The 55,868-nt window shown below is 71.5% G+C and carries 53 protein-coding genes, 1 tRNA gene and 1 pseudogene (2 of these 55 only partly in view); 14 read left to right on the forward strand and 41 right to left on the reverse strand.

What is annotated here, in order from left to right; translation table 11 throughout:
* From BEK98_RS02770 to BEK98_RS02885, 24 genes and pseudogenes are all read right to left on the reverse strand, one after another.
* A protein-coding gene (locus tag BEK98_RS02770; protein ID WP_094214727.1) for a caspase, EACC1-associated type crosses the window boundary here: on the reverse strand, positions 1–2,917 show its 5' portion. It extends 1,565 nt beyond the left edge of the window; 2,917 of the gene's 4,482 nt are visible here — the first part of the coding sequence; its start codon is at positions 2,915–2,917; its stop codon lies beyond the left edge, outside the window.
* Positions 2,914–3,339, reverse strand: coding sequence for an effector-associated constant component EACC1 (locus BEK98_RS02775; RefSeq protein WP_094214728.1), 426 nt, complete (start codon positions 3,337–3,339; stop codon positions 2,914–2,916). Before BEK98_RS02775 ends, BEK98_RS02770 begins: the two co-directional genes overlap by 4 nt.
* A gap of 126 nt (positions 3,340–3,465) precedes the next feature.
* Positions 3,466–4,569 carry a right-handed parallel beta-helix repeat-containing protein gene (locus tag BEK98_RS02780; RefSeq protein ID WP_094214729.1) on the reverse strand — a complete coding sequence of 368 codons (1,104 nt, stop codon included), beginning with the start codon at positions 4,567–4,569 and terminating at the stop codon, positions 3,466–3,468.
* Between the two features lie 23 nt (positions 4,570–4,592).
* Positions 4,593–5,642 carry a pectinesterase family protein gene (locus tag BEK98_RS02785; RefSeq protein WP_094214872.1) on the reverse strand — a complete coding sequence of 350 codons (1,050 nt, stop codon included), beginning with the start codon at positions 5,640–5,642 and terminating at the stop codon, positions 4,593–4,595.
* A complete protein-coding gene (locus BEK98_RS02790) occupies positions 5,642–6,763 on the reverse strand; it encodes a pectinesterase family protein (protein ID WP_094214730.1) in 1,122 nt (373 codons plus the stop codon). Before BEK98_RS02790 ends, BEK98_RS02785 begins: the two co-directional genes overlap by 1 nt.
* Positions 6,764–6,834: 71 nt before the next feature.
* Complete coding sequence (locus BEK98_RS02795) at positions 6,835–8,145, reverse strand: pectate lyase family protein (protein ID WP_425276580.1); 1,311 nt, start codon at positions 8,143–8,145, stop codon at positions 6,835–6,837.
* A 25-nt stretch (positions 8,146–8,170) separates the two neighbouring features.
* Positions 8,171–8,950 carry a rhamnogalacturonan acetylesterase gene (locus tag BEK98_RS02800; protein ID WP_094214732.1) on the reverse strand — a complete coding sequence of 260 codons (780 nt, stop codon included), beginning with the start codon at positions 8,948–8,950 and terminating at the stop codon, positions 8,171–8,173.
* Between the two features lie 107 nt (positions 8,951–9,057).
* Positions 9,058–10,395, reverse strand: a complete 1,338-nt coding sequence (locus BEK98_RS02805) for an ABC transporter substrate-binding protein (RefSeq protein WP_094214733.1) — start codon at positions 10,393–10,395, stop codon at positions 9,058–9,060.
* Positions 10,396–10,453: 58 nt separating this feature from the next.
* Positions 10,454–11,509: pseudogene (locus BEK98_RS02810) on the reverse strand (pectate lyase family protein); the annotation flags it as partial.
* 31 nt (positions 11,510–11,540) lie between these two features.
* Positions 11,541–13,046, reverse strand: a complete 1,506-nt coding sequence (locus BEK98_RS02815) for a glycoside hydrolase family 43 protein (protein ID WP_094214735.1) — start codon at positions 13,044–13,046, stop codon at positions 11,541–11,543.
* Positions 13,046–13,891, reverse strand: a complete 846-nt coding sequence (locus BEK98_RS02820; protein ID WP_094214736.1) for a DUF6807 domain-containing protein — start codon at positions 13,889–13,891, stop codon at positions 13,046–13,048. The genes BEK98_RS02815 and BEK98_RS02820 overlap by 1 nt, the downstream gene beginning before the upstream one ends.
* A complete protein-coding gene (locus BEK98_RS02825; RefSeq protein WP_094214737.1) occupies positions 13,891–15,030 on the reverse strand; it encodes a Gfo/Idh/MocA family protein in 1,140 nt (379 codons plus the stop codon). Before BEK98_RS02825 ends, BEK98_RS02820 begins: the two co-directional genes overlap by 1 nt.
* The gene (locus BEK98_RS02830) at positions 15,027–16,319 is read right to left on the reverse strand and encodes a pectate lyase family protein (protein WP_094214738.1); all 1,293 of its coding nucleotides are present in this window, start codon (positions 16,317–16,319) and stop codon (positions 15,027–15,029) included. The genes BEK98_RS02825 and BEK98_RS02830 overlap by 4 nt, the downstream gene beginning before the upstream one ends.
* Complete coding sequence (locus BEK98_RS02835; protein WP_094214739.1) at positions 16,316–17,200, reverse strand: carbohydrate ABC transporter permease; 885 nt, start codon at positions 17,198–17,200, stop codon at positions 16,316–16,318. The genes BEK98_RS02830 and BEK98_RS02835 overlap by 4 nt, the downstream gene beginning before the upstream one ends.
* Positions 17,197–18,132, reverse strand: a complete 936-nt coding sequence (locus BEK98_RS02840; RefSeq protein ID WP_094214740.1) for a carbohydrate ABC transporter permease — start codon at positions 18,130–18,132, stop codon at positions 17,197–17,199. Before BEK98_RS02840 ends, BEK98_RS02835 begins: the two co-directional genes overlap by 4 nt.
* A 106-nt stretch (positions 18,133–18,238) precedes the next feature.
* The gene (gene araD / locus BEK98_RS02845) at positions 18,239–19,960 is read right to left on the reverse strand and encodes an L-arabinonate dehydratase (protein ID WP_244201720.1); all 1,722 of its coding nucleotides are present in this window, start codon (positions 19,958–19,960) and stop codon (positions 18,239–18,241) included.
* Positions 19,957–20,868, reverse strand: coding sequence for a dihydrodipicolinate synthase family protein (locus BEK98_RS02850; protein WP_094214742.1), 912 nt, complete (start codon positions 20,866–20,868; stop codon positions 19,957–19,959). Before BEK98_RS02850 ends, araD begins: the two co-directional genes overlap by 4 nt.
* A complete protein-coding gene (locus tag BEK98_RS02855; RefSeq protein WP_094214743.1) occupies positions 20,865–21,530 on the reverse strand; it encodes a GntR family transcriptional regulator in 666 nt (221 codons plus the stop codon). The genes BEK98_RS02850 and BEK98_RS02855 overlap by 4 nt, the downstream gene beginning before the upstream one ends.
* A gap of 120 nt (positions 21,531–21,650) precedes the next feature.
* A complete protein-coding gene (locus tag BEK98_RS02860; protein ID WP_094214744.1) occupies positions 21,651–22,412 on the reverse strand; it encodes an MBL fold metallo-hydrolase in 762 nt (253 codons plus the stop codon).
* A 37-nt stretch (positions 22,413–22,449) separates the two neighbouring features.
* Positions 22,450–22,977 (reverse strand): DUF6368 family protein, encoded by a 528-nt coding sequence (locus BEK98_RS02865; RefSeq protein WP_094214745.1) that lies wholly within the window; start codon positions 22,975–22,977, stop codon positions 22,450–22,452.
* A 36-nt stretch (positions 22,978–23,013) separates the two neighbouring features.
* Positions 23,014–23,295, reverse strand: a complete 282-nt coding sequence (locus BEK98_RS02870) for a hypothetical protein (protein WP_094214746.1) — start codon at positions 23,293–23,295, stop codon at positions 23,014–23,016.
* Positions 23,296–23,306: 11 nt separating this feature from the next.
* On the reverse strand, positions 23,307–23,612 hold the full coding sequence (locus BEK98_RS02875; protein WP_094214747.1) for an antibiotic biosynthesis monooxygenase: 306 nt from the start codon (positions 23,610–23,612) through the stop codon (positions 23,307–23,309).
* 181 nt (positions 23,613–23,793) lie between these two features.
* Positions 23,794–24,372, reverse strand: coding sequence for a TIGR03086 family metal-binding protein (locus tag BEK98_RS02880; RefSeq protein ID WP_094214748.1), 579 nt, complete (start codon positions 24,370–24,372; stop codon positions 23,794–23,796).
* Positions 24,369–24,830, reverse strand: coding sequence for a DUF6010 family protein (locus tag BEK98_RS02885; protein ID WP_244201721.1), 462 nt, complete (start codon positions 24,828–24,830; stop codon positions 24,369–24,371). Before BEK98_RS02885 ends, BEK98_RS02880 begins: the two co-directional genes overlap by 4 nt.
* Before the next feature lie 144 nt (positions 24,831–24,974).
* Here BEK98_RS02885 and BEK98_RS02890 point away from each other — a divergent pair, with 144 nt between their 5' ends.
* Positions 24,975–26,210 carry an MFS transporter gene (locus BEK98_RS02890; RefSeq protein WP_094214749.1) on the forward strand — a complete coding sequence of 412 codons (1,236 nt, stop codon included), beginning with the start codon at positions 24,975–24,977 and terminating at the stop codon, positions 26,208–26,210.
* Here BEK98_RS02890 and BEK98_RS02895 read toward each other — a convergent pair.
* Together BEK98_RS02895 and BEK98_RS02900 are read right to left on the reverse strand one after the other, a co-directional pair.
* Positions 26,147–27,310: a hypothetical protein gene (locus BEK98_RS02895; RefSeq protein ID WP_094214750.1), complete on the reverse strand. Its 1,164-nt coding sequence runs from the start codon at positions 27,308–27,310 to the stop codon at positions 26,147–26,149. The genes BEK98_RS02890 and BEK98_RS02895 overlap by 64 nt on opposite strands.
* A complete protein-coding gene (locus BEK98_RS02900; protein WP_094214751.1) occupies positions 27,307–28,248 on the reverse strand; it encodes a 5-dehydro-4-deoxyglucarate dehydratase in 942 nt (313 codons plus the stop codon). The genes BEK98_RS02895 and BEK98_RS02900 overlap by 4 nt, the downstream gene beginning before the upstream one ends.
* A gap of 221 nt (positions 28,249–28,469) precedes the next feature.
* Between BEK98_RS02900 and BEK98_RS02905 the strand changes: the two genes are divergently transcribed.
* From BEK98_RS02905 to BEK98_RS02930, 6 genes are all read left to right on the forward strand, one after another.
* Positions 28,470–29,294, forward strand: coding sequence for an NAD-dependent epimerase/dehydratase family protein (locus BEK98_RS02905; RefSeq protein ID WP_094214752.1), 825 nt, complete (start codon positions 28,470–28,472; stop codon positions 29,292–29,294).
* Positions 29,295–29,561: 267 nt separating this feature from the next.
* A complete protein-coding gene (locus tag BEK98_RS02910; RefSeq protein ID WP_094214753.1) occupies positions 29,562–30,332 on the forward strand; it encodes a DeoR/GlpR family DNA-binding transcription regulator in 771 nt (256 codons plus the stop codon).
* 78 nt (positions 30,333–30,410) lie between these two features.
* Positions 30,411–31,781 (forward strand): ABC transporter substrate-binding protein, encoded by a 1,371-nt coding sequence (locus BEK98_RS02915; RefSeq protein WP_094214754.1) that lies wholly within the window; start codon positions 30,411–30,413, stop codon positions 31,779–31,781.
* Positions 31,778–32,716: a carbohydrate ABC transporter permease gene (locus BEK98_RS02920; RefSeq protein ID WP_094214755.1), complete on the forward strand. Its 939-nt coding sequence runs from the start codon at positions 31,778–31,780 to the stop codon at positions 32,714–32,716. Before BEK98_RS02915 ends, BEK98_RS02920 begins: the two co-directional genes overlap by 4 nt.
* On the forward strand, positions 32,713–33,552 hold the full coding sequence (locus BEK98_RS02925) for a carbohydrate ABC transporter permease (RefSeq protein WP_094214756.1): 840 nt from the start codon (positions 32,713–32,715) through the stop codon (positions 33,550–33,552). The genes BEK98_RS02920 and BEK98_RS02925 overlap by 4 nt, the downstream gene beginning before the upstream one ends.
* A complete protein-coding gene (locus tag BEK98_RS02930; protein WP_094214757.1) occupies positions 33,549–34,538 on the forward strand; it encodes a zinc-dependent alcohol dehydrogenase family protein in 990 nt (329 codons plus the stop codon). The genes BEK98_RS02925 and BEK98_RS02930 overlap by 4 nt, the downstream gene beginning before the upstream one ends.
* Before the next feature lie 61 nt (positions 34,539–34,599).
* Here BEK98_RS02930 and BEK98_RS02935 read toward each other — a convergent pair whose 3' ends face one another.
* The gene (locus tag BEK98_RS02935) at positions 34,600–35,172 is read right to left on the reverse strand and encodes a CHAT domain-containing protein (protein ID WP_143684068.1); all 573 of its coding nucleotides are present in this window, start codon (positions 35,170–35,172) and stop codon (positions 34,600–34,602) included.
* A gap of 26 nt (positions 35,173–35,198) precedes the next feature.
* On the opposite strand from BEK98_RS02935, the gene BEK98_RS02940 reads away from it, so the two are divergent.
* Both BEK98_RS02940 and BEK98_RS02945 read left to right on the forward strand, forming a co-directional pair.
* Positions 35,199–35,399, forward strand: a complete 201-nt coding sequence (locus tag BEK98_RS02940; RefSeq protein WP_094214759.1) for a hypothetical protein — start codon at positions 35,199–35,201, stop codon at positions 35,397–35,399.
* Between the two features lie 120 nt (positions 35,400–35,519).
* Positions 35,520–36,686, forward strand: coding sequence for a TerD family protein (locus BEK98_RS02945; protein ID WP_094214760.1), 1,167 nt, complete (start codon positions 35,520–35,522; stop codon positions 36,684–36,686).
* A gap of 118 nt (positions 36,687–36,804) precedes the next feature.
* Here the strand turns inward: BEK98_RS02945 and BEK98_RS02950 are convergent, their stop codons facing one another.
* Entirely contained in the window at positions 36,805–37,602 is a 798-nt protein-coding gene (locus BEK98_RS02950; protein WP_244201722.1) for a CPBP family intramembrane glutamic endopeptidase, read from the reverse strand.
* Between the two features lie 284 nt (positions 37,603–37,886).
* Between BEK98_RS02950 and BEK98_RS50795 the strand changes: the two genes are divergently transcribed.
* Both BEK98_RS50795 and BEK98_RS02960 read left to right on the forward strand, forming a co-directional pair.
* On the forward strand, positions 37,887–39,122 hold the full coding sequence (locus BEK98_RS50795) for a sensor histidine kinase (RefSeq protein ID WP_279635442.1): 1,236 nt from the start codon (positions 37,887–37,889) through the stop codon (positions 39,120–39,122).
* Positions 39,119–39,910 (forward strand): response regulator, encoded by a 792-nt coding sequence (locus BEK98_RS02960; protein WP_094214763.1) that lies wholly within the window; start codon positions 39,119–39,121, stop codon positions 39,908–39,910. Before BEK98_RS50795 ends, BEK98_RS02960 begins: the two co-directional genes overlap by 4 nt.
* On the opposite strand, the gene BEK98_RS02965 is transcribed toward BEK98_RS02960, so the two are convergent.
* Positions 39,868–40,440, reverse strand: a complete 573-nt coding sequence (locus BEK98_RS02965) for a TetR/AcrR family transcriptional regulator (protein WP_094214764.1) — start codon at positions 40,438–40,440, stop codon at positions 39,868–39,870. The genes BEK98_RS02960 and BEK98_RS02965 overlap by 43 nt on opposite strands.
* A 153-nt stretch (positions 40,441–40,593) precedes the next feature.
* Here BEK98_RS02965 and BEK98_RS02970 point away from each other — a divergent pair, with 153 nt between their 5' ends.
* On the forward strand, positions 40,594–42,048 hold the full coding sequence (locus tag BEK98_RS02970) for an MFS transporter (protein ID WP_094214765.1): 1,455 nt from the start codon (positions 40,594–40,596) through the stop codon (positions 42,046–42,048).
* Here the strand turns inward: BEK98_RS02970 and BEK98_RS02975 are convergent.
* The 6 genes from BEK98_RS02975 to BEK98_RS02995 all read right to left on the reverse strand — a co-directional run bounded on the left by BEK98_RS02975 (position 42,045) and on the right by BEK98_RS02995 (position 49,074).
* Complete coding sequence (locus BEK98_RS02975) at positions 42,045–43,052, reverse strand: 1-aminocyclopropane-1-carboxylate deaminase (RefSeq protein WP_094214766.1); 1,008 nt, start codon at positions 43,050–43,052, stop codon at positions 42,045–42,047. The genes BEK98_RS02970 and BEK98_RS02975 overlap by 4 nt on opposite strands.
* 12 nt (positions 43,053–43,064) lie before the next feature.
* Positions 43,065–43,712 (reverse strand): GntR family transcriptional regulator, encoded by a 648-nt coding sequence (locus BEK98_RS02980; protein ID WP_094214767.1) that lies wholly within the window; start codon positions 43,710–43,712, stop codon positions 43,065–43,067.
* Between the two features lie 126 nt (positions 43,713–43,838).
* The gene (locus BEK98_RS02985) at positions 43,839–45,422 is read right to left on the reverse strand and encodes a TROVE domain-containing protein (RefSeq protein WP_094214768.1); all 1,584 of its coding nucleotides are present in this window, start codon (positions 45,420–45,422) and stop codon (positions 43,839–43,841) included.
* Between the two features lie 369 nt (positions 45,423–45,791).
* Positions 45,792–45,861 (reverse strand) — tRNA-Lys (locus tag BEK98_RS48850).
* A gap of 59 nt (positions 45,862–45,920) precedes the next feature.
* Positions 45,921–47,372: an alkaline phosphatase PhoX gene (locus BEK98_RS02990; protein WP_094214769.1), complete on the reverse strand. Its 1,452-nt coding sequence runs from the start codon at positions 47,370–47,372 to the stop codon at positions 45,921–45,923.
* A gap of 274 nt (positions 47,373–47,646) precedes the next feature.
* The gene (locus tag BEK98_RS02995; RefSeq protein WP_094214770.1) at positions 47,647–49,074 is read right to left on the reverse strand and encodes a hypothetical protein; all 1,428 of its coding nucleotides are present in this window, start codon (positions 49,072–49,074) and stop codon (positions 47,647–47,649) included.
* Between the two features lie 266 nt (positions 49,075–49,340).
* On the opposite strand from BEK98_RS02995, the gene BEK98_RS03000 reads away from it, so the two are divergent.
* Positions 49,341–51,167, forward strand: coding sequence for an endonuclease/exonuclease/phosphatase family protein (locus tag BEK98_RS03000; RefSeq protein WP_094214771.1), 1,827 nt, complete (start codon positions 49,341–49,343; stop codon positions 51,165–51,167).
* Between the two features lie 6 nt (positions 51,168–51,173).
* Here BEK98_RS03000 and BEK98_RS03005 read toward each other — a convergent pair whose 3' ends face one another.
* The 5 genes from BEK98_RS03005 to BEK98_RS48855 form a co-directional block, all read right to left on the reverse strand.
* Complete coding sequence (locus tag BEK98_RS03005; RefSeq protein WP_094214772.1) at positions 51,174–51,911, reverse strand: SRPBCC family protein; 738 nt, start codon at positions 51,909–51,911, stop codon at positions 51,174–51,176.
* A gap of 18 nt (positions 51,912–51,929) precedes the next feature.
* Entirely contained in the window at positions 51,930–52,538 is a 609-nt protein-coding gene (locus BEK98_RS03010; protein WP_094214773.1) for an ArsR/SmtB family transcription factor, read from the reverse strand.
* Between the two features lie 128 nt (positions 52,539–52,666).
* Positions 52,667–52,954, reverse strand: coding sequence for a DUF3618 domain-containing protein (locus BEK98_RS03015; RefSeq protein ID WP_094214774.1), 288 nt, complete (start codon positions 52,952–52,954; stop codon positions 52,667–52,669).
* 87 nt (positions 52,955–53,041) lie between these two features.
* The gene (locus BEK98_RS03020; protein ID WP_094214775.1) at positions 53,042–53,740 is read right to left on the reverse strand and encodes a hypothetical protein; all 699 of its coding nucleotides are present in this window, start codon (positions 53,738–53,740) and stop codon (positions 53,042–53,044) included.
* Positions 53,737–53,877: a hypothetical protein gene (locus tag BEK98_RS48855; protein ID WP_167444074.1), complete on the reverse strand. Its 141-nt coding sequence runs from the start codon at positions 53,875–53,877 to the stop codon at positions 53,737–53,739. Before BEK98_RS48855 ends, BEK98_RS03020 begins: the two co-directional genes overlap by 4 nt.
* A 163-nt stretch (positions 53,878–54,040) precedes the next feature.
* Here BEK98_RS48855 and dapA point away from each other — a divergent pair, with 163 nt between their 5' ends.
* Entirely contained in the window at positions 54,041–54,964 is a 924-nt protein-coding gene (gene dapA / locus BEK98_RS03025) for a 4-hydroxy-tetrahydrodipicolinate synthase (protein WP_094214776.1), read from the forward strand.
* Here the strand turns inward: dapA and BEK98_RS03030 are convergent.
* On the reverse strand, positions 54,924–55,868 hold the 3' portion of the coding sequence (locus BEK98_RS03030) for a WD40 repeat domain-containing protein (RefSeq protein ID WP_094214777.1). 267 nt of this gene lie beyond the right edge of the window; the window shows 945 of its 1,212 coding nt (coding positions 268–1,212); its start codon lies off the right edge, out of view; it ends in the stop codon at positions 54,924–54,926. The genes dapA and BEK98_RS03030 overlap by 41 nt on opposite strands.

Here is a 55,868-nt window from a genome sequence, read left to right on the forward strand (position 1 = left end):
ACAGGTCCCAGAGCCGTACCTTGCCGTCGCTGCCGGCGCTGGCCAGGAGCCGCCCGGACGGGGCGAAGGTGAGCGAGTCGACGTTCCCGGTGTGGCCGCTCAGGGTGCGCAGCGGGCGTGGGGTGGACCGGTGGGCGATGTCCCACAGCTGGATGGTTCCGTCGACGCGACCAAGAGCGAGGGTGCGACCGTCGGGGCTGATGGTCAGCGAGAGGGTCTTGACCCGCTGCCGCTCGGGGATCGCGATACGGCGCACTCGGTCCAGCTCGGTGACGTCCCACAACCCCAGCGAGCCACTTGCCGTGCTGCCGGCCCGTACGACGGCCACAAGCCGTCCGTCGGGGCTGAGCGCCACCGCACCGGTCCGCATCTGGCCCAGGTGCCCCAACCGCTTGCCGTGCGCCGTGTCCCACAGGACGACGTCTGAGCCGGTCGAGATGGCCATCCGTTCGCCCCGGGCATCCAGGGAGATGTCGTCGGCGGAGGCCTGGGACATGAAGACGCCCGGCTTCGCCATGGCGGCGAGCATCGAAGCCGTCCCGATCTGCGGGTCCAGCCGGTTCGCGACCAGGCTGAGCTGTTTGGCCAGCCCGGGGCGGCTGTCCCGCAGACGGTCCGCCTCCTCGGTGACCAGCCGTGCGACAGCCTCCCGACGCTGAGCCGCCTCCTTCTGCCCCGACCACCAGGCCAGGACTCCCCCCGTTCCGGCCAGCAACGTCAGCACACACATGCAGGCGATCACCGCCCTGCGGATGCGCACCCCGCGCCGTTCCTGGCGCCACGACTGGTTCAGGAACTCCGCGAGCCGTGGTTCGAGTTCACCGGCATGCCCCTTGCCCTCGGCGGCGGCGGTCAGACCCGCGCCCTCCAGGCGTTCTCGGGTGGCGGCGAGCCGGGGGCCCCGATAGAGCAGCGAGGGATGCCTGTCCGCCTCCCACCAGGTGGCGGCGTCGACGGCGACCTGCTGCCGCGTGCGCAGCCAGTCGCGGTCCGCGTCGATCCACTCGCGCAGCCGGGGCCAGGTGTGCAGCAGGGCGTTGTGGCTGATGCGGACGGTGTGCTCGTCGAGGACCAGCAGCCGTGCCGCGGCGAGCCGGTTCAGGGCCCGCTCGGCCGCCTGCGGGTCGGGCAGGCCGTCCAGCAGTACGGTCCGGTCGGCGGGGCGGCTGGTGTCCGGTGCGTCGTCGTCGATGTGCACCAGGCGGGGCAGCATGCGGCGTACGGCGGCACGGCCTGCGTCGTCCAGGTGCTCATAGGTGTCGTCGGCGGTCTGTTTGATGGCTTCGTCGATGCCTCCGCTGTCGCGGTAGCCGGCGACGGTCAGCCGTCTGCCCTGTCGGTGTCGCCAGGTGGACCAGAGTGCGTGGGAGAGCAGGGGCAGGGTGCCGGTCCGGGACCGGGTCAGCCGGGCTGCGCCCAGTTCGTGGATGAGCAGGTCCGCGAGGCCTTCGTCGAGTTCCAGGCCGACGGCGCCGGCCGGGCGCTCGATCGCGGCCCTCAGCTCCTCCTGCCCCATCGGGCTGACGAGCACCTGGTTGGACCGCAGCATCGAGTCCAGCTCGGGCAGGGCCTGGGCGTGCCCGTAGAAGTCGGCGCGCAGGGCGGCGACGACGAGCGTCCCGGCCTCGGCCAGGGCCGCCAACGCGGCGAGGAACGCCGTGCGTTCGGTCCGGCTGCGGCAGAGGGTGAACAGCTCCTCCAGCTGGTCCACCACCAGCACCAGTCGCCGCCGGTCCGGAACGAGGTCGTGGACCCAGCCGACGGCGGCTTTCGGGTCCTCTGCCGACAGGACGGTGTCCCCCCGCAGGGCGGTGGTCAGGTTGCGGAGGGGGTGTTCGCCGGGGGTCAGGACCAGGCCGGGCCAGGCCGCCGAACCGGGCAGCAGCGGAGTTCCGGCCTGTAAGGCCGCGAGGAGTCCGGCGTGCAGCAGTGAGGTCTTGCCTGCGCCCGACGGGCCGACCACCGCCAGCGGCCGCCCCTGCTCCACGGCCTGGAGGCAGCCGCGGAGCAGTTCGTCGACCAGCTTCTCCCGGCCGTGGAAGAACTCCGCGTCGTCCACGGTGAACGCGTCGAGGCCCGGGTACGGGCAGGGGCCCGGCGCCGGTTCCTCGGCCGGGGTGCCGTCCGGCTCGTCGGTGGCCGGCGCGGCCGCGTTGACGGCGAGGACGAGTCCGCCGGAGCGGTCGCCTGCCTGGCGGCGGGGCAGCGGCCCGCCCCGGGACCGTAACGCGCGGAACAGGTGGTCGTAGACGTCGTCCAGGGTGAGCAGGCGCGGTGCGCGCGGGTCGCCGTCCCGCAGCAGGCTGATCAACTCGCCGGTGAGGGCGGTGTGTTCGGCGTCGTCGGGTGCCAGCGCCAGCTGCTCGGCGGAGCCCATCAGGTACATCCCGTGCCCGGATGGCAGGGAGAAGGCCGCGGGCTGGGGTGTACCGGCGCCGAGCCGGGCGCGTCCGGAGAAGCAGCAGTCCAGGACGACGATCACCGACGCGGCGCGGCACAGGGTGAGCGCCTCGCGCAGCGCCGAGAACGACAGCGCCTGGTGTGCGGCGAGGCCCGGGGTCAGCCGGTCGGTGGCGGTGGCGGCGAGGTACAGCTCGTCGCCGGGGCCGATGAGGCCGTGGCCCACGTAGTACACGAGCAGGGTGCTCTCGGCCTCCTGCGCCGCGTCGGCGACGGCCAGGGCCATCGTGCGGGCGTCCGCCGGGTCGACGAGGGTGCGCAGCCGGTCGGGGGTCACTCCGCAGCGCTCGGCCAGGACGGCCGCCAGTGCTTCGACGCTGCGCGGCACCGCCGGTACGGAGGTCAGCGTCGGGCCGTCGTGCGTGCCGGTGCCTATGAGCAGCACCCGCGCGCCGGAGGATGCCAGGGCGGTGGTGGGCGTGGCGAGGGCCGGTGACTCGGCGGGCCGGGTGGTCATAACGCGCCGCCGTCCGGTCCCGGGCCGCCCTGACCGCCCTGGCCGCCTTCCAGGAGCCGGGAGGAGTCGGTCACGAAGGCGCGCAGTTCCTGGGGGGTCATCGGCCCGACGAGCTTCGTGGAGATCTCCAGCGAGGCGCCGTCGGACCGGGTCGCCTTGACGGTGACGTCGCTGTGCCGGCTGCGGATCCAGGCGACCACGGCGGTGGTGAGTCCGGTGACCGCCCCGCCCGAGCCGAGCGCGACCACCAGGCCGTCCAGCACCGGGCCCAGGGTGCCGGGCACCGGTGGTCTCTCCTGCGGGGTGACCCGGCCGCGCAGCTCGTCCTCCTGGGTGAGCCAGGCGAGCAGCGACCTCGTCTCGTCGGCCGCGCCGGCAACGTCGGCATCGTCCGTGACGCGGACATCCACACGTACGTCCACAGGTTCCCCCGATCCTGCATCCTGTCCCAATGGACCGTCGGACAACAGCGTAGAGGGAGCGGGGGAAACCTGACCCGGTAATTCCGGTCGCTGATCGGTCATCTGGTTCGCCGTCTGGTTCGCCGTCTAGTTCATGGTCGCCCCGATCGTCGTGCTCCCCGTCGTCAGGAACGTCGTCGACGGCAGGGAGCCGTCCGACTTGCGGGCGTTGTACGTAGTCGACGCGTCCGTGGAGACGAAGGACGGGGTGGAGATGCCGGAGTCCCAGTTGTTGCCGGCGGAGACCACCGAGGAGCCCTTGCTGACCAGTCCGCTGCCGTTGCTCACCGCGAGGTTCTTGCCGAGGCGGGCGGAGCTGGTGGCGAAGTAGTAGCCCCACTTGGCGTTGGCGTAGGCGGTGGTGCGGTTGATGACGATCGCGCCGGTGTTGGAGTTCTCCGTGAAGCCGTTGCCGGCGTTGTCCCAGGCGGCGGAGTTGTTGACGACGTGGGCGACCGTCACACCGTTGCCGCCCAGCTTGTAGCCGTTGCCGTTGCCCTCGAAGGCGGAGTCGCCCCAGCGGTTCTTGCCGTTGCCGAAGGACCAGGTGTGCTCGATGGTGACCGGGGAGGAGAAGGACCACAGGTCGATGCCGTCGTCGGAGTTGTTGTAGAGGCGCGCTCCGGTGACCAGGTTGCCGGTGCCCGAGCCGAACTTGATGGCGACCCCGTCCGCGTTCTGGCCGTGGGTGGCGGCGTCGTAGTTGCCGTAACTGTCCAGGTTCTTGACCGTGTTGTTCACGGTCCCGTCCCCGGTGAGGGTGAAGCCGGAGTCGCCGCCGTTGATGGTCTTGATGTTGTTCCAGTTGGTGCCGGTGCAGGACTGGCAGACGACCGCGCTGTCCGGGGAGTTCTGGAAGGTGATGTTGGAGACGTTCCAGTAGTCGGCGGTCAGCTTGAAGATCCAGGAGCCGGAGGACAGCGAGGAGCCGTCGATCTTCACGGTCTCGGAGCCGTACGCGGTGAGGGTGATCGGGGACGAGGAGGTGCCGTTGGCCGTCGACTGGAGGGTCGCGGTCGGGTAGTAGGTGCCGCCGCGCACCTGGATGACGGTGCCGGCGGTGGCGTTCTTGATGGCGTTCGTCAGGTCGGTGGAGTTGCTGACCACCACGGTCGCGGCGTGCGCGGGCGTGGCGACCAGGCCGAGCCCGGCGATGGCGAGGACGGTGAGGGTGCTCTTGATGCGAAGCATGACGTGCGGGTCCCTTCGTCGGCTCAGAGCGAGCGGTGGGGGTGGGAGTGGGGGTGCCAGTCACCGAGGTAGGCGGCGGGGGTGTGCAGCGTGGCCTCGGCGTCGGTGAGCTGGGGCCGGTTGGCGGGGACGGTGATCACCGCGCCCGGACCCGAGTTGCGGTACTCGTGAAAGCGCATGGACTGCCACGGGTAGGCGTCCCGCATGGTGGTGTAGGGGGTGACCGGGTCGATGCCGGGCCCGATGAGGCTGTCCCGGACGACGAGCGAGGGCCAGGCGGTGGTCTCGTACGACGGCACCCACGGCCGGGCCAGCTTGTACGCCGAGTCCTCCGCACCGGAGGTGAACCGGGAGCGGACGGCGAGGATGCCGTGCGGGTTGGCGCGGGCGGTGGACGGGGCGAAGACCATGCCCTTGGGGGTGAAGGTGACGTCCCGCCGCAGGGTGTGGAAGCGGCAGCGGTCGAAGACCGCTGCCGCCCGTCCGAAGACGAAGTCGACGTCGCCCTCGATGTGGCAGTTCCGGTAGTACTGCCGGTCGAAGGAGTCCAGGGCGGTGGTGTCCGCGAACAGGGTGTCCTGGTGGGCGAGCAGTCGGACGTTCGCGAAATACGAGCGGTCTCCGGTGACGTAGGCGGCGACCGCCTGGGTCCCGGTGATGTCCGGGTGGTCGGCGCGCAGCCAGTCGTTGGCGAGGGTCAGGTCGCGCACGGTCAGCCCGGGAGCGGCCGAGCTGAAGGTGGCGGACCCGGCGGTGCCGTAGGTGCCCGAGCCGTCGGGCTTCTGGGTGCCGTTGGCGTTGTCGTGGACGATGACGACGTCACGGGGGTCGCCCGTGATCCCGCATATCGTCAACTCGCCCTTGTCGGATGGCACGTTGACGACCTCGCGGTACGTCCCCGGGTGGACGAGGATCGTCCGGCCCGGGCCGTCGACGGCGTTCACGGCGGCCTGGACGGAGTCGCCGGGGCGGACGTGCAGGACGGGGCGGCCAGCAGCGAACACCGGGGATGCGCTCATGGCCACGAGTCCGCCCGCGATACCCGCGAGCAGCGCGCGTCGGGGCAGCGGCATCAGCAGCCCTCCCACGGGGTCCAGTCCCCGAGATAAGCCTCCCGGGTTGCCGACTCGGCTTGTTCGTCCGTCAGTTGGGGCCGGTTCTCCGGGACGGTGACGGCCGCGCCGGGGCCGGTGTTCCGGTACTCGGCGAACCGCTGGTTCTGCCACGGGTAGGTGGCCGACATGTTGGTGTAGGGCGCGGCCGCGTCGATGCCGGGGCCGAGCCAGGTGTCGCGGACGGTGAGCATGGGGCGGGCGGTGGGATCGGAGCCGGGCACCCAGGGGCGGGCCAGTTTGTAGCAGGCGTCCGGGGCTCCGCTGCTGATGTGGCTGCGGGTGACCAGGTAGCCGCGCGGGTTGGCGACGGCCGTGGAGGGGGCGAAGACGAAGCCGTACGGCGCGGCGGCCAGGTCGGTGCGGTTCAGGGTGCGGAAGTGGCAGTGCTCGTAGACGGCGGTGGCCCGGCCGAAGACGAAGTCGACGTCGCCCTCGACGTAGCAGTGGGCGTAGTACTGGCGGGCGAAGGTGCCGAGGGCCGTCGAGTCGGCGTACAGGGTGTCCTGGTGGCCGAGGAAACGGCAGTGCAGGAAGGCGCCGCGGTCGCCCTGCACCTTGATGGCGACGGCCTGGGTGCCGCTGATGTCCGGGTGGTCGGCGCGCAGCCAGTCGTTGGCGAAGGTGATCCAGCGGGCGGTGAAGCCGTCGGCCTGCACGGTCGTCGTGGCCGACCCGGTGGTGCCGTAGGTGCCGCCGCCGGGCTTGGGGGTGCCGGCCGCGTGGTCGTAGACGATGACGACGTCCCGGGGGTCCTCGGAGGCGCCGATCCAGGTCATCTCCGTACGGCCGGCGTCGACGGCGACCGTCTCCCGGTAGGTGCCGGGTGCGAGGACCAGCGTCCGGCCGCTGCCGGTGGCGGAGGTCACCGCGGCCTGCACGGAGGTGAAGTCACCGCGGCCGTTCGGGTCGATGTACAGGGTCCCCGGGGTGAGGCGGCGGGCCGGTGACCCGTACCGGCCGAACGTGCGCGGTCCCCCGGCGGCCCGCGCGGGGACGGCGGCGAGGCCGAGCGCGGTGGCGGCCCCGGCGCTCGCGACCAGCAAGCGCCGTCTGGACAGGGGAAGTTGGGGCGAGGGCATGGGAGTGCTCCTTCGCGGTGCGGCTCGTGAGAGGAGAGGGGGATCGGGGCCGGAGGTCCGGCCCCGGTGGGTCAGCCCAGGCGACCCGCGCCCGCGCAGTGGTCGACCAGGCCCGGGACGGCCTTGGCGGGGTCGACCTCGGTGCGCAGGGTCGGCGTCCAGCCCGCCCCGGACTGCAGGATCTCGCCCGGGACCTCGGTGTTGTGGACGGCGATCAGGTCCGTCGGCACGCCGTTGACGTAGTTGTCGGCGGCGGTGAGCGGCGACTCCTTCCACTTCTTCAGGATCGAACCGGTCTTCGCACCCGTCGGCAGGGTGAACGCGTTGTGCTCGGCGACGAGTTGGGACTCCATGCCGATGCCGTAGCTGTAGGAGTAGCCGTCACCGGCGACGAAGTGGTTGTTGTAGGAGTCCACCTGTCCGAAGCGGACGCGGGGTGCGCGCTCGACCAGGTTCGAGAACAGGTTGTGGTGGAAGGTGACCTTGAGGTGGCCCCGGTCGACCGCGGCCGTGGAGGCGCTGTCGCTGTTGCCGATGAGGATCGTCTTGTCGTGGTCCTCGAAGACGTTCCAGGAGGCGGTGACGTAGTCGGCGCCCTTGACGATGTCCAGCTCGCCGTCGTGCTGCTCGTAGATCCGGCCGTAGTAGTACGGCAGGGTGCTGTCCGGGTGGTCCCCGTCGGTGAAGGTGTCGTGGTCCATCCACACGTGCGTGGAGCCGTAGATCACCGCGCTGTCGTACTCGGAGTTCCAGTTGCCGTCGGCGGTGTCGGTGGGGTCCCACTGCGGGAAGCAGTCCAGGGGGCTCTCGAAGCCGAGGTTGCGGACGATGACGTTGTCGACGCCCTTGATCTGGAGGCTGGCGCCCTTGAATCCGGCGTCCTTGCCGATGCCGACGATGGTGGTGTTGGCGGGGATGTTCGCCTTGATGTAGGCGTCCTGCTGGGCGGCGGAGGCACGGCGCAGGCCCTCGGGGCTGGCGTCGGGCTCGCCGTCGAGGTTCTTGGTGCGACCCCACACGGCAGGGTCGTAGGTCTTCAGGTAGGTGTCGAAGTCGTAGCCGGGCACGGCGAACGAGGCGCAGCTCGGCCCGTCCGCGTCGATCGTGCCCTTCACCCTGATGATCTTCGGGGCACTGCCGCCGTCCGCGAGGGCGGACTTGAACTGCTCCCAGGTGGTGACGGTGTAGACGTGCGCGGCATCGGCGGCGGCACCGCCGGTCGTCCCGGTGCCGTAGGCGGCCCAACCGTCGTTCGCGGGCAGCACCTGGCGCTCGACGCCCCGACCGGGCTGCGCGGAGGCGGTCCCGGTGACGGCGAGCACGAGAGCCGTGCACCCCACGAGGGCTCCTATGACGCGTCCATGACACTTCTGTGTACGCACTGTGCGGGTCTCCTCTTTCGTGAGGTCACGATTGCGGTGCGGGCGGCCAGGTGATCCAGGACGTCGGAACGTCCTCGTGCAACCGGACGACGTCATGCCGGCCCAGCACCCGGGTGCGCAGCAGCTCCTGCGCCACGAGCCGGGCCACGGCGATGGCGCCCGGCGGGTTGAAGTGCGTGTTGTCCTGCTCGGTGTCGGTCCAGTTGAAGTACTTCTTCGTCTCCTCGACTCCCAGCTCCTGCCACAACGCGAGCGACAGCGCCTCGATGTCGAGCAGCGCGACGCGCTCCGCTTCGGCGAGCGCGCGCATGGCAGCCGGGTAGTCGCCGTGTGTCGGCACGGCGTTGCCGCCGACGTCGAACCTGCGGCGCTCGACGGGGGTGGCAAGGACGGGGTGAGCCTTCTTGGCCCGCGCGCCGTCGATGTACTTCCGCAGATAGTCCTGGTACGTGGTCCAGGGCTCGGTGTAGCGAGTGGGGTCAGTGTTCTTCTCGTCATTGTGCGCGAACTGGATGACCAGGAGATCGCCCGGCCGGATGACCGAAAGGATGGCGTCGAGCCGTCCTTCGTCGACGAAGCTCTTCGAACTCCGTCCGTTCACCGCATGATTGGCGACATCCAGCCCCTTACGGAGAAAGAAGGGAAGCGCCATTCCCCACCCGGTCTCGGGAGCCGCGTCGGCGTATTTCTGAGCGGCGGTGGAGTCACCGGCGATGTAGAGCGTGCGGTGCCTTCGCGGGGCGCGTACGGCGAGCGGAACGCCCGCGAGAGCGGCGAAAGTTACCTGTCTGCGAGTAAGGGACACAAGGTCCACCTTTCAAACAGGGGGCTGGACAATCAGGGGCGCGGGGAACTGCGCGACCAGCCCCCACCGGCCGGCAGCCCCCCACGAAACCGAAACCACCCGAGCTATCAGTGGTTCTTCTTCCAGTCGGCCTGCGCAGCATTGAGCTGATCGGCAAGCGTGTCCAAAAACGCCTTCGCACTCATCTTCCCGAGCAGCAGCTTCTGGAAATTGGGCTCGTTGTCCGCCTTGGAGATCGTGTTCCAGTCAGGCAGGTAGTACGGCAACTGCACAATCTTCGTACCGCCCCCGTTCAATGCCTCCGCCGCCAGCTTCGTGGGCTCGGCCTGCTGGATCCACGCGTCCTTCGCCGCCTCCGTGTTCGCCGGCACCTGCCCCGCCGACTCGTTGAACTTGGAGTTCTCCGCTGCGGACACCGCGAACTCGATGAACTTCCAGGCCGCCGCCTTGTTCTTGCTCGACTTGAACAGGCTCAGCCCGTCCACCGGGTTGGACACCTGCACCCGGGTGCCGTCGTCCATCGTGGGGTTCGGAATGCCCCGGAACTTCTCCTTGCCCAGCGCCTTCAGATGGTCCTGGTACGACCCCAGGTTGTGGCTCAGCATGCCGATCGTGCCGCTGTCCCACTGGGCGACCATCTTCGTGAAGTCGTTGTTGACGTCGGCGGACGGGGTGTCCTTCTTGTAGAGCGCGACGTACTTCTCCAGGGCGGCCACGTTCTTGGGGTCGTTGACGGTGGTCTTGTCGCCGTTCCAGAACGAGGTGATGCCGGTCTGGCCGTACACCGCGTCGAGGGCCGGCGCGATGGCTCCCTCACCGCCACGGATGGTGAAGCCGAACTGGTTCTTGCCCTTGTCCGTGAGCTTGCCGGCGGCCTCGTAGAACTTCGACCAGGTGGTCGGCGCGTCCAGGCCGGCCTTCTTGAACAGGTCCGTCCGGTACCACAGCGTGCCGTTGTTGGCGGAGGTCGGCACCTGGTACAGCGTGTCCCCGCCGCCCGCCGCCTTGCTGACGTCGATGAGGTTCTGGCTCAGCTTTCCGTTCAGCGGGCTCTTGCCGAGCCGGCTGTCCAGCGGTTCCAGCGCCCCCTGGACGGCGACCTCGGCGAGCATCGCGGTGCCCACGCCGCCGACGTCCGGCAGGCCACCGCCCTGGATGGCGGTGTCGTACTTGGACTGGGCGCTCGCCGCCGGGATGCCGACGTACTTGACCTTGATGTCCGGGTACTTCTGCTCGAAGTCGGCGATGATCTGCTTCCAGATGTCGGTGCGCACACCGCCGTTGTTGTCCCAGAAGGTGATCGTGCCCTTGCCGGAGCCCTCGTTCCCCTTGTCCCCCGCGCCGCCGCTGCCGTCGTCGCCGCAGGCGGTGGCGGTCAGCGCGAGCACGGAGCCCAGGGCGACGGCCGTGGCGGCACGCCTGCTTCTGCGGTTGCTGCTCTTCATTGGTCGGCTCTCTTCTTCTGGATCCAACGGAAGGGGTGGAGCTGTGGGGGTGTCAGTGACCGATCCGCGCCTGCGGACCGGAGAAGTGCTCGACCAGCGCGGGTACGGCGGCGGCCGGGTCGAGGTGGTAGGCGTAGAAGGCCCGCGGATCGAAGGCCGTGCCGTGCTCGTCCGTCCGGCCGGTGGTGTTCCTGAGAATCGATCCGCGCTGCACCAACTCGGCCGTGTCGTCGGCCTGGTAGGGGTGCTGGACGCCGTCGTAGTAGCTGTTCTCGATGACCATCTTCGTGTGGCCCCGGGACCAGTTCCCGTACGTCCACACCGTGTCGCCGTCGGCCACCTGGTTGGACAGGTAGTTGTTGTAGAGGTGGGCGTAGGCGCAGTTGTCGGCGGACGGGTTGCGCTGTTTGGTGCCGGAGAACCAGTTGTGGTCGATGGTGATCTGTGTGACCACGTTGGGGGTCCAGCCGATGCCGAACGCCTTGTTGTGGTGCGTGAACCGGTTGTAGGAGACGGTGAGGTACTGGCTGTCCTTGCGGATGTCGAGCAGTCCGTCGCCCATGTGCGTGAAGCGGTTGTGGTCGATCCAGACGTGGTCGACGGTGTCCATCTGGATGGCGTCGAAGTCCTGGGTCTTGCCGTCCCAGTCGCCCTCGACGTAGCTGTCGCGGATGGTCAGGTTGCGGATGATCACGTTGTGGGTGCCGGGGTCGAGATGCAGCTCCCCGTGCACGATCTCGCCGGTGTCGCCGACGCCGATCAGGGTCTTGTCGGAGCTGACGACTATGTCCGAGCCGAAGGGCTCCACCGCGATCGATCCGGCGATCCGGATGACGTACGGCTCCTTCGCCGCCGCGTACCTGGCCAGGGAGGCCTGGTCGGTGACGGTGACGACCTCGCCGCCCGCGCCGCCGGTGGTCCCGCCGGCCAGGGAGGCGAAGCCGTGCGGGCGGTCGCTCCAGGGTGCGGCGGCGGAGGCGACGGAGTCGGTGGCGGCCTTCGCCTGGCCCACCGTGCCCAGCCCGAGCGCGGCGATCAGGGCGGCGACGGCGGCCAGGACGAGACCGGCACCCGGCCTCGACCTTGGCAAGCGCTTGCTAGGGAAGTGCGTCATTGCGGCTCCCGACAGGCATACAGGGGACGGACTACAAGGGGCTGATCCGGAACTCCGTGAAGGTCGCCGACCCCGCGTGCCCCGATCCCTCGGGCGCGACGGCGAACAGGCCGAGCAGGGCGCCGACCCAGCGCCAGGGGGTGGCCGCGAAGACCGGTCCGGAGGGGCGCAGGCCGTCTCCGACGTCGTACGAGAAGCGGCAGCGCGCCCCGGCCGCCACCTCGATCCGCAGCCGGGCCCGTCCCTCCGGCGCGAGGCACGGCACACCGGCGTCCCTTTCCTGCTCGGCGACGGCCTCCGCGAACCGGTGCACGAGCCGGACCGTCCCGTCGGCTCCCCGTTCGAGGCCGATCCACCCGAAGGCGTCCCCGAGCACCGCGAGCCCCGCTCGCGCGCCCGGCTCGGTGCCGTCCAGGCTCAGCTCGACGTCGACCGCGCAGGGCAGGCCGGGCAGGCGTTGGGTGAGCACGTGCGGCAGTTTGCGCGGGTCGTGGGCGTCGGCCGAGCGGACGCAGGCCAGCCGCAGCCCGTCCCCGGAGTGGTGGGTGGCCCAGCCGTCGCCCGGGTTGGCCGTCCACTGCCACTGGCGGCCGTACCGTCCGCCGGGGAAGTCGTCGTCGGTGGCGGGGGCGGCGGGCGGCTGCGGCGGGAGGTCGGGGAGGCGGTGTACGGCGACGGGGGCGCCGTCGGCGCCGATGACCGGCCAGCCGTCCGTGCCCCAGCGCATCGGCTGGAGGTGCACGACCCTGCCGTAGGCACCCCGCTGCTGGAAGTGCAGGAACCAGTCCTCGCCGGCCGCGGTGCGCACCCAGCCGCCCTGGTGCGGCCCGTTGACCTCGGTGTCCTTCTGTTCCAGGACGATCCGCTCCTCGTACGGCCCGAAGAAGCCGCGTGAGCGGAAGGCGCCCTGCCAGCCGGTGTCCACTCCCCCGGCGGGCGCGAGGATCCAGAACCAGCCGTCGTGCTGGTAGAGCTTGGGTCCCTCCAGGGTGAACCAGCCGGGGATGCGGTCGCCGTCGACGATCACCTTGCCCTCGTCGAGCAGCGAGGTGCCGTCGGGGTGCATCCGGTGGCCGGTGAGCCGGTTCTTGATGCCGGAGCGGGACCTGGCCCAGGCGTGCACGAGGTAGGCGTCGCCGGTCTCGTCGTCCCACAGCGGGCACGGGTCGATCAGGCCCTTGCCCGGCTTGAGGAGGTGCGGGCGGGTCCAGGGGCCGCGGATCTCGGGGGCGTTGATCTGGTAGATGCCCTGGTCGGGGTCGCCCCAGAAGATCCAGAAGCGTTCGTCGTGGTGCCGGATCGCCGGTGCCCAGACCCCGCAGTCGTGCCGGGGCGTCGTGAACTCCGCCTCCGGTTCGAGGCGTTCGAGGGCGTGGCCGACGAGGGCCCAGTGGACGAGGTCGCGCGAGTGCAGCAGGGGCAGGCCAGGGGCGCGGCCGAAGCTGGAGGCGGTGAGGTAGAAGTCGTCGCCGACGCGGACGACGTCCGGATCGGACCAGTCGGCGTTCAGAATCGGGTTCTGGTACGTCCCGTTCATCACTGGCTCACCGCCTTGCGGACCAGCGTGGCCGCCTCGCCGCGCTCCAGGCGTCCGTCGGCGACGACGGTGACGATCCGGCGTACGACGGTCTCGCCGGGCGGTATCGGCAGCCGCTGCGTGTGCGCCAGCGAGGAGCCGACGCCCGGGTACTCGGCCGCGCGCACGAACCACGGGTCGCGCCGGGTGTCCTCGGTGGCCCCGGCGAAGACCAGCGTCCAGCCGGCCCCGGCCAGCGCGACCCAGTCGGCGCGGGTGCCGTGCACCTCGGCCTCGCCCTCGCGGTCGGCGGTGAAGACGTCCGGTGCCGACTCCTCCTTGCGGGCCCGCCAGAAGAAACCGCCGTAGCCCGCGCCGGGCCGCCCGTTGGTGGCGGGGCTGCCGAGGGAGAGCGGGCCCGGGGTGACGTTGGTGAGGGAGAAGGTGAAGTCCAGCGCCCAGGCGGTGTCGGTGAGTTCGGTGGCGGCGACGGTACGGCGCTCGCGCAGCAGCTCGGCTCCGGCGGCGACCCAGCGCAGCTCGGCCACGAAGCCGTCGGGGTCGCGCAGTTGGAAGGCGGTGTGCCGCTGGGCGCCGTGGTTGTCCAGCTCGGTCGGGCCCTGGTCGCGCACGAAGGTGCGCCCGCCCCAGAAGTTGTACCCCTCGACGTCGGGAACGGCGACACCGACGCCGAGGTGGTGTGCGTGGTCGGCGGGGCTCAGCTCGGTGACCGCCGTGCCGGCCGGCGTGGTGACGGGGTGCAGATAGGGGCGCGGGGCGAGCCGGGCCGGCAGCTCGGGCCGGGTGACGTACCGGCCGACCGGGCGGCCGGCGACCCGCAGGACCGGGGTGTCGTGTGGCGTCATCAGGTGCTCACCTCTTTCGGTAGGGCCCAGGAGGCGCCCAGCTCGGAGTAGAGGGCGAGGGTGTCGGCCGAGGCCGCGACCAGGCTGTCGATGCCGGGGACGACCCGGCGCCGCTCGGCGGGCAGCAGGTGCCAGGCGGTCTCGGGCAGGGGGGCCGGGTCGGGGGCGGTCCTGATGGCCTCGACGACCTTCATGAAGGCGCCGGTCTCGTCCGGGGCGACCAGCAGGTCGGCGCCGCTCTCCAGGTGCTCGACCAGGTTCTCCAGCAGGTCCGTGCGGCCGTGCTCGGACTCCTCGGGGCCGTGCCCGGCCCGCTGGAGCAGCACCCGGTCCTGCTTGTACCAGAAGGTGATCCGGCCGGTGCTCCCGTGCACCAGGACGTAGGGGTCCCCCGGTTCCTCGGCGCACAGGGTGGCGGCGACCGTGACCGGGCCGCGCGCGGTGCTCACGCGGACGCAGGAGGTGTCGTCGGACTCGATGTCGTTGGCGCGCAGCAGCTCGGTCTCGATGCCGGTGACGTCCTCGGCGCGGGTGGTGCCGAGCAGGGCGAGGCCGGTGGCGACGGCGTGCGCGAGGGGGTTGGTGAGGACCCCGTCGACCACGTCGACGCCGTTCAGGCGCCGCCGGCCGGCCCAGGGCGCCCGCCGGTAGTAGGCCTCCTCGCGGGCCCAGGCCCCGGCGCCGCCGACCCCGAGGATCTCGCCGATCGCGCCCTCGGCGACGAGCCGCCGGATCGCGGGCACGGCGTGCGAGCCCAGCGACTGGAACCCGATCTGGCAGACCACACCGGCCCGGGCGACCCCGTCGGCCATCCGCCGGTACTCGGCGTAGGAGGGCGCGGGCGGCTTCTCCAGCAGGAGGTGCACGCCCCGCTCGGCTGCCCGCAGCGCCAGGTCGGTGTGGGTGGGGATCGGCGTGCAGATGACGGCGATTCTCGCTCCGGTGGTGTCGAGGAGCGCGCCGAAGTCGGCGGACTGCTCCGGCGTGCCGAGGCCGTCGGGGATCTCCTCCTGGCTCAGCGGGGTCAGTTCGCAGATCCCGGCCAGATGGACGAGGCCGTTCGCCTGGAGCCGGCGGATGTTGTCCAGGTGCCAGCGGCCGTGGCCGCGCGCGCCCGCCAGGACGATGGGTACGGTCATGGGATCCTCCCTGCGCCCGCACCGCGCGCCACCTCTCGGTCGGCCACCGCGGCGCTGTCGATCTTTCCGTGCAGGGTAGGCGTCCAGCCGACGTCCGCCGTGAGGTCGCGCTCGCTGCCCGAGTTGTAGGCGTTGTGGATGGCGAGCAGGTCGACCGGGTAGCCGTTGAAGAGGGTGCCGCTCTGGTGCAGGGCGGAGCCGTTCCAGCTCTTGACCAGGTCGGCGGCCTCGACGTGGCTCGGGGTGTGGAAGGCGTTGTTCTCGGCGTAGATCGCGGACTCGGTGGAGACGCCCAGGGAGTACCGGTACTCGCTGCCCTCGGGGACCACGTACCGGTTGTCGTACAGGTGCACCTGCCCGAAGCGGACGCGTGGTGCGCGCTGGACGACGGACTCGAACTGGTTGTGGTGCAGGGTCACCCGCAGCTTGCCGCGGTCGCCGGTGGCCGAGTCGCTGTTGCCGATGAGCATCGCCTTGTCGTGGTCGGCGAACCGGGACCAGGAGACGGTGACCAGGTCGGAGCCGCCCGTGATGTCCAGCAGGCCGTCGTGGCGGAGGTAGTTGCGGGCGAAGTAGGTGGGCTCGGCGGCGTCCGGGTGGCCCCGGTCGGAGGCGGTGACGTGGTCGATCCAGACGTGGGTGGCGCCGGTCAGCGAGAGGGTGTCGTAGGCCGTCTTCCAGTCGCCGAGGCCGCCGGTGTTGGGCTGCCAGACGGGGAAGCAGTCGTAGGCGTCGCGGAGTTCGAGGTTGCGGACGATGACGTTGTCCGCGTCCTTGATCTGGAGGTCGGCGCCCTTGAGGAGGGCCTTGGAGCCGAGGCCGACGATCGTGGTGTTCGAGCCGACGGGCAGGACGACCCGCTCGGCCTGCCGGGCCGCCGACGCCTGGCGTGCCTCCTCCTGCGGGCCGCTGGGCTTGGCGGAGCCCCAGGTGCGGGGGTCGTAGGCGGCCAGGTACTTCTTCAGGGCGTACCCGTCGGTGGCGTGGTCGGCGCAGTCCAGGTGACGGCCGGAGTCGTCGGTGTCGGCGTCGACGGTCCCGGCGATCCTGATGATCTTCGGGGTGTCGCTGCCGCCGTCGAGGGCGCGGACGAGGCCCGCGCGGTCGGTCACCGTGTAGACGTGTGCGTCGTCGGCCGCCGCGCCGCCGGTGGTGCCGCCCTCGGCCGCGGCCCAGCCGTCGTCCGGGGCGAGCACGTCCCGGCTGATGTCACGGGCGTCGTCGGCGTGCGCGGGCACACACAGAACCCCCAACAGCGCCGCCGCAAGCGTGAGGTGACGGAATCTCATCCCTTCACCGCCCCCGCGCTGAAACCGGTGATCAGCCACTTCTGGATGAAGGCGAACACGATCACGACCGGTACGGCCGCGATGATGCCGCCCGCCGCGAGGGCGCCCAGGTCGACGCTGTCCGCGCTCATCAGGGTGTTGAGGCCGACCGGGATGGTCTGCTTGCTCTGGTCGGAGAGGAACATCAGGGCGAACAGGAAGTGGTTCCAGGCGTGCACGAAGGCGAAGGAGCCCACGGCGATCAGCCCGGGCCGCAGCAGCGGCAGGACGACGATCCGGAAGGCGGTCATGCGGTTGCAGCCGTCCACCCAGGCGGCCTCCTCCAGGGAGTACGGCACGTTCCGGATGAACCCGCTGATCAGGATCATCGACAGCGGCAGCTGGAAGACGGTCTCGGCGATGATGACGCTGCCCAGTGAGTTGATCATCGATAGCTTGGCGAAGATCTGGAACAGCGGGACCAGCAGCAGGGCGCCCGGCACGAACTGGGAGCAGAGCAGGGCCAGCATGAAGCCGCGCTTGAGCCGGAAGTCGAAGCGGGCGAGGGCGTAGCCGCCGGCCAGGGCGACCACGGTGGTCAGCACCAGGGTGGCGAGGCCGACGTAGACGCTGTTGGTGAAGTAGGTGCCGAAGCTGCGCTCGGTCCACACCTTCTGGAAGTGGTCGAAGGTCATCGGCCAGGGGACCAGGGAGGTGGAGCCGGCCGGGCGGAGTGCGAAGAGCAGGATCCAGTAGAAGGGGATCAGGGTGAAGAGGAGGTAGATCCCCAGGGGGAGGTAGATCTGCCAGCGCGGGACCTCGTCCCAGGCGCGCCGCCTGCCGCGTGGCCGGGCGGGCTCGGGCGCCGTGCGCTCGGGTGCGGGAGCGATCTCGGTGATCACTTGGTCTCACCTCCGAACTTGCTCAGCCGCAGATAGACGATCGAGCAGAAGAGCAGGATCACGAACGCCACCGTGGTCAGCGCGGAGGCGTAGCCGAAGTTGTGGGCGTCGACGCTGGTGTTGGCGATGTAGAGCGGGAGGGTGGTGGTCTCGCCCGCGGGTCCGCCGCCCGTGAGGGTGTAGAGCAGGTCGACGTTGTTGAACTCCCACACCGCGCGCAGCAGCGTGGACAGGACGATCGCGTCCTTCAGATGAGGCAGGGTGATGTGCCAGAACTGCTTGAGGCGGCTCGCCCCGTCGACCTCGGCGGCCTCGTACAGGTCCTTCGAGACGGACTGGAGGTCGGCGAGGATGAGGATCGCGAAGAAGGGGACACCGCGCCAGAGGTCGGCGACCACCGCGGCCGGGAAGACCGTGGACGTGTCGGACAGCCAGCTGGTGCCGTAGGAGCCGATGCCCGCGTCGGCGAGGTAACGGGTGATGCCCGTCTGGGAGTTGTAGAGCAGCACCCAGATCGCGGAGGTGAGCACCCCGGAGACGGCCCACGGGGAGAAGACGAGGGCGCGGCCGACCGCCCGGCCCACGAAGGTCTGGTTGACGATGAGCGCGAGCGCCAGCCCGAACAGCAGCTGCAGCCCGACCTCGACCACGACCCACTGGGCGCTGAAGGTCAGCGTGTCCCAGAACTGCGGGTCGTGCGCGAAGGCCTGGGTGAAGTTGTCGAAGCCCGCGAAGCCGTTCCGCCACGGCTTGGTGGGGTTGTAGTTCTGCAGGCTGTAGTAGAAGACGCTGAGCACCGGGTAGGCGATGAAGCCCAGCATGAGCAGGGCCGCCGGGGCGATCAGCAGGTACGGCAGCCTGCGCGGGGTCGCGGAGGCACGGCGCCGCCGGGGTGGCGCGGGCGGTTTCGCCACGGCTGCGGCTTGGGCCATGACTGTTCTCCGTTCGCAGTGGGGCGGGTAGAGCGGGTGCGGCGAGCGCAGGAAGCGCTTGCTACATACACATGGGTGAAGCGCTTCGACAGCGGGTGTGCGGGGTTCAGCCGGCGTACGGGTCCGGCACCTTGCCCGGCCGGGCCAGGAACTCGAAGTCGCAGCCGGTGTCGGCCTGGGTGATCTGCTCGTTGTAGAGCGCGCCGTAGCCGCGCTCGTACCGGGTGGGCGGCGGTGTCCACTCCGCCCTCCTGCGCTCCAGCTCCGCGTCGTCCACGTTCAGCCGGAGGGTCCGGGCCTCGACGTCCAGGGTGATCGAGTCGCCCGTGCGGACGAGGGCCAGCGGCCCGCCGATGTACGACTCGGGTGCGATGTGCAGCACGCACGCGCCGTAACTCGTGCCGCTCATCCGGGCGTCGGAGATCCGCACCATGTCCCGCACGCCCTGCTTCAGCAGGTGGTCGGGGATGGGCAGCATGCCGTACTCGGGCATGCCGGGGCCGCCCTTGGGTCCGGCGTTGCGCAGCACCAGCACGCTGTCGGCGGTGATGCCGAGCGACGGGTCGTTGATGGTGCGCTGCATCGTCCTGTAGTCGTCGAAGACGACCGCCGGGCCGGTGTGCTCGAGCAGGTGCCGTTCGGCGGCGATGTGCTTGATGACGGCGCCGTCCGGGCAGAGGTTGCCGCGCAGGACAGCGACCCCGCCCTCGCTCGCGACCGGGTTGTCCCGGGGCCGGATGACGTCGTCGTCGTGGACCTGGGCGCCTTCCAGTTGCTCGCGCAGGGTGTCGTACGAGGCCGTCGGCCGGTCCAGGTGCAGCAGGTCCGGGATCCGGGAGAGGAATCCGGGCAGGCCGCCGGCGAAGTGGAAGTCCTCCATGAGGTACGTCCGTCCGCCGGGCCGGACGTTGGCCAGCACCGGCACCGTGCGGGCGATGCGGTCGAAGTCGTCGAGGGTGAGCCGGACGCCGGCCCGGCCGGCCATGGCGATCAGGTGGATGACGGCGTTGGTGGAGCCGCCGAGGCCGAGGACGGTGGTGACGGCGTCCTCGAAGGCGTCCTGGGTGAGGATGTCGCTCAACTTCCGGTCCTTGTGGACCAGTTCGACGATCCTCATACCCGCCTTGGCGGCCATCCGGTCGTGCCCGGAGTCGACGGCCGGGATGCTGGAGGCCCCCGGGACGGTCACGCCGAGCGCCTCCGCGGCGGCGGTGAGCGTGGACGCCGTACCCATCGTCATGCAGTGGCCGGGCGAGCGGGCGAGGCCGCTCTCCAGCTCGGTCATCTCGCAGTCGCCGATGAGGCCGGCCCGCTTGTCGTCCCAGTACTTCCACATGTCGGTGCCGGAGCCGAGCACCTCGCTGCGCCAGTGTCCCGGGAGCATGGGGCCGGCGGGGACAAACACGGTCGGCAGGTCGACGCTCGCCGCGCCCATCAGCAGGGCGGGCGTGGACTTGTCGCAGCCGCCCATCAGGACGGCGCCGTCCACCGGGTACGACCGCAGCAGTTCCTCGGCCTCCATCGCGAGCAGGTTGCGGTAGAGCATCGGGGTCGGCTTCTGGAAGGTCTCGGAGAGGGTGGAGACCGGGAACTCCAGCGGGAAGCCGCCCGCCTGCCACACTCCCCGCTTCACGGCCTGCGCGCGGTCCCGCAGGTGCACATGGCAGGGGTTGATGTCGGACCAGGTGTTGAGGATCGCGATGACCGGCTTGCCCAGGTGCTCCTCGGGGAGGTAGCCGAGCTGGCGGGTGCGGGCGCGGTGGCTGAAGGAGCGCAGGCCGTCGGTGCCGTACCACTGGTGGCTTCTCAGCTGCTCGGGGGACTTCATATCGACCACCCGGCGGCTATCGCGGCGACCTCGGCGCGCTCGTCCTCCGGCAGTTGCCTGCTCGGCGGGCGGACGTCCCGGCGGCACAGGCCGAGCGCGGCCAGGGCCTCCTTGACGACGGTGACGTTGTTGGCGGAGCCGTGGGCGGCGCGCAGTTCCTCGAAGCGGCGGATCTGTTCCCAGACCTTCATGGCGGCCGGGTAGTCGCCGGATCGAAGCGCTTCGATCATGTTCAGCGAGACGGCCGGGGCGATGTTCACGAGCCCTGAGGTGAAGCCGGTGGCACCGGCGGAGAAGTAGGAGGGGGCGTACGGTTCGGCGAGGCCCGCCACCCAGACGAAGCGGTCCAGGCCGGCGTCCCGGGCGAAGGCGGCGAAGCGTGCGGCGTCCGGGACGGCGTACTTCACGCCGATGACGTTGGGGCAGTGGTCGGCGAGTTCGGCGAGGCGGGCGCCGGGCAGCCGGTCGTTGCGGATGTAGGGGACCACGCCCAGTTCGGGCACCGACTCGGCGATGGCGCGGTGGTAGTCGACCCAGCCGGCCGCCGAGACGTAGGGGTGGACGGGCTGGTGGACCATCACCATCTGTGCGCCGAGCGCGCGGGCGTGCCGGGCGGAGGCGGTCGCGGTGGGCAGGTCGTGGCCGACGCCGACGAGGATCACGGCGCGGTCGCCGGCCTCGTCCACGGTCGACTCCGTGACCAGACGGCGCTCTTCGGGGGTGAGGGCGTAGAACTCGCCGGTGTTGCCGTTCGGGGTGAGGGTTCTGATCCCGCCGTCGAGCAGGCGACGCAGCAGTGCCCGGTGGGTGTCCTCGGCGACGGAGCCGTCCTCGGCGAAGGGGGTCACCGGGATGGCCACCACGTCGGCCAGGGCCGCCCGTTGGGTCTCGAACGTCACGCTGCTCATTGATGACCTTCCGCTGGGTGGGGCTCGGTGTCCGAGGGGAAAGCTCGCCGCACGAAGGACGCGATGTGGGCGTGCAGGGCGCTCGCGGCGCCGTCCGCGTCGCCGTCCAGCGCGAGCCGCAGGATCTCCCGGTGCTCGGCGGCCTCCCGCTCCCAGGAGGGGTCGGTCGCCCAGGCCACGGCGGAGACTAGGGCGGCCTGGTCGCGGACCTCGTCCAGCATCCGGCCGAGCAGCGGGTTGCCGCACGGCAGGTAGAGGGCGCGGTGGAACTCCCGGTTCGCCAGGGAGCGTTCGGCGGTGTCGGTGGCGGCGTCGGCCCGGGTGAGCGCGTCGCGGGCGGCGTCGAGGGAGGCCTCGCGCAGCACGGCCCGCCGCAGTGCTTCCGGCTCCAGCAGCAGCCGCACGTCGTAGACCTCGCGCGCCATGTCCGCGTCCACCATGCGCACCGTGACGCCCTTGTACTGGCTCATCACGACGAGACCGGTCCCGGCGAGGGTCTTCAGCGCCTCGCGCACCGGGGTCTTGGACACCCCGTACTGCGCGGCCAGCTCCGTCTCGACCAGGGCCTGACCGGGCGTCAACTGACCCGTCAGGATGCGGTGTTTGATCGCGTCCAGCACAAATTGCGTACGGGACGGGATCGGGGTGGGCACAGAGGTCATGCGGCCCTCTCGGATCTCACATATCGCGTCTCATATATGACGTACGAAGTACGACGCGTTGAAGGTAGGAGGGGGCCCGTGTTTCGTCAATGCTTCTGACAAAAGAAGGCCGGCGGCGTCTCAGACGGTGCGGGTGTCGCCCTCGACGGCGGTGTAGGTGGGCCGGCCGGAGACCGCGGCGGCTCGCTCGGTGGCCGCCTCACGGGTGAGCGTGGGGCCGACGTGGGTGACGAGCAGCTCCCGCACACGGGCGTCCCGGGCGATACGGCCGGCGTCCTCGGGCGTCAGATGAACCTGCCGGGGGTGTTCGCCAACGCGATGCTCGTCGAGGTCCGCCTCGCACAGGAACAGGTCGGCGCGGGAGGCGAGTTCGGTGAGCGCGGGGCAGGGTCCGCTGTCTCCCGAGTACGCCAGGACGCTGCCCTGGGACTCGGCGCGCAGCCCGTACGCCTCGGTGTCGTGGGCGACGGCGCGGGCGGTCAGGCGGAGGTTCCAGTGCCGGACGTCATGGCCGTCGTACAGGTCCCGGAAGTCGAAGACGCCCTTCAGGAACTCGACGTCCGGGCGGCCGAAGAAGCCCGCCAGCCGGCGCGCGCAGTCCTGGGGCGCGTACACGGGGATCGGCGCGTGCGGGGCCATGCCGCCGAAGGCGAAGGCGTAGGCGGCGGCGAGCAGGTCGGCGCTGTGGTCGGCGTGCAGATGCGAGATCCAGATCGCGGTGAGCCGGGCGGGATCCGTGTGCCGCTGCAACGCGGCGAACGTACCGGGCCCCGCGTCCACCCACACCTCGGCACCGCCGCCGGACACCAGATAGCCGGAGCAGGGCCGGTCCGGGCCCGGGTGCGGCGAGGCGGTACCGAGGACGGTGAGGGTGAGCGGCATAGCAGGGAGGGTACGACGCCTCACGCCCTGCTCCGGTTCATTTCACCAAGTGGAATCCGGGGTGGCGCAGCCAGGCGGCGAGGAACTCGGCGTCGCCGACGTGGCGGACGGAGCGCTCGCCGTCCCCCGTGTCGTAGGACACCTCGCGCAGGGTGCCCGGGAAGGGCGAGGGTCCTTCGAAGAGCATCCCGTCGAAGTCGATCGGCGCGTCCAGGCGTCGGGCCAGGGTGAGGGCGAGATGGCCGAGGGTGCGGTGGTTCGGCCGGCCCGAGGAGCCGGCGAACAGGGCGATCCCGTGCGTGGGCGGACGCGAGAAGGCCGCATAGTCCTCGTCGTCGGCGGGGATCTGCTCGTCTGCCCCCAGGGTGAAGCATCCGGTACCGTCGACGTCCGCCTGCTTCAGCCCGAGCGGGCGGGCGTCGGCGATCCAGAAGTCGGCGTGTCCGTCGCCGGCGGGCCGGACGGGATCGCAGAAGGTCTCGAGCCAGGGCAGGAGACCGGCCACCACATCCTGGGCGCCGCGCGCCTCGTCGAACAGCCACAGTCCCACGACCGGCCCCGCCATGACGCCCCCGCTCTTCGTCCGGACCGGGGATGCTACTCAGATCTCCATCACGGCATCGCAGTCGGGGCAGACCACGGGCGCGTACTCGGCGGGATACCACCGCGTCCCGGGGTCCTCGGACGGCCGCCAGGGGGCCAGCTCCATGGCGAAGGTGTCCTTGCCGCAGAGGGTCCGTGGTCCGGCGGCGTCGGGTCTGCCGGGCGCGGTGGGGGCCGCGTGCACCCGGCGCGGGAGCCGTTGCTCATCGGGCGAGCTGTCCCGGGTGGCGTGTGCGGCCGCCGGCTGGTCCAGCTCGTACACGACGACGATCTCGCTCATGTCAGCCGCGTTCACCCATGGCCGACGCCCGGGAGGGTGAGTTCCCGGCCGCGGTAGAAGCCCTCGTCCTCCGAGGCGACGTACGGCTCCATGGCCGCCCGCCGCTGCGCCTCCGGCTCGGAGGCCCGCCATGCGTCGCACGCCTCCTGGGAGTCCCAGAACGACACGCCGGTGATCTCCTGCCCGTCCTCGGACCAGTACGCGAAGGCGCGGCGCAGGCCCTGCGGGGCGGGGGCGGGGCGCCAGGCCCGCTCGAACTCCTCCAGGCTGCCCGGCTGAAGGCGGCGCGTCGTCACCCACACGTAGTGCTCCTGCATGGCGGCTTCCTCCGTTGTACGCATTCGGCCCGCCCCCTCTCAGGTCACGGTAGGTCCGATGCGCCGCTTCCGCCGCCCGGCGACCGCCGGTACGCCCAGGGGCACGGCCCCGCGTCGCCGGCGTGATCCGGAGGACACCCTCTCGGGGCCCGCGTCGCCGGCGTGATCCGGAGGACACCCGCTACGGCCGCCACTCCGGATCACGCCCGCTCAGGCCCACCGCCCGGTCCAGCAGCGGCGCCTCGGCCGGGACCGGGACGACCGGACCGAAGGGGCCGTTGCCCTCGGCGGTCGCCGCGAGGAGGAAGCCGTGGGCCGAGGTGAGAGCCTCGGGGTCGGGGGCGTAGGGGTGGCCGGTGGCGCGGGCCAGGTCCCAGCCGTGGATCACCAGCTCGTCGGCGACGACCGCACCCGCGACCGCGCCGGGCAGGTCCACCCCGCCCGCTCGGGTCATGCCGGTCCAGGCGGCCGGGTCGCGCCAGGCGTCGGCGAGTTCGTCCAGCGCCTTGGGCAGCTCCTCGCGCCAGCCCGGGCCGATGTCCGGGACGACGGTGTTCGGCGGGGTGTCGGTCGTCGCGCCCAGGTCCTTGCGGGCGGCGTCGCGGAAGGCGACGGACAGTCCCAGCAGGTGACCCAGCAGATTGCGTACCGCCAGGTCAGGACAGGGTGTGCGGCCCGGCAACTGCTCGTCGGTCACGGCCTCGGCGAGCAGCGCCAGGATCCGGGTCTGGGGGCCGAGGTCGAGGATCGGGGTGGTCATGCGTCGCTCCTTGGGGGTTGCGCTACCCGTACGGAGGGGTGACCGGACGGCTCGGCGAAACTCATCGGTGCCCTGCGGCCGCGCAGCCACTCCCACGGTGACCGGCCGCCTCCGAAGCACCACAGCGCGATGACAGGATCACAGAGCGCGCACCCGAACGACGAGTCGTGGGCGAACGGGATGATCGGGTGACCCTTGAGATGGTGCACGACGTCCCACGCGGTGTGCAGCAGCCAGCCGACGCCGACGAAGGTCCAGGAGTCCAGGCCCCGGTAGGCGACGTAGGTGACCACCGCGGTGAATGCGAACTCCCAGCCGCCGAGGGCTCCGCCGCTGAGGTAGGCGGCACCCGCGCCCGCGATCATGACCGCGTTGAAGCGGCGCCGGTGCGGCTCGGGGATCAGGGACATGAGCAGGACGTAGAGCAGGCCGATGAGGATCGGGGCGAGGTAGCGCATGCGGTCGACGGTAGGGACGGGGCCGGGGCTGCCCCAGGGGGGTGAGTGACAGGTTCCGACGGATTGTCGCCGCCGCGGTCACGCGCGCGGATAAGGCAGGTGACCGATCCGTGTGCACCCCCCTTAGGGCCACGATGAGCAGGCATGACGACTTCGTGGACCGTGACGCGGGTGCTGCGGGACCGCAACGCCGGGCTGTATCTCACGGGCTTGCTGGTGTCCGCCTTCGGTACCTCCTCGCTGTGGCTGGCGTCGGGCGTGTGGGTCAAGGACCTCACCGGTTCCAACGGCCTGGCCGCCCTGTGCATGCTCGCGATGTGGGCACCCACCCTGGCCGGCCCGGCGCTCGGCACCCTCGCCGACCGCTTCCGCCGCAGGCCCCTGCTCATCACCCTGAACCTGGGCCTGGCGGCCCTCCTCCTCGCCCTCTTCACCGTCGACTCGCCGGGCGGCCTGTGGCTGCTGTTCGCCGTGCTGTTCCTGTACGGCGCCGCCGGCGTCGTCAGTGAGGCCGCCGAGTCGGCCCTGGTCGCCGCCGTCGTCGCCCCGGACCTGCTCGGCGACATCAACGGACTGCGGTTGACCGTCACGGAGGGCATGAAGCTCGTCGCCCCGCTGACCGGCGCGGGCCTCTACGCGCTCTACGGCGGGCCGGCCGTCGCCGGTCTCGACGCGGTCACCTTCGTGCTCGCCTCCGGGCTGTGCGCCCTCCTGCGCGTACCCGAGGAACGGCCCGCCCGGTCGGGCGGCGGCTGGTGGCGGCAGACCGCCCGGGGCGTGCGCCATCTGTGGGGGCACCCGGGGCTGCGGCCGCTGGTCCGGGCGGGTGGTACGACGATGCTCCTCGCCTCGCTGAGCAGCACGACGACGTACGCCGTCGTGGACCGCCTCGGGCACTCCCCCGCCTACACGGGCGTGCTGTACGCCGCCCAGGGCGTCGGCTCGGTGACGGTGGGGCTGGTCTCCGGGCCCGCGCTGCGGCGGCTCGGCGGGCGCCGGTTCGCGGCAGCCGGGATCGCGCTGACGGCGGCCGGGGTGGCCGCGCGGGCCGTGCCGTCGGATCCGGTGGCCCTGGTGGCCGGGGCTGCCGTCGGCCTCGGTCTGCCCTGTGTGCTGATCGCCGCGCTCACCGCCGTACAGCGCGAGACGCCGGGGCCGCTGCTGGGCCGGGCGACGGCGACCGCGAACACACTGATGTTCACGCCGAACGTGCTCGGACTCGCCGTCGGGGCCGGCCTGGTCGAACTGGCCGGCCCCGGGCTGCTGCTGCCCCTGTACGCCCTGGGACTGCTCCTGACCGCCGCCGTGCTCGCGGCTCAGCGCGCGGCGAGCGCCTCGCGCACCGCCCCGAGGTCGTCGTCCGACGCCAACCCGGCGTGATACAGCCGCAGTTCCGTCGCCCCCTGGGCACGCGCGCGGGCCGCGTCGGCCGCGAGGGTGCCGGGGCTGCCGCCCATCCCGGAGACCACCGTGAAGTTGGCGGCCAGCACCGTCCGCTCGCGCGCCTGCTCGGCGAAGGGCGCCAGCAGGGCCGTACCGCCCGTGCACGGCACCACCACGCCGTCCGCGACGGAGAGGATGTGGGCGGGGTCCACGCCGACGTTGGCGCCGCAGTGGTACGGCACCGGGTCCGCGTGCAGCAGGATCTGGAAGCCGTCGGGTGCGGCGGCGCGTACGGCGGTGACGGCCTGCTCCTGGAGGGTGCGGGCCGTGGTGTCGCGCCACGCGCGCGTGGCGGCCGCGGTGTCCTGGCCGAGGAGCTTCTCGACCGTCGGCCAGCCCCCGTCGTCCGCCGCGCCCCGCCACAGCGGCTCCAGGGCGTCCCGTACGGCGGCCGCCAACCCGTCGGCGTCCAGGCCCTGTTCGCCGTACCCGGCGCGGCAGGCGGGGCAGAAGCAGAGCGACATCAGGTACTGCCCGGCGTCCCCGAGGCCGACCCCGGAGGTCTTGTCGTGGGCGTGCAGGTGCTGGAGCCCGTACCAGCCGAGGGACTCCAGTTCGGTGCCGTGCGCGCCGGGGCGTACGGCGGCCTCGGCGGCCAGGTCGACGAGGTACGCGCGCGTGGCGGGCTGGGCGATGCAGGGGGCCCACGGGTAGCGGTCGCCGTAGGCGTTGACGACCGAGGTGTCCGGATGTTCGGCGCCCAGGCGGGAGTTGTGCGCGAGGACGACCCAGGTGTGCACCTCCAGGCCGGCCGCGGCGAGCGCCTCGGCGGCCTCTCCGTAGGCGTTGCCGGGGGCCCAGCGCCCGGCGGGGTACGGTCGCAGGCCGCGGCCTGCCCAGCGGTCGCCGACGGGGTACAGGACGGCCGCGTACTCGGCGGTGACGATGCGGTGGCGCGGGTGGCGGGGGGTCAGGGCGCGGGTGGAGTGGTAGGCGGACGCGAGGGTCACCTGCCCGACGCCGAGCGCGGCGATGCGGGCGGGGGCCTCGGGGTCCCCGTCGACGTCCCAGGGGTAGACGAACGCCGACGCCTTCACGCGTCCTCCTCCAGCAGCGCGTGGCCCCGCTCGATCAGCTGGGCGAGCTGTTTGACATGGTCCTCGCCGGGCTCGTGCAGCGGGGGCCGGACCTCGCCCACGTCCAGGCCGCGCAGCCGTACGCCCGCCTTGACGAGCGAGACGGCGTAGCCGCGGCCCTGCGCGCGCAGCTCCACGAACGGGCGGTAGAAGCCGTCCAGGAGGCGGCGCAGGGTGTCCTGGTCGTCCGTCCGCAGGGCCCGGTGGAAGGCGAGGGCGATCTCGGGGGCGAAGCAGAAGACGGCCGAGGAGTACAGGGTGATGCCGAGGGCGCGGTAGGCGAGCTGGGTCTGCTCGGCGGTGGGCAGGCCGTTGAAGTACAGGAAGTCGCCGGGCACCTCGGTGCGGACGGCGCTGACGATCCGCTGCATGAGGTCCAGGTCGCCGAGGCCGTCCTTGAGGCCGATGACGCCGTCGGTGCGGGCCAGCTCGACCACCGTCTGGGGAGTGAAGACCGCGTTGTCGCGCTGGTAGACGATCACCGGCAGGGCGGTGGCGGCGGCGACCTCCCGGTAGTGCCGCAGCAGGCCCTCCTGGCCGGCCAGCACGAGGTACGGCGGCATGGCGAGCAGCCCGTCGGCGCCCGCGGCCTCGGCGAGGCGTGCGTAGCGGACGGCGAGCGCGGTGCCGTAGCCGGCGCCCGCGATCACCGGGACGCGCCCCTCGGCCGCCTCGACGGCCGCCCGCACGCAGGCCTCGAACTCCTCCGGCAGCAGTGCGTGGAACTCCCCGGTGCCGCAGCAGGCGAACACGGCGGCGGCGCCGGCCTCGACGCCGCGGCGCACATGGGTGCGGTAGACATCGAGGTCGAGGGAGCCGTCCGGGCCGTAGGCCGTGACGGGGAAGAACAGCGGCCCGCTCGGGTCGCGGAGCCGGGCGGCGAGAGGGGCTGGCGTCACGGGCGCTCCCTGTCGGTGCATGTCTCTGATCAGCGTCTATATTTCTGAACGCGACCACGCTACGGGCGCCACTCGGGACGGGTCAAGCGGACAAACCCCCGACACAGCAGCGGATTTCGCGACTCCACGCCACACTTGACTAGCCGCTGCACCGATCCTTAGCGTGTCCATGGATGTGAATGCTGTCCACGAACGCGGCCGTTGACTCAAGGAGACCGAGGATGCCCGCTCCCCGCACCGTATTGCTCACCGGCGCCGCCGGCGGGCTCGGCACCCTGATGCGGGACCTGCTGCCGGAGTACGGCTACACGCTGCGCCTGTTCGACGTGCGGCCCATCGAGGGCGAGCCGGACGCGATCACCGCGGACCTCACCGACAAGGAGGCGCTGCGCGAGGCGGTGCGGGGCGTGGACGCGGTCCTGCACCTCGCGGGCATCTCCCTGGAAGCGCCCTTCGAGAAGATCCTGACGTCGAACATCGAGGGCACCTACAACCTGTACGAGGCCGCCCGCCTCGAAGGCGTGCCGCGGATCGTCTTCGCCTCCTCCAACCACGCGGTCGGCTTCACCCCGGCCCCGCGCGCGGGCACACCTCTTGATTCAAGAGCGCTGATCCCGATCGACACCCCGCACCGCCCCGACACCTTCTACGGCCTGTCCAAGGCCTTCGGCGAGGACCTCGCGCAGTTCTACTGGGACAAGTACGGCCTGGAGAGCGTCTCCGTGCGCATCGGCTCGTGCTTCCCGGAGCCGGCCAACGTGCGCATGCTCTCGGTCTGGATGAGCCCGGCCGACGGCGCCCGCCTCTTCCACGCGGCCCTGACCGCCGAGGAGGTCGGCCACACCGTGGTCTACGGCTCCTCGGCGAACACGCGCCTGTGGTGGGACCTCACGACCGCGCGGGCGCTCGGCTACGAGCCGCGGGACGACTCGGAGCCGTACGCCGAGAAGCTGATCGCCGAGCAGGGCGAGCTGGACCCGGAGAACCCGGCCCACAGCCACCTGGGCGGGCACTTCGTGAACGATCCGCCCATCTGGCCGTACTGAGCATCCGGCGAGACGGCGGAAAACGATCGCTCACGGCGGCGGGCGGGCACCGAACGGGCCCGCCCGCCGCCGCGTTCGGGCATCCGGGCCGCCCGCTCCCACCCCTCGCCCGGCAGCCGTACAGGTCCGAGGCGGGCACAGCGCTTCGCGAACGGGCACACACGGGCAGTATCGGGCCCGCAACAGACCTGGTCAGCGCCGCACACCCGCTGTAGAACTTCCCCCATGGGCCCGAACGGGCAGCTCCACAGGGAAGTGGGTGACGACATGAGCACGAGAACCGCGGAAGAGCGCCAGCGCGAGATCGTGCTGGCCGCGCGCGCCACGGGCGCGGTCGACGTCACCGCGCTCGCCGCCCGGCTGGGCGTCGCCAAGGAGACCATCCGGCGCGATCTGCGCGCCCTGGAGGACCACGGCCTGGTCCGTCGTACGCACGGCGGCGCCTACCCGGTCGAGAGCGCCGGTTTCGAGACGACGCTCGCCTTCCGCGCCACCAGCCACGTCCCCGAGAAGCGCAGGATCGCGGCCGCCGCGGCCGAGCTGCTGGGGGACGCGGAGACGGTCTTCGTCGACGAGGGCTTCACCCCGCAGCTCATCGCCGAGGCCCTGCCGGCGGACCGGCCGCTGACCGTGGTCACCGCGTCCCTGCCCGTCGCGGGCGCCCTCGCCGAGACCGAGAGCATGTCGGTCCTGCTCCTCGGCGGCCGGGTCCGCGCCGGCACGCTGGCGACCGTCGACCACTGGACGACGAATATGCTGTCCGGTTTCGTGGTCGACCTCGCCTTCATCGGCGCCAACGGCATCTCCCGCGAACACGGCCTGACCACCCCCGACCCCGCGGTCAGCGAGGTCAAGGCCCAGGCCATCCGCGCCGCACGCAGGACGGTCTTCGCGGGCGTGCACACCAAGTTCGGAGCGGTCAGCTTCTGCCGGTTCGCCGAGGTCGGCGCGCTGGAGGCGATCGTGACGAGCACGCTGCTTCCGGCGGCCGAGGCCCACCGCTACTCGCTGCTGGGCCCGCAGGTCATCCGGGTCTGAAAAACAAACTCGCCCACCCCCAGGGCTCATTCATACCGATACGCGCCCCTTATATCCCTATAAATCCAGGAGCGATCCATGCGAACCCAGAGCCGACGGAGGCCGCGAGCCACGCTCGCCATGGCCGCCGCAGGGACGCTGCTCGCCCCGCTGCTCTCCGGCTGCTGGGTCGGTGCGGGCGGGTCCGGTTCAGGCGGCGACTCCCTCAACGTCCTGATGGTCAACAACCCTCAGATGACGGAGTTGCAGAAGCTCACCGCCGCGCACTTCACGAAGGAGACCGGCATCAAGGTCAACTTCACCGTCCTGCCCGAGAACGACGTCCGCGACAAGATCAGCCAGGACTTCGCCAACCAGGCCGGTCAGTACGACGTGGCCACGCTCTCCAACTACGAGATCCCGATCTACGCCCGCAACGGCTGGCTGCACGAGATGGACTCGTACACCGCCAAGGACCCGGCCTACGACGAGCAGGACGTCCTCAAGCCGATGCGGCAGTCCCTCACCGGCAACGACGGCAAGCTCTACGGCCAGCCCTTCTACGGCGAGTCGTCCTTCCTGATGTACCGCAAGGACGTGTTCGCCGCGAAGGGCCTGACGATGCCCGCGCACCCCACCTGGCAGCAGGTCGCCGACCTCGCCGCGAAGGCGGACGGCGCACAGCCCGGCATGAAGGGCATCTGTCTGCGCGGGCTGCCCGGCTGGGGCGAGGTGATGGCACCGCTCACCACCGTGGTGAACACCTTCGGCGGCACCTGGTTCGACAAGGACTGGAAGGCCCGGCTGAACTCCCCCGAGTTCGAGAAGGCGACAAAGTTCTATGTCGATCTCGTCCGCAGCCACGGTGAGTCGGGCGCGGCCCAGTCCGGCTTCGCCGAGTGCCTCAACGACATGACCCAGGGCAAGGTCGCCATGTGGTACGACGCCACGTCCGCGGCCGGTCTGCTGGAGGCGGCCGACTCGCCGGTCAGGGGCAAGCTCGGCTACGCCCCGGCCCCCGTCGAGAAGACGGACTCCTCCGGCTGGCTCTACACCTGGGCCTGGGGCATCCAGAAGGCCTCCCGCAACCCCGACAAGGCCTGGAAGTTCGTCTCCTGGGCGTCGAGCAAGGGCTATGAGCAGCTGGTCGGCGAGACCAGTGGCTGGCCGAACGTCCCGGCGGGCAAGCGGGCGTCGACGTACGCGAACGCCGACTACCGCAAGTCGGCGGCCGCCTTCCAGGAGATGACCAAGGAGGCCATCGAGAGCGCCCGCCCGGGCGACCCCGGCGTCCAGCCGCGCCCCGCGCCCGGCATCCAGTTCGTCGGCATCCCCGAGTTCACCGACCTCGGCACCAAGGTCTCCCAGGAGATCAGCGCGGCCATCGCCGGACGCCAGTCCGTCGCATCGGCCCTCGACAAGTCCCAGCAGCTCGCCGAGAAGATCTCCAAGGAGTACGAGGGACGATGACAGCGACGACGACGGCCCCCCTCGCGACCACCCCCGTGAGAACCGTGAAACAACCCTCCGCCCGGCTGCGCGCCTGGGCCGCCCGTGGCCCGCTCCTGCCGGCCCTGGTCTTCATGATCGTGGTGACCCAGCTGCCGTTCGTGGCCACGCTGGTGATCTCCTTCTTCGACTGGAACTCCCTCTATCCCAAGGCCCGCCGTTTCACCGGCGTCGACAACTACCGCCAGGTGCTGACCGACGCGGACCTGCGCCACTCGGTGTGGACGACCGTGCTGCTCACGGTGGCGGTGGTGCTGGCCAGCCTGGTCCTCGGTCTCGCGCTGGCCCTGCTGCTGGACCGTAGGTTCCGCGGTCGGGGTGTCGTACGCACCCTGCTCATCGCGCCGTTCCTGGTGGTGCCCGTGGCCGCGGCCCTGCTCTGGAAGCATGTGCTCTACAACCCCGAATACGGCCTGTTCAATGGGTTGTTGCACTATGTGGGCGGCCCACAGCCGGACTGGATCTCGAACACCCCGCTGCTCGCGGTCGAGGCCTCGCTGGTGTGGCAGTGGACGCCGTTCATGATGCTGATCCTGCTGGCCGGACTGCAGAGCCGGGACCAGCAGCAGATCGAGGCCGCGCGGGTCGACGGCGCGAGCGACTGGCAGATCTTCCGCCATCTCACCCTGCCCCACCTGCGCCGCTATCTCGAACTCGGCGCCCTGCTGGGCTCGATCTACATCGTGCAGAACTTCGACGCGGTGTTCACGATCACCTCCGGCGGCCTCGGCACCGCCAACCTGCCCTACACCGTCTACCAGACCTTCTACCAGGCCCACGAGAACGGCCTCGCCTCGGCCGCGGGCGTCCTGGTGGTCATCGGCTCGATCATCATCACGACCTTCGCCCTGCGCGTGGTGTCGTCCCTGTTCCGCGAGGAGGCGTCCCGCGCATGAGCACAACGATCCTGCGGCACCGCCGGGGCCTCGGCCTGGGCCTGGTGGCCTGGCTGGCCGGCATCCTGTTCTTCCTGCCCATCGCGTGGATGGCCCTGACCTCCTTCCACTCCGAGGCGGACGCGGCGACCAACCCGCCCTCCTTCGCCGCCTCCCTCACCCTCGACGGCTACCGCGAGTTCTTCGGCACGGGCGGCGGGGCCAGTCCGTGGCCCGCGCTGATCAACTCCACGGTCGCCTCACTGGTCTCGACGCTGTGCGTGCTGCTCCTCGCCCTCCCGGCGGCGTACGCGCTCTCGATCCGGCCGGTCAAGAAGTGGACCGACGTCCTGTTCTTCTTCCTGTCCACGAAGATGCTGCCGGCGGTGGCGGGCCTGCTGCCGGTGTACCTCTTCGCGAAGAACGCCGGGATGCTCGACAACATCTGGCTGCTGGTCATCCTCTACACCTCCATGAACCTGCCGATCGCGGTGTGGATGATGCAGTCCTTCCTCGCCGAGGTGCCGGTCGCGGTGATCGAGGCGGCGCAGATCGACGGCGCCCGCCTCCCGACGATCCTCGCCCGTGTGGTGGCCCCCATCGCCCTGCCCGGCATCGCCGCCACCGCCCTGATCTGCTTCATCTTCAGCTGGAACGAACTGCTCTTCGCCCGAGTCCTGACGGGCGTGGTCGCCGAGACCGCCCCCGTCTTCCTGACCGGCTTCATCACCAGCCAGGGCCTGTTCCTGGCCAAGGTGTGCGCCGCGTCGCTCGTCATCTCCCTGCCGGTGCTCGCCGCGGGGTTCGCCGCCCAGGACAAGCTGGTCCAGGGCCTGTCGTTGGGAGCCGTGAAATGAAGGCCGCCGTCATCGAGTCCGTGGGCCGCGCCGTCGTCACCGAGGTCCCGGACCCGACGCCAGGGCCCCGCGAGGTCGTCGTCGAGGTCGCCGCCTGCGGCCTGTGCGGCACCGATCTGCACATCCTCCAGGGCGAGTTCGCGCCCAAGCTGCCGATCGTCCCCGGGCACGAGTTCGCGGGCGAGGTGGTCGGGGTCGGCACCCAGGTCACGGAGGTCGCGGTCGGCGACCGGGTGGCCGTGGACCCCTCCCTGTACTGCTACGAGTGCCGCTACTGCCGTACCGGCCACAACAACCTGTGCGAGCGGTGGGCCGCGATCGGCGTGACGACGGCGGGCGGCGCGGCCCAGTACGCCGTGGCCCCCGTGGCGAACTGCGTGAAGCTGCCCGAGCACGTCCGTACCCAGGACGCGGCCCTGGTGGAGCCCCTGTCCTGTGCGGTACGCGGCTACGACGTCCTGCGCTCCCGCCTCGGCGCGCACGTCCTGATCTACGGCTCCGGGACCATGGGCCTGATGATGCTGGAGCTGGCCAAGCGCACGGGCGCGTCCAGCGTGGACGTGGTGGACGTGAACCCCGCCCGCCTGGAGACGGCCCGCCGCCTCGGCGTCTCGGCGTCCGCCGCGAACGCCGACGAACTGGACCGCCCGCAGGGCTGGGACGTGGTCGTCGACGCGACCGGCAACGCGGCGGCGATCCAGGACGGCCTGGACCGGGTGGCCAAGGCGGGCACGTTCCTGCAGTTCGGGGTGGCCGACTACGCGACCCGGGTGACGATCGACCCGTACCGCATCTACATCCAGGAGATCACCATCACCGGTTCGATGGCGGTCCTGCACAGCTTCGAGCGGGCGGCCGAGCTGTTCGCGAACGGAGTCCTGGACCCCGAGGTGTTCATCAGCGACCGGATCCCGCTGGAGCGCTACCCCGAGGCGCTGGAGCAGTTCGCGGCGGGCGTGGGGCGGAAGATCGTGGTGGTGCCGTAGGAGACCGCGTCGCAGGTGAGCGGAGGCCGCCGCGGCGAACTCGGCGGCCTCCGCCTTCCGCTCAGCCGCCGAAGTGGATCAGCGTCGCCCAGCGGCTGGGGCGGTCGGGCCAGCCGCCCGAGGTCCACTCCGCCAGCTGGTTCAGGATCCTGGCGGGCTCCACGGCCTCGCCCCGGCCGAGCCGCCGGGCCAGCGCCTGGTGGAACCGGCCCGCGAGAAACGCGGCCGCCGCGTCGTCGACCGGCCACAGCGTCCCGAAGGCGTGCGTGAATCCGGCCAGCACCAGGCCGGCGCAGAGCGTGATGGCCTCGTCCGTGAGGACTCTGCCGCCCCGGGCCGTGTCGCAGGCCGACAGGTATGCCAGAAAGGCGTGACCCTCCAGGTCGTGGACCGACAGCTCGGCCACGGAGAACGTGCCGTCGGCGAGCACCAGGCCACTGCGGGAGGGGTCTTCGGGCACGTTGACGGCATGGCAGGCGAAGTGCGCGACCGCGGCGCGGGACAGCGCCGAGGCCAGTGCGGTGTGCGTCGCGTCGGCCCCGACGAGCGGAACCGAGCCGGGGTAGGAGCCGGCCACCGCCTCCGCCTCGGCTCGTACGCCTGGCAGGTCCGCGTACCCCCGCGTCACCGGCATCGCCACCACGGACGCCGACTGGGAACGTGTTCCTGTGCCGTCCGACCCACGGCAACGAGCGCTACGCCGTGCCGCTCGCGGAGGCCGTGGACCTCATCACGGCCACCCGCGCGCGGCTCAACGGTCTGGCCAAGCGGTTCCGCTTCGTCGCCTCGGCCGCCATGCCCACGACCTCGTCTTCCGCTATCACGAAGCCCGTGACCCCGCCGATCAGGACCGGCTCCTGACCTGGCCCGCCGAGCGGCCTGTGACCTGGTTGGACGAGGTCGTCGCCGCGAACGGAGCAGCCGTTCCCCGGGTAAGGGAACGGTAAAGCGCCCCCGCTCGTTACCTCAGACATGACAGCTATGACCCCAGGCTCGAACATCCCTCTGTCGGCCGCCCGTGTGACGGTGGACGTCTCCGCACCGGTGCGGCTCGACGTGTCGGGCCTGCTGCTCACCGCCGACGGCAAGGTGCGCTCCGACGACGACTTCATCTTCTACAACCAGCCCGCCGGGCCGGGCGTGACGTACACGTCCGGTGGCGGCGCGGCGCCCGACGCGGTCACGGTGGACACCGCCGCTGTGCCGCCGGACATCGAGAAGATCGTGGTCACGGCCAGCCCGGACGCGGCCGGCCAGACCTTCCAGGGCATCGAGCCGACGGCCACGATCCGGGACGCGGACGGCGGCTCGGTCCTGGCCACGTTCACCCCGCCGCAGCTCGGCACGGAGACGGCGCTGGTGGTCGTGGAGATCTACCGGCGGGGCGACCAGTGGAAGGCCCGCGCCGTCGGCCAGGGGTACGCCAACGGACTGGCCGGCATCGCGACGGACTTCGGTGTGACGGTGGAGGAGCCCGCCGCCGCTCCGGCGGCCCCGCCGACGCCCGTCGCGCAGGCGCCGGTCGCGCCGCCCGCCCCGGCCGCTCCGCCCGCCCCGGTGCCCGGCGCCGGGAAGATCAACCTGGACAAGGGCCGGGTCAGCCTCCAGAAGAACCAGACCGTGTCCCTGGTCAAGGGCGGCCGCCCGCTGCTCTCCATGGTGCAGATGGGCCTCGGCTGGGAGCCCGCGTTCCGCGGCAAGGACATCGACCTGGACGCCTCGGTCATCGCCTACGGCCCGCAGCGCAACGCCATCGACAGCTGCTACTTCGGCAAGCTGACGATCCTGAACGGCGCGATCAGACACTCGGGTGACAACCTCACCGGCGAGGGCGGGGGCGACGACGAGGTGATCACGGTCGACCTCGGCCGCCTCCCCCAGGAGGTCACCGGCCTGGTCTTCACGGTCAACTCCTTCTCCGGCCAGAAGTTCACGGAGGTCGCCAAGGCCTACTGCCGCCTGGTGGACGCGGCCACGGGAGAGGAGCTGGTCCGCTTCGACCTCACCCACGCCGAGCCGCAGACGGGCGTGATGATGGCCAAGCTCGTCCGGCAGTTCTCCGGCGAGTGGGACATGACGGCGATGGGCGAGTTCGTGAAGGCACGGACGGTACGGAACATGGTGGAGCCGGGGGCACGGGCGCTGTGACCGCACCGGTCGGAGCGGAGGGACGGCAGCTCCTCCCCCGCTCCGACCCGGCCGGCGGGCCACCCGGCGGGCATCGCCTCCGCAGGCCTCGGCTCCGCGGGCACCGGCTCCACAGGCGTCAGTTCCGCCGCCGCCCACGCTCCCGTACGCCGATCCACCAGCACACGGCGGCCAGCGGCACAGCGGACAGCGCCGTCAGCCACACCGGTCCGAGCCCGGCCCCGTCGTCCAACGCCTTCCCCAGCACGAGGAAGAGCACCATGTTGTTCCCGGCATGCACCAGACTCGGCACCCAGATCGTGCCGCTGCGCGTGTAGAACCAGACGAGGATCACTTCCTGGAGCTGGAAGGAGAGCGTCCACACCAGCAGCCCCACCAGCACGTTCGAGAAGTCGACGTAGCCGATGAACGCCAGCGGGAAGTGCCACACCGCCCAGATCAGGCCCGTGACGACGGCCGAGGGCACGGGCGCGCCGCTGAACAGCCTGGGCCGCAGATAGCTCGTCCACCCGAACTCCTCACCGCAGTACACCGGGGTGAGGATCAGCGCGACCGCCATCAGACCGAGCAGGGACAGGACTTGGTCGAGGCCGGGGAGAACACCGCCGGGGCCGGACAGGTCCGGGTGCCACAGACCCACGGCGGCCGCGAGGCCCAGGGTGCAGCCGGCTACGGCCGGCGGGCCGATCCACGCCAGCAGGTAGTACCGCCAGGCCTCCCGCAGCCGGAGCCGCAGGCCGGCGTCGGCGAATCCCTCCCGGGTGACCCAGCGGCGGACCACCACGGCCGCGAGCGCCGGCATGGTGAAGGCCGGCAGCTGGAGCAAGGGGTGCAGCGCGGACAGCCCGAGGAGCCCTCTCGCGCACAGCAGCCACAGCCACGTACCGGCGAAGGAGAGCGCGAGAAAGACACTCACGCCTCTCCGCCTCGTCGCCGCGTCGGCTTCGTTCCGGACGGGATGCCGTGTCCCGGTCGTCGTCACCGGCATGTTCACCTCTCGGTCTCGGGTCGCTCAACCACCGCCGCCCGTCGGGCACTTGCTCTCCGGAGCGGCGGGGACAACCGTCGCCCGTGACGCGCCGGAGCACATCGCTGCGAGGAGTGAGGTGGTGGTCCCCTCTTCGCGGGAGCTGTCCGGGAGCCAGGTCTGGCTCTTTCGGGGGAGGTGCCCCGCACCGCGTCGTCCGTAGGGTTCGGGACATGCGCACAGTGATCAGGACAGCCATGGTCCGGGCCTGGTGGCGGGGGTGGCTCTTCTCGCTGGCCGGCGCCCTGCTCGCTCTGCCGCCGCTCGCCGTGGCACTGGTGTCGGCACCGCCGGGACGGCCCGCGGCGCTGCGTGTCGCCGGGTTCGCCCTCGGATTCGCCGTCGTGGTGGCGGTCATGGCCCTGCCCGGGGCGGCGAGACGCGGATGCGTTCGCCTGGTCAACGGGCTTCTTGCCGCGGGCGTGCCGGCGCCCCTGGAGCCGGCGCGCTCGCCCTGGGCCGGGCGACTGCGCACAGCGGCCTGGCTCCTGCTGCACCTGACCGTCGGCCCGGCGGTCGCCTTCCTCACGCTGCTCTGGATGTTCGCGGGCCTCACGTTGCCCGCGGCATGGCTGGGCGACGGCGGTGACGTGGCCGTCCTGGTCGGCACCGTTCCCGCACCGCACGGCTGGCGGGGCGCGTGGACGCTGCCGGCCGGGGCCCTGTGCCTGGCGACGGCCGGTTGCCTCGCGGCCTGGAGTGCGGCGGCGCTGCGGCGGGCGGCCCGTCTCCTGCTCGGCCACGGTCCGGCCGAGCGCCTCGCCGACGCCGAGGAACGGATGAGGACGCTGGCGGTGCGCAACCGCCTCGCCCAGGACCTGCACGACTCGATCGGGCACACCCTGACGTCCTCCACCATCCAGGCGGCCGCCGCGCTGGAGCTGTGGGAGCAGGACCCGGAGGCGGCCCGACGTGCCGTCAGCACCATCGAGGAGACCTCACGCGCGGCGATGGACGACCTCGACCACGTCGTCGGCATCCTGCGGGAGGAGCCGGGAACCGCGCGGCCGCAGGCCACCCTCGCGGACCTCGGCACGCTGGCCGGGCAGGTCCGGGCCGCGGGTGCCTCGCTCACCCTGGAGACGGAGGGCGACCTGGCCCGGGTGCCCGCCACGGTCTCCCGGGAGGCCTATCGCATCGTCCAGGAGGCGCTGACCAATGCGCTCAAGCACGGTACGGGGACCGGGATCCGCGTCCGTGCGGCCGTACGGGAGGGCCGTCTCCGGCTGGAGGTGACCAACCCCGCCGTCACGCCGGCGGACCCGGACGGCCTGCCGGGCCGGCGCGGGCACGGGCTGGCCGGGATCGAGGAACGGGTGGGACTCCTGCGCGGCGCGATGTCGGCCGGGCCGGCGCGGGACGGCCGCTGGCACGTCGACGTCGACCTCCCGCTACGGTCGAGCCCATGACCTTCACCGATGCGTCCACGGCACCGGCGGCGGGCTCGGCACCGGACGGCGAACCGCCCGTGACCGTGGTCGTCGTCGACGACGAGGAGCTGACCCGGGCCGGTCTGCGCACCCTGCTCGACGCCCGACCGGGGATCGACGTGGTCGGCGAGGCGGCGGACGGCACCGAGGTGCTGCCCCTGGTGACACGGCTGCGGCCCGATGTGGTGCTCATGGACGTGCGCATGCCCCGGCTGAACGGCATCGAGGCGACGAGGCTGCTGCGCGCGGAGCTGTCGGACCCGCCGAAGGTCGTGGTCATCACGACCTTCGAGAACGACGAGTACGTCTGGGAGGCGCTGCTGGCCGGCGCGGCGGGCTTCATCCGCAAGCGTGCCCCCTCGGCGGAGATCGCCCAGGCGATCCGCTTGGTGGCCGGCGGCGACACCCTGCTGTTCCCGGACACGCTGCGCCGGCTCGCCGGCCAGCACTTCGCGGCCGCGCCGGCCGGGCCGGGTCGCGCGGACCACAGGGCGGCGGCCCTGACCAACCGGGAGCGGGAGATCCTGCGGCTGATGGCCCGGGGCCTGTCCAACCAGCAGATCTCCGGGCGGCTGACGGTCAGCCTGGAGACGGTCAAAACGCATGTGGGCAACGTCCTGGCCAAGCTGAACGCCAACAACCGCACGCACGCGGTGGTGGTCGCCTACGAGACGGGCGTCCTCGTACCGGGAGCGGCGACGGCGGACGACGACCCGGCGCGTCCTCACCCCGCCGGCCGCAACCCCTCCGTCAGCAACGCCAGGTAGCGCCGGATCTCCCGCCCCTGCCCGTTCGCCAGCTCCGAGGCGGTGGCCACCCCGTGCGCCAGCCGCAGCAGCTCGATCGGCTCCAGGTCGGCGCGGAGCACCCCCTCCGCCTGGGCCGCCTCCACCAGCCGGGAAGCCGCGCCCTTGACCGTCGTACCGCAGGCCGTCAGCGCGGCCGAGCTGCCGTCCGTGACCGCCGAGCCCAGCAGGGACTTCATCCCGCGCACCTGGATCGTGGCGACGCACAGCTCGTTCAGCCACTCCATCAGCGCCTCGCCCGGCGGCAGTTCCCGGGCCAGCTCGTCGGCCCGGCTCCCCAGCGCCTCGATCCGGTCCACGTAGGCGGCCTCCAACAGCGCCTGCCGTGTGGGGAAGTGCCGGTAGAGGGTGCCCGAGCCGACGCCCGCCCGCTTGGCGATGTCGTCGAGTGACGCGTTCTCCCCATGCTCGGCGAAGGCCTCCGCCGCCACCTTCAGCAATCGCTCGTAGTTGCGCCGAGCGTCCGCGCGCATGGGCCTGACCTGCGTCATCCAGTTACTCCTTGCAAACCGGGGACTCTCTCCGTATTTTATCGAGCACTAAACGGAGACAGTCCCCGCTTATCGCCGTGTGCTCCGCGGACAGCCCGTGCCGCTGCCCGTGTGTGCCGTCGCGCCCGGGGACGTCCAGACCGGGAGAACGCCATGTCTGCGCCGTCCAGCCCGTCCGCACCGTCCGCCACCGCCGACGCCACCTCCGCACCCTCGCCTCCCGCGCGCCTCGGCACCACCCTCCTCGTCATCGTCACCGCCTACCTGATGGTCGGCGTCGACTCCACCGTCGTCAACGTGGCACTGCCCGACATCGCACAGGGCCTGCACTTCAGCCGGACCGGCCTGTCCTGGGTGCTCAACGCCTACACGCTCGCCTTCGGCGGCCTGCTGCTGCTCGGCGGGCGGATCGGGGACATCGTCGGCCGCCGCCGCACACTCGCCGCCGGTGCCCTGCTGTTCGCCCTGTCCTCCCTGCTCGGCGGCCTCGCCACCGAGGGCGGCTGGCTGCTCGCGGCCCGCGCGCTCCAGGGACTCGGCGGCGCCCTGATCGCGCCCAGCACCCTCGCCCTGATCACCACCAGCTTCCCCGAGGGACCCCGCCGCCACCACGCCCTGAGCGTCTACTCCTCCATGGCCGGCATCGGCGGCTCGGTCGGCCTGGTCCTCGGCGGCCTGCTCACCTCCTGGGCCTCCTGGCGCTGGGCCCTGCTCATCAACGTCCCCATCGGCCTCGCCCTCGTCCTCGCCCTGCCCCGCTTCGTCACCGAGACCCCGCGCCACGCGGGCCGCTTCGACCTCGCCGGCGCACTGACCGGGACGGCCGGGACGACCTCGCTGGTATACGCGTTCATCCGGGCCTCGGAGACGGGCTGGAGCGACACCCGGGCCCTGCTCGGCTTCATCGCGGCGGCCGCGCTGCTGGCCGGCTTCGCGCTGGTCGAGGCCCGGGCCGACCAGCCGGTCATGCCGCTCGGCCTGTTCTCCGACCGCAACCGGGCGGGCGGCTACGCGAGCATCCTGCTGCTGCCCGCGGGCATGTTCGGCGCCTTCTACTTCCTCACCCTGATCTGCCAGCAGGTCCTGGACTACAGCCCGTTGCGCGCGGGCTTCGCCTTCCTGCCGATGACCCTGGTGATGTTCACGACCGTACGGCTGGTGCCCCGCCTGCTGGCCCGGTTCGGCACCAAGCCGGTGCTGCTGACGGGGATGACGCTGGTCGCCGCCGGCGCCGGCTGGCTGTGGCGGCTGGGGCCCGGGGACGGCTATGCGGCCGGACTGCTCGGCCCGCTGCTGCTGTTGGGGCTGGGGGTGGGTCTGAGCTTCATGCCGCTCAACGCGACGATCCTGTCCGCCGTCGAGCCCCGGGAGGCGGGTGCTGCCTCCGGCCTGCTGCAGACCCTGCAGTGGCTGGGCGGCACGGTGGGACTGTCCGTCCTGGTCACGGTGTACGGCACGGCGACCCGGCACAGCACCGGATCGCCGGACGCCGTCCTCACCCATGGGGCGGCCCGCGCCTTCGGCGTCGGCGCGTTGATCGCCCTGGCCGCGCTGGTGGTCGCGGCATCGGTGATCACCGGCCGGCGCGGGCCCGCCCGCAACGTCTAGAACAGGGCGCTGTAGGCGTTGAGCGCGGGCTGTCCGCCGAGGTGGGCGTAGAGCACGGTCGAGTCCGCGCCGATCTCGCCGCGCTCGACGAGGTCGACGAGCCCGGCCATGGACTTGCCCTCATAGACGGGGTCGGTGACCATGCCCTCGGTCCGCGCGGCGAGCCGCATGGCGTCCAGGGTGGTCTCGTCGGGGACGCCGTAGATCCCCGCGTGGTACCGCTCGTCCAGCTCGACGGTCAGCTCGCCCTTCACGCCGATGAGTTGCCCGGTGGCGTGGGCGATCCGGGCGATCTGCTCGCGGGTGCGGGCGGGCTCGGCCGAGGCGTCGATCCCGAGCACCCGGCGCGGCCGGCCACCCGCCTCCTGAAGCGCACCGAACCCGGCGACCATGCCCGCCTGGGTCGACCCGGTGACCGAGCACACGATCACCGTGTCGAAGAAGACGCCCAACTCCGCTTCCTGCTCGGCGACTTCATGGGCCCAGCGGGCGAAGCCGAGGCCGCCGAGCGGGTGGTCGGAGGCGCCGGCCGGGATGGCGTACGGCTTCCCGCCCGCCTCCTCCACGTCCCGCAGCGCTTTCTCCCAGCTCTCCTTGAACCCGATCCCGAACCCGGCCCGCACCAGCCGCACCTCGGCCCCGGCGAGCCGGCTGATCAGGATGTTGCCCACCTTGTCGTACACGGAGTCCGGCCACTCCACCCAGCTCTCCTGCACCAGCACGCACTTGAGCCCGGCACGGGCGGCGACGGCGGCGACCTGGCGGGTGTGGTTGGACTGCACCCCGCCGATCGAGACGAGCGTGTCGCAGCCCTGCGCGAGCGCGTCGGCGACCAGGTACTCCAGCTTGCGGGTCTTGTTCCCGCCGTAGGCGATCCCGGAGTTGCAGTCCTCCCGCTTGGCCCACAGGGCGGCGCCGCCGAGGTGGCCGGTCAGGCGCTCCAGGGGGTGCACGGGCGAGGGGCCGAACAGCAGCGGATAGCGGGCGTAGGACGACAGGGACACGGGACCTCCAGGTCAGTCGGGGTCGGCCAGGTCTGCGAGGGTGCGCCAGATGTCGGCGGTGACCCGGACCGCGCCGTCCGTGTCACCGTCGGCGCAGGCCTCGATCAGCCGCTCGTGCAGCCCGGCCGAGCGGCAGGAGCCGCCCTCGCCGAAGCGCTGCCTCTCCAGGCGGCGGATGAGCGGGGTGTAGCGGGCGACGGTCGCGGCGGCCGCGCGGTTGCCGCTCACCCGGACCAGGACGTCGTGCAGCTCGTCGTCGGCACGCAGGGCCTCGTCCACGTCACCCGTGCGCATGGCGGTGGCGAACCGGTCGTTGGCCGCGCGCATCTCCTCCAGGTCCGCGTCCCGCAGCCGGGGTACGGCGACCCGGGTGACCAGTTCGTGCAGGGCGCCGACCACCGCCGCCGCGTCCCGTACGTCGGCGGCGACGAGCGGGGTGACCCGGGTGTAGCTCTGCGGCTTGCTCTCCAGCAGCCCCTCGTCCACGAGCCGGGCGAAGGCCTCGCGCACGGGCGCCCGGGACAGTCCCAGCCGCTCGGCCAGGTCGGCGTCGCGCACCACCGCGCCGGGCTCGATCTCCCCGGCCACGATGGCGTCCCGGATGGCCGCGTAGGCGCGGTCCCGGAGCAGGGTGCGGGGTACGGGTCGCAGCGTCTCCACGAACTGAAATGTTAGATATCAATGCCGGGGCAGGCAAGGGAGCAGACGGCGGACAAGGGAGGAGCAGACAAGGGTGTGCCCGCACCCCCCGTGGAGGTGCGGTCCACGATCAAGGCCTGCCGCGGGTCAGGCCGCCCACGGCCAGCGGGAGTCACGCGCGTCCTCCAGCAGGGACACCATCCGGAAAGCCGAGTCCGACAGGCCGCCGAACGTGTGCCGGTTGCCCGTGCCCGACGGCCCGTGGCCCGCCCGGTAGCCCTCCAGGTTCCAGGTGTAGACCGGGATGCCGGACGGGATCTGGGCGGTCGGGTCGCCGTGCTGGTGCGGGGCGTACTGCTCGTCGGTGACGATCAGCACCCGGTCGTGCTTCCGGTAGTGCCGGCGTACGGCCTCGGTGGTGTCGGTGCCGCCCAGGTTGCCGAAGCGCTCCAGGATCCTCAGCACCGACTCGCCCTTGCGGAACTCCACCTTCGCGCTGGTCGAGCCGAACTCGACGAGGTCGGCGTCCGCCGCCCGCAGCGCGAGCGCGGTGCCGAAGATCGCCGCCGCGTCGGCCCGGGTGAGCTGGGCGCGCTCGGACACCTGCGACCAGAACATCGAGCCCGACCGGTCGACCAGCACCAGCGTGCGGCCCGGCAGCGCGGGCACGTTGGCCAGCGAGTGACCGAGCGCCTGCTCCAGCGGGTACGCCCAGCGCAGCGAGGGCGCGTGCCGGTAGGCGGCCAGGTAGCGGAAGGGGAACTGCCGCGAGCGTGCCACCTGCTCCGGGTCGCTGATCTTCGCCGCGACCCGGGCGGCGACCTCGTCCGAGACCCCGGCCTCGTCGAAGTTCCGCAGGTTGCGGACCAGCGCCATCGCGCCCATGGACGGGATCACGGCCTCCCAGGCCGCCTGGTCCATCGGGCCCTGCAGCCAGCCGGCCAGCGCCTCCCAGGTGACACCGGCCGCCGCGAGCCGCTCCACACCGCCGGGCGCGGTGACGACGGCCCGCCGCTGCTCGACGGGCAGCGCCATCAGCTCGCGGTGCGCGGTGAGCAGCGGGCTGGACGCGGGCGGCACGGCGGTGTCCGGGTTGTGCCGCCGGTCGAGGGCGTACCGGAACAGCTCGCCCTGCCACGGCTTGTCCGGGTCGGGCGCCGCGTGCACCAGGTTGAGGATGTCGCCGTAGCGGTAGCCCTTGGACGCGGTGTCGTACTTGAGCAGCGACTTGGCGTGGTACAGCCGTCGTACGGCGTCGGCGACGCCGCGCTTGACCGGCTTGGGGAGGGCGCGTCCGTACGTCGCCGTCCAGTAGGCGAGCAGCTCGCCGGGCTCGTCCGGGCGCTGGAGCACGGAGTCCACGACCTGCCGGTTGGACGGGCCCGCGGTCGCGCCCGCGGTCAGCCGGGCGTGCACGTACTCGGCGGCGCCCACGATCGAGGCCGTCCGCATGTTGCCCTCGCCGCGCAGCCAGCCGAGCAGGCCGGCCGTCCACTCCGGGTCGCTGACCGCGAGGTCGCGGACGAGTCGGGTGAACCGGTCGTCGCGGTCGGCGCCGCTCTCGTAGAAGGTGTCCTTCGAGACGAAGTTGGAGACCGCGAGAAGGAAAAGCTCGGAACGCGGATCGCGCTCCTGGCCCCGGCCGCCCTCGTAGGTCCGCAGGATGCGGCCCGTCGATGTCACCGCCGACTTCAGCTGCGCCTTGGCGACACGCGTGTTGAATCGCGCCATGGTGAATTCCCCCGAATTCATTCGAGTTTCGGAGGGAGGCACAGCAAATGGAGGGTGTCCGAGATCGGGATCGGCGGCGGACTTTAGTCAGATGCTCTATCCATTGAGCTACACCGACCCGAAGCCGATGACGGGAGTCGAACCCGCAACCTTCTGATCCCATTGAAGTAACCGCTGCCTGCGCACCGGACACCCACCATGTGCTGCGCCTCCCGAGATCAATTCGGCGGCGGTCATGGGTTCTCTTTGGAAAAGAAGTAACCGCAGCCTGCGCACCGGGAGGTGCATGAAGTTTTCGGTGTCCAGAGATCGAGGTCGGCGGAACCGACGGTTGGTGCTCTGCCGCTGAGCTACACCGGCCCGTAGAGCCGGTGGCGGGATTCGAACCCGCGGCCTCCCCATTAAGAGTGGAAGTAGGTCCTGCCTTCGCACCTGGACGTGCATCACTCTAGGAGGGGAGCCGCGGGACGAGCGAGCGAATTAATCACCGCCCGGAGGTCAGTCGCACTTCTGCCGCTTCCAGGGGCCGGTGATGGCGAGCATGATGCCGGGCTCCTGGATGTTGGCGAACAGGGTGCGGCCGTCGGGCGAGAAGGTGACGCCGGTGAACTCGCTGTACTCGGGCTTCTCCGCGGTGCCGATGTTCAGGTCGTTGCGGGCGATGGGGTACGTGCGGCCGCTCTCCGTCGCGCCGAACAGGTGCTGGATGCCCTCGCCGTCCTCGGCGATGACCAGGCCGCCGTACGGGGAGACGGTGATGTTGTCCGGGCCGTCGAAGTTGCCGTTGTCGGCGGACGGGTCCGGGTTGACGCCGAGGAGGACCTTGAGGGTCAGGGTGCGGCGCTTGGGGTCGTAGAACCAGACGGCGCCGTCGTGCTGGACGGGGCTCTCGGTGCGGGCGAAGGAGGAGACGATGTAGGTGCCGCCGTCACCCCACCACATGCCCTCGAGCTTGCGGGCGCGGGTGACCTGGCCCTCGGTGAACTGCTTGCGGACGGAGGTCGTCTTCGCGTCGCGGTCCGGGACGTCCACCCAGTCGACGCCGTAGACGGTGCCGATCTTCGTCGCGCGGGAGAGGTCGTCGATGAACTTGCCGCCGGAGTCGAAGCACTTGAAGGCCTGCAGGACGCCCGCGTCGTCGGCGAGGGTGCGCAGCTTGCCGCGGCCGTGGCGGAAGCCCTCCGGCGGGGTCCAGCGGTAGAGCAGGCCGTTGGGGCCGGCCGCGTCCTCGGTGAGGTACAGGTGGCCGCGCTTGGGGTCGACGACGACGGCCTCGTGGGCGTAGCGGCCGAGCGCCTTGACGGGCTTGGGGTCGCGGTTGGCCCGGCGGTCCTCGGGGTCGACCTCGAAGACGTAGCCGTGGTCCTTGGTCATGCCGTTCTGGCCGGCCTTGTCCTCGGTCTCCTCGCAGGTCAGCCAGGTGCCCCACGGGGTGTTGCCGCCCGCGCAGTTGGTGGAGGTGCCGGCGATGCCGACCCACTCGGCGACATGGTCGCGACGCACCTCGACCACCGTGCAGCCACCGGAGGCGGCGGGGTCGTAGACGAGGCCCTCGGTGAGCGGGACCGGGTACTTCCAGTTGGCGCGCGGGCCCTTCAGCTCGTGGTTGTTGACGAGGAGGGTGGCGCCGCGGGGGCCGTCGAAGGTGGAGGTTCCGTCGTGGTTGGACGGGGTGAACTCACCCGACTCCAGCTGGGTCTTGCCGCTGTAGGTGATGACCCGGTACGTGAAGCCCTCGGGCAGGGCGAGGATGCCGTCCGGGTCGGGGAGCAGCGGGCCGTAGCCGACGCCGTGGTGCCCGTGCGCCGACTCGCCGTCCACGGTCTCGATGTCGTCCGTGGCGGCGAGGGCGTTCGGGGCGGTGGCGAGGGCGCCCACACTGCCCGCCAGTGCGACTCCGGCACCGGTGATCGCGGATTTTCTGGCGAAGTCCCTGCGGGTGAGCGACATGGTGTCTCCTGTGACGGTGGGCGTGCCGTGGTGGAGGGTGGCGGCCTCTCTGCGGCGCTCACGCTCCCGCCATCTTTTGAACGGCGGTTGAACACCGGGCTACTTCAGAGACCCCTGTTCCATGAATCCGTATGCACAGCCCCATGGCCGTCCAAAACACCGGCCATGTCGTTCCCCGGAGACACCAGCTCTTTTCCGCCGCGACCGACGAGTCCGCTCAACCCCAACGAGACCGCTCAACCCCGACAAGCCGGCCCAGCACCGACGAGTCCGCTCAACCCCCGTGTGCCGACCGCGCCTTGAACGCCGCCTTCCGCGCCTCCTTGGCCACCTTCTTGTCCGGGTGCAGCCGCCCCATCGCCTCCAGCACCTCCGCGGTGGCGGGATGCTCCACCCGCCAGGCCGCCGCGAAGAACCCGCTGTGCTGTTCGGCCAGGCCCTCCACCAGCGCCTGCAGCTCCTCGGAGTTGCCCTCGGCGGCCAGCTGCGCAGCCACCGTGTCGATGGTCAGCCAGAAGACCAGTTCCTGCGAGGGCGCGGGCACACCGGAGGCGCCGCGCTCGCTCAGCCACACCCGGGCGAGCCCGCCCAGTTCGGGGTCGTCCAGCACCTCCCGCAGCGCGGGCTCGGCCTCCAGGCCGACGAGGGACAGCGCCTGCTGGCAGCGCAGCCTGCGCAAGGGCGCCCCGGCATCGGCACCCCGCGCCGCGGCCAGCAACTCCCGTGCCGCGGCGAGCGGTTCCCGCCGGACCAGCCACTGTTCGGTCTCCGCCTGGGCCGCGGACTGCCCGAAGTGGGCGGTGCCGTCGAGCAGCACGTCCGCGCCCTTGTCGGAGAGTTCACCGACCGCGGGCGCCTCGAACCCGGCCTCCAGCAGTCGCGCCCGCAGCCCGTACGCGCCGAGCGGGGTCAGCCGGACCATGCCGTAGCGGGAGACGTCGGTGTCGTCCACCGGCGCCGAGGGCTCCTCCTCCGCATCGCCCATCAGCTCCTCGTCCACCGGCCGGTACTCCACCAGACCGACCGGCTCCAGCATCCGGAACTGGTCGTCGAGGCGCATCATCGCGTCGGAGACCTGTTCCAGGACGTCGTTGGTGGGCTCGCCCATGTCGCTGGGGACGATCATCGAGGCGGCGAGGGCGGGCAGCGGCACCGGAGTCTCACCGGGGCCGTCCTCACTGACGGTCAGCAGATAGAGGTTGCCGAGGACGCCGTCGAGGAACTCCGCCTCGGCCTCCGGGTCCCAGTCGAGTGACGAGAAATCGACCTCGCCGCCCTCGTCCAGCGCGTCGACCAGACCGTCCAGGTCGGGCACGCTCGCGTCCGCGAGGACGGTCTCCAGGGCCGCCAGCCAGACGGCGAGCACGTCGTGCGGGGTGCCGCCGGTGAGCAGCGCGAGTTCCTCCCCCGCGGCGACGGTCCCGGCCTCCTCGTCCACGATCTCGACCAGCCCGGCGTCCACGGCCACCCGCCAGGCCTCGCTCGCGAGCGCGGCGGCGTCGTCCCCGCTGAGTCCGAGCAGGTCGGCGGCGGCCGGAAGCTGTTCCTCCAGCAGCCCGCCGCCGGCGTCCACGCGGGTGTCGGGCCCGGCCCAGCGGGCCAGGCGGGCGGCACGGGAGAGCAACGGCGTGGACAGCGCGGCCCGCGCCAGCTCCGCTTCGGGGTGCAGCCGTACGGGCGGCAGGGGGGAGCTGTCTGACATCGGCTGGTTCTCCTCGGGCCATGAAAGGACTCAGCCGCTCAGCCTAGACGGATTTGGACCCATGCCGCCCGGTTCATCTCTCCTTCAGCGCTCGTACATGGCCGAAACCTTGACAACTCCCGGGCGCAGGCAGGAGATTGACGCGCGTAGAAGTTGGGGGGACAACTGTTCACTCTGCTCTACGCGTGTCACGCAGGGCTACGTGCCCCGCACGCTTCCGTCACCACCTCGTCCCGGCGCTCATGTACGCCCCCGGAGGGATTCCCTTGCCGAGCAGGTCTTCCGCGCGCCTCGCCGCGCTCACCGTCGCCGCCGTCTGTTCCGCCGCGTCGGCCGTCGTCCTCACCTCGCCCGCGCACGCCGACTCGGTGCGCATCCACGACATCCAGGGCACGACGCGAATATCGCCGTTCGCGGGCCAGAAGGTCACGGACGTGCCCGGCATCGTCACGGCCACGCGCACCTACGGCTCCTCCAGAGGCTTCTGGATCCAGGACCCGACCCCGGACGACAACCCGGCCACCAGTGAGGGCGTGTTCGTCTTCACCAGCTCGACGCCGAAGGTCGCCGTCGGCGACTCGGTCACGGTGACCGGCACGGTCTCCGAGTACGTCCCGGGCGGCGCCTCCTCCGGCAACCAGTCGGTGACGGAGATCACCAAGCCGACGGTCACCACCGTCTCCACGGGCAACGCGGTCCCGGCCCCGGTCGTGATCGACGAGGACTCGGTGCCGGACACGTACGCCCCGCAGGGCGACACCGCCGCCGCCGGCTCCATCAACGGCCTGGCCCTCGACCCCTCGGCGTACGCCCTGGACTACTACGAGTCCCTGGAGGGCATGAACGTCCAGGTCGAGGACGCCCGTGTGGTCACCGCCACCGACCCCTACAGCGAGCTGTGGGTCACGGTGAAGCCGTGGGAGCACCGCAACCGCCGCGGCGGCACGGTCTACGGCTCCTACGAGTCGCAGAACACCGGCCGGCTGCAGATCCAGTCGCTGGGTGCGACCGCCGACTTCCCGAAGGCGAACGTCGGCGACAGCCTGGAGGGCACCACCACCGGCCCGCTGGACTTCAACCAGTTCGGCGGCTACACCCTGGTCGCGAGCAAGCTCGGCACGCTGGAGAGCGGCGGCCTGGAGCGGGAGACCACGCAGAAGCAGACGCGCGGCGAGCTGGCGGTGGCGACCTACAACGTCGAGAACCTCGACCCGTCGGACGCCACCTTCGACAAGCACGCCGCCGCGATCGTGAACAACCTGCAGTCGCCCGACATCGTGTCCCTGGAGGAGATCCAGGACAACAACGGCGCCAAGGACGACGGCACGGTCGACGCGAGCGAGACCGTGAACAAGCTGATCGACGCGATCGTCGCGGCGGGCGGCCCGAAGTACGACTGGCGCTCGATCAACCCGGTCAACGACCAGGACGGCGGCGAGCCCGGCGGCAACATCCGCCAGGTCTTCCTGTTCAACCCGGAGCGGGTGTCCTTCGTGGACCGCGCGGGCGGCGACTCCACCACCGCCGTCGGCGTCACCAAGGTGCACGGCAAGGCGCAGCTGACGCTCTCACCGGGCCGGATCGACCCGGACAACGCGGCCTGGAAGAGCAGCCGCAAGCCGCTGGCCGGCGAGTTCGTCTTCCGCGGCAAGACGGTCTTCGTGATCGCCAACCACCTCAACTCCAAGGGTGGCGACCAGGGTCTGACCGCGCAGTACCAGCCGCCGGTGCGCAGCTCGGAGATCCAGCGCCACGCGCAGGCGACCGAGGTGAACGCGTTCGTCAAGGACATCCTGTCCGTGCAGAAGAACGCGAACGTCATCGCGCTCGGCGACATGAACGACTTCGAGTTCTCCGAGACCGCGAAGATCCTCGAGGGCGACGGCGAGCTGTGGTCGGCGATCAAGTCGCTGCCGAAGAGCGAGCGTTACACCTACGACTACCAGGGCAACCAGCAGGTCCTGGACCAGATCCTGGTCAGCCCGGCGATCCGGCGCGGCTGCGACTTCGAGTACGACAGCGTGCACATCAACTCGGAGTTCAACGACCAGATCTCCGACCACGACCCGCAGGTGCTGCGGTTCCGTCCGTAACTCCCCTCAGGACCGGCTGAACACGCCGTTCAGCCAGTCCTGCCAGGCGGTCTCGTTCGCCTCGGCATCGGCGTCCGGCGCGAAGTCGTGCACGCTGATGCCGAGCGGAGCGCCCCAGTGGCCGCGGCCGAAGAAGCGGATGAGGGCGCTGTCGGTGCGCAGGCCGATGAAGTACGGGTTGCGGTAGTCGAGTACGGCGTCCAGGGTCCGCCCGCCGGGCCCCTGGGCGCTGACCTTCGTGCCCGCGGCCGTGTCGTCCGCGAGGCCGAGCGCGCGGGCGACGGCGGCGAGCGCCCGCGGGGTCTGCGAGGCCGCGGGCCCCTGCAGCTGGGCGAAGGTGACCGGGCGGGGCGCGAAGTGCGTGAGGTACTCGCACAGCGTGTGCAGGTAGAAGTTGGTGTGCTTGCTCGCGCCGTCGTACTGGTTGTTCCAGTCGTCGGTGAAGATGCCGCTGTGGACGTAGCGCACCCAGGCGCGGCGGCCCTCGTCGCGGGGCTCGATCGTGTAGTCGAGCTGGTTGAGCGACTGGATAGGGAAGCCGACGTCCTCGCTGCGGTTGGTGTAGCGGTGGGGCGGGTCCCAGGCGGTGACGCTGGACCCGAAGGGGCCGCTGCCGCCCACCCGGGGCTCGGGCGGGTCCATCGGCCAGAGGTAGCCACCGGTTCCGGTGGTGATCGCCTCCCACACCTTCTCCGGCGGGACGTCGACCTCGAACTCGCGGACGATCTCGAATTCCTTGGACATGGCGGGCTCTCCTGCTGACTACTGTTCCAGTTCGGGGGCGGGCTGGTCCTTGACCGTGGGGTGGAGGGCGACGACGATCCGGTGGTCGCGGCCGCCCTCGGCGTCGGGGGCGTCGTACTTGCGGATCAAGGCACTCACGCCCGCCGTCAGCTCCTGCACGAAGGCCGCGCGGTCGGCGGCGGAGGCGAAGCGGACCTCGCCGTCCAGGGCGTAGGTCGCCAGCTGCTTGCGGGCCTTCGCGGCACCGGTGATCAGCGCGCCGACGTCCCGCACCAGGCGGGCGCCGAGCGCGAGCAGCCAGCGCGCGGAGAGCTGGTCACGGAAGCGGTCCGGGTCCGGCTGCACGGGGGCGAGCGCGGCCGGCGAGATGACGTACGACGCGGCGGTCGCGCGCATCAGCCGCTCGGTGACATTGCCCTTGCGGCGCTCCCCGGCCAGCTCGACCAGGCCGTGCCGCTCCAGCGCCTTGAGGTGGTAGTTCACCTTCTGCCGGGGCAGTCCGACCTGCCCGGCCAGCATCGTCGCCGACGCCGGTCCGGCGGCCAGCTCGGCGAGCAGCCTGGCCCGTATCGGGTCGAGCGATACGACTGCTGCCTCGGGGTCCTCGATCACGGTCACGTCCAGCATGCGTCCACCCTCTCACCGAAAACTTTTCTTGTCCAGATGGGCAGAGTTTTCGGTGGGAGGGTGTGCGGAACCCCCGCGTCGCCGGCGGGCCGGGGCGCGCTCAGTGACGCCGGCGGGCCGGGGCGCGCTCAGTGGTGCCGGCGGCGCAGCACGCCCGCCGTGGCCAGGGCGGCACCCGCCGCGCCCGCGATCAGCAGGGGGCGCGGGTGTGCGGCGGCGCTCGTGCGCAGCTGGACGGTCATGGCGCCGGCCTTGTCCTTCAGGTCGGCGGCCCGGGTGGACGCCCGGCCCTTCACATCGGCCCGGTCCCGCCACTGGGTGACGGTGTGGCCGAGCCGGCTGCGGGTCTGTTCGAACTGGTGCCGCAGCTCGTCGGGGCCCTTGGCGCCCGAGCCGTGCGGGATCCTGTGCTTCATCGGTGTGCCCTTTCCCTGATCACATCGCCGACAGGGTGTTCCGCCTCCTCTCCGTGCGGAACCTCCGGGTACCCCCACCGAAGACCGTCAGTCGCCCTCCGCTCCCCCGGCCCCGCGTTCGCCGAGCCGGGCGAGTTGGGTCTGGAACCAGTCGAGCCTGGCCTGCAACAGGGCGGCCTCCGCGACGAGTTCGGGTACGCCCAGTTCACCGTCGGCCGTCAACCCGGCGTCAGCAGCTGCCGCACCGCCGACGCCCGCGACCACCCGCAGACCCTCCCCGGCCAGCCGGGCGAATCCGGCGAGCGAGACGGACGTACGACCCCGCACACAGCCCGCGCACGCGGGGGCGAGGCCCCGCCAGCCGGGTCTGCCCCAGTCGTCGTCGGCGGCCAGTGCGACCGCGGTGGCACCGCAGGCGCAGGGACCGACGGTCGCCGTGCGCACCCGCTGGCGGGCGTAGCGGAAGCCGCGCTCGAAGCGGATGTAGGCGCCGAGCACGGAGACTTCGAGCAGGACCGCGGCCCGGTGTTCGGCCGCGCACAGCAGCGCCTCGGCGGTCGCGCGGTCGTGCACGCAGTGGAAGCCGCAGTCGCACAGGCGCGCGGGCGAGCGGTGTCGGCGCCCGTAGACGCAGGAGGCGTCGTCGAGCACGCCGTACGGCAGCGCGCTGCCCAGTGACACGCCGGTGAACCCGGCCCGGGTGCCGTCCTGGGACAGCACCGGGCGGGCGATCTTGTATCCGGTCGGCGGCTCCGTCGGGCGTTCGGCCGGGAGCCGCAGCCTCATCGGGCCGCCGGTACCTCTTCGCGGGCCGGCTCGGCCGGTGCGCTGAGGGTGGTCTCCTCGGGGAGCCGCGGCTCCTCCTCGTGGACGAGCGGCCGCTCCTCGGCGACCCCGGTGGCCAGTGCCTTGCCGAGCTTCATGGTGCCTCCCAGGACCGACGTTGACCCCCATAGTGACCCACGCGGGGCCGGGTTGCACATAGGGCCTTCAGCCGTCCGCCCCCTCAATTCATCAGCGATGCTTAGCAATACCTCTTAGAAGAATTAAGTAGAGCTTCACCGTTGCCGTGCCGAGACTACTCCCATGACGACTCGACGCCGGCCCTTCGGCCGCACGCTCTGCGCGATGATCACCCCGTTCACCGAGGCGGGCACGCTCGACGTGGAGGGGGCGCGGCGGCTGGCCGGCCGGCTGGTGGCGGAGGGCTGCGACGGCCTGGTGCTGAACGGCACCACGGGCGAGTCGCCGACCACCACGGACGCGGAGAAGGCGGAGCTGATCGCGGCCGTGCGGGAGACGGTCGGCGACGGTGTCCCGCTGGTCGCGGGCGTCGGCACCGCCGACACCCGGCACACGATCGAGCTGGCCCTCGCCGCCGAGAAGGCGGGCGCCGACGGGGTGCTGGTGGTGACGCCGTACTACAGTAAGCCGCCGCAGGAGGCGCTGGAGGCGCACTTCCGCCAGGTCGCCGACGCGAGCGGGCTGCCCGTGATGCTCTACGACATCCCGGGCCGCACGGGCACCCGGATCGAGCCGGAGACGATGATCCGCCTCGCCGGACACCCGCGGATCGTGGCGGTCAAGGACTGTTCCTACGATTTCCTCGGCACCCAGAAGGTGCTGGCGCACACGGAGTTGGCGTACTACGCGGGCTGCGACGAGCATGTCCTCGCGCTGTACGCGGTGGGCGCGGCCGGGTGCGTGAGCACGGTCGCCAACGTCGTGCCGGGCCGTTTCGCGGCCATCCTGGACGCGTTCGACGCGGGGGACACGGCCCGGGCGACCGAACTCCAGCTGCGGGCCACGCCGTTGATCGAGGCGATGATGGGCGCGGGCCTGCCCGGCGCGGTCACCGCCAAGGCGCTCCTCGGTGAACTCGGGCTGCCCGCGGGGCCGGTGCGGGCACCGCTGCTGCCCGCCGGCCGGGAGGCGGCCGACGGGCTGCTGGCGCTCTACGAGGAGCTGGTCAGCGGGTCGCGAACAGCGGATCCCAGCGGCCGTCGCTGAAGTCCTTCGGCGAGCGGAAGCCGCTGAGCGGCTGCACCTTGTCGCTGCCGATGGTGACGAGGACCAGCCGCTGGTGGAACTCGTTGCCGTCGCCGCCGATGCCCCAGGCGATCAGCCGCTTGCCGTCGGCCCAGGCGAGCAGCTGCTGACCGGGCACCGTGGTGACGAACTTGCCGGTGGCGGCGTCGCCGATGGAGGAGGCGATCACCTTGCCGTGCCCGGCGAAGTCGCCCGCCGCGTACTTCCCGTCGGGCGAGAGGCCGGCCTCGACGTACGGCCGCAGGTTCCTCTCCACGGTGGGCGTCTGCACGTCCGTACCGTCGAGGGCGTGGTACTTGCGGCCCGGGTTCTCGGTCAGGGGTTCCCAGAGGTACTTCCCGTCGTGACTGAACTCCAGATCCGTGCGCGGGTTGCCACCCATCCCATATTGGTCCTTCCAGAACGGCAGCTTGTGCCACTGCCCCTCGCCCGAGGCGACGTCGATCACGGTGAACCCGGTCCGGCTGGACACCCGTTGCGGCTCCATCTTGGAGTTGACCTCGACCTTGGCGCTCCAGAAGGCGCGGTCGGGGTTCTTGGCGTAGGTGGTGACGGCCAGCTTGGTCCCGTCCGGCGAGAAGGCGGCCCCGCCGGCGCCCTGCGGCACCGGGATCCACCGCTTGACCTCGCCACTGGCCAGGTCGAGCAGCCCCACCCGGCCGGCGGGCAGCTTCCGCTCCAGTACGGCGGCCGTGCGCGCGCCCGGCGCGACGGTCACGAAGGACCAGCGGTCGTCCTTCTTGTACGTGCCGGTCTTGGGGTCCAGCAGCCGGTAGGTCTGGGTGTAGATCCAGTCCTTGTCCGGCAGCTTCACGGTCTTCAGCGTGCTGTACCCGGCCATGAGGGTGTCCCCGGCGCTGATCAC

It is taken from the genome of Streptomyces diastatochromogenes (genome assembly GCF_002242805.1).
Lineage (GTDB): Bacteria > Actinomycetota > Actinomycetes > Streptomycetales > Streptomycetaceae > Streptomyces > Streptomyces diastatochromogenes.

Coding starts and splice junctions, on each gene's coding strand:
- BEK98_RS02990 (WP_094214769.1), bottom strand. CDS start 47,372: ATGTCGCTCACCCGCAGGGACTTCGCCAGAAAATCCGCGATCACCGGT.
- BEK98_RS02880 (WP_094214748.1), bottom strand. CDS start 24,372: ATGACCACCCCGATCCTCGACCTCGGCCCCCAGACCCGGATCCTGGCG.
- BEK98_RS02790 (WP_094214730.1), bottom strand. CDS start 6,763: ATGCCCTCGCCCCAACTTCCCCTGTCCAGACGGCGCTTGCTGGTCGCG.
- BEK98_RS48855 (WP_167444074.1), bottom strand. CDS start 53,877: ATGAAGCTCGGCAAGGCACTGGCCACCGGGGTCGCCGAGGAGCGGCCG.
- araD (WP_244201720.1), bottom strand. CDS start 19,960: ATGAAGTCCCCCGAGCAGCTGAGAAGCCACCAGTGGTACGGCACCGAC.
- BEK98_RS02875 (WP_094214747.1), bottom strand. CDS start 23,612: ATGCAGGAGCACTACGTGTGGGTGACGACGCGCCGCCTTCAGCCGGGC.
- BEK98_RS02850 (WP_094214742.1), bottom strand. CDS start 20,868: ATGAGCAGCGTGACGTTCGAGACCCAACGGGCGGCCCTGGCCGACGTG.
- BEK98_RS02945 (WP_094214760.1), top strand. CDS start 35,520: ATGACCCCAGGCTCGAACATCCCTCTGTCGGCCGCCCGTGTGACGGTG.
- BEK98_RS02860 (WP_094214744.1), bottom strand. CDS start 22,412: ATGCCGCTCACCCTCACCGTCCTCGGTACCGCCTCGCCGCACCCGGGC.
- BEK98_RS02820 (WP_094214736.1), bottom strand. CDS start 13,891: ATGACGCCACACGACACCCCGGTCCTGCGGGTCGCCGGCCGCCCGGTC.
- BEK98_RS50795 (WP_279635442.1), top strand. CDS start 37,887: ATGCGCACAGTGATCAGGACAGCCATGGTCCGGGCCTGGTGGCGGGGG.
- BEK98_RS02825 (WP_094214737.1), bottom strand. CDS start 15,030: ATGACCGTACCCATCGTCCTGGCGGGCGCGCGCGGCCACGGCCGCTGG.
- BEK98_RS02920 (WP_094214755.1), top strand. CDS start 31,778: ATGACAGCGACGACGACGGCCCCCCTCGCGACCACCCCCGTGAGAACC.
- BEK98_RS02925 (WP_094214756.1), top strand. CDS start 32,713: ATGAGCACAACGATCCTGCGGCACCGCCGGGGCCTCGGCCTGGGCCTG.
- BEK98_RS03010 (WP_094214773.1), bottom strand. CDS start 52,538: ATGCTGGACGTGACCGTGATCGAGGACCCCGAGGCAGCAGTCGTATCG.
- BEK98_RS03015 (WP_094214774.1), bottom strand. CDS start 52,954: ATGAAGCACAGGATCCCGCACGGCTCGGGCGCCAAGGGCCCCGACGAG.
- BEK98_RS02985 (WP_094214768.1), bottom strand. CDS start 45,422: ATGGCGCGATTCAACACGCGTGTCGCCAAGGCGCAGCTGAAGTCGGCG.
- BEK98_RS02885 (WP_244201721.1), bottom strand. CDS start 24,830: ATGCGCTACCTCGCCCCGATCCTCATCGGCCTGCTCTACGTCCTGCTC.
- BEK98_RS02935 (WP_143684068.1), bottom strand. CDS start 35,172: ATGCCGGTGACGCGGGGGTACGCGGACCTGCCAGGCGTACGAGCCGAG.
- BEK98_RS02910 (WP_094214753.1), top strand. CDS start 29,562: ATGAGCACGAGAACCGCGGAAGAGCGCCAGCGCGAGATCGTGCTGGCC.
- BEK98_RS02965 (WP_094214764.1), bottom strand. CDS start 40,440: ATGACGCAGGTCAGGCCCATGCGCGCGGACGCTCGGCGCAACTACGAG.
- BEK98_RS02785 (WP_094214872.1), bottom strand. CDS start 5,642: ATGCCGCTGCCCCGACGCGCGCTGCTCGCGGGTATCGCGGGCGGACTC.
- BEK98_RS02840 (WP_094214740.1), bottom strand. CDS start 18,132: ATGGCCCAAGCCGCAGCCGTGGCGAAACCGCCCGCGCCACCCCGGCGG.
- BEK98_RS03020 (WP_094214775.1), bottom strand. CDS start 53,740: ATGAGGCTGCGGCTCCCGGCCGAACGCCCGACGGAGCCGCCGACCGGA.
- BEK98_RS02915 (WP_094214754.1), top strand. CDS start 30,411: ATGCGAACCCAGAGCCGACGGAGGCCGCGAGCCACGCTCGCCATGGCC.
- BEK98_RS02995 (WP_094214770.1), bottom strand. CDS start 49,074: ATGTCAGACAGCTCCCCCCTGCCGCCCGTACGGCTGCACCCCGAAGCG.
- BEK98_RS02865 (WP_094214745.1), bottom strand. CDS start 22,977: ATGGCGGGGCCGGTCGTGGGACTGTGGCTGTTCGACGAGGCGCGCGGC.
- dapA (WP_094214776.1), top strand. CDS start 54,041: ATGACGACTCGACGCCGGCCCTTCGGCCGCACGCTCTGCGCGATGATC.
- BEK98_RS02970 (WP_094214765.1), top strand. CDS start 40,594: ATGTCTGCGCCGTCCAGCCCGTCCGCACCGTCCGCCACCGCCGACGCC.
- BEK98_RS03005 (WP_094214772.1), bottom strand. CDS start 51,911: ATGTCCAAGGAATTCGAGATCGTCCGCGAGTTCGAGGTCGACGTCCCG.
- BEK98_RS02815 (WP_094214735.1), bottom strand. CDS start 13,046: ATGAACGGGACGTACCAGAACCCGATTCTGAACGCCGACTGGTCCGAT.
- BEK98_RS02870 (WP_094214746.1), bottom strand. CDS start 23,295: ATGAGCGAGATCGTCGTCGTGTACGAGCTGGACCAGCCGGCGGCCGCA.
- BEK98_RS02890 (WP_094214749.1), top strand. CDS start 24,975: ATGACGACTTCGTGGACCGTGACGCGGGTGCTGCGGGACCGCAACGCC.
- BEK98_RS02930 (WP_094214757.1), top strand. CDS start 33,549: ATGAAGGCCGCCGTCATCGAGTCCGTGGGCCGCGCCGTCGTCACCGAG.
- BEK98_RS02805 (WP_094214733.1), bottom strand. CDS start 10,395: ATGAAGAGCAGCAACCGCAGAAGCAGGCGTGCCGCCACGGCCGTCGCC.
- BEK98_RS02905 (WP_094214752.1), top strand. CDS start 28,470: ATGCCCGCTCCCCGCACCGTATTGCTCACCGGCGCCGCCGGCGGGCTC.
- BEK98_RS02960 (WP_094214763.1), top strand. CDS start 39,119: ATGACCTTCACCGATGCGTCCACGGCACCGGCGGCGGGCTCGGCACCG.
- BEK98_RS02780 (WP_094214729.1), bottom strand. CDS start 4,569: ATGCTTCGCATCAAGAGCACCCTCACCGTCCTCGCCATCGCCGGGCTC.
- BEK98_RS02830 (WP_094214738.1), bottom strand. CDS start 16,319: ATGAGATTCCGTCACCTCACGCTTGCGGCGGCGCTGTTGGGGGTTCTG.
- BEK98_RS02855 (WP_094214743.1), bottom strand. CDS start 21,530: ATGACCTCTGTGCCCACCCCGATCCCGTCCCGTACGCAATTTGTGCTG.